The 41,051-nt window shown below is 34.7% G+C and carries 40 protein-coding genes, 1 other RNA gene, 2 pseudogenes and 2 other annotated features; of the genes and pseudogenes, 39 read left to right on the top strand and 4 right to left on the bottom strand.

Annotated elements, in window-relative coordinates; translation table 11 throughout:
- Positions 1–123: 123 nt before the first annotated feature.
- From FHP05_RS03510 to yajC, 24 genes and pseudogenes are all read left to right on the top strand, one after another.
- Positions 124–261, top strand: a pseudogene (locus FHP05_RS03510) (JAB domain-containing protein); the annotation flags it as partial.
- A 190-nt stretch (positions 262–451) separates the two neighbouring features.
- Positions 452–1,492, top strand: a complete 1,041-nt coding sequence (locus FHP05_RS03505; protein WP_147665832.1) for a rod shape-determining protein — start codon at positions 452–454, stop codon at positions 1,490–1,492.
- A gap of 13 nt (positions 1,493–1,505) precedes the next feature.
- Entirely contained in the window at positions 1,506–2,390 is an 885-nt protein-coding gene (gene mreC / locus FHP05_RS03500) for a rod shape-determining protein MreC (protein ID WP_147665831.1), read from the top strand.
- Positions 2,387–2,917 (top strand): rod shape-determining protein MreD, encoded by a 531-nt coding sequence (gene mreD / locus FHP05_RS03495; protein ID WP_147665830.1) that lies wholly within the window; start codon positions 2,387–2,389, stop codon positions 2,915–2,917. The genes mreC and mreD overlap by 4 nt, the downstream gene beginning before the upstream one ends.
- 59 nt (positions 2,918–2,976) lie before the next feature.
- Positions 2,977–3,669: a septum site-determining protein MinC gene (minC, locus tag FHP05_RS03490; RefSeq protein ID WP_147665829.1), complete on the top strand. Its 693-nt coding sequence runs from the start codon at positions 2,977–2,979 to the stop codon at positions 3,667–3,669.
- Positions 3,662–4,462, top strand: coding sequence for a septum site-determining protein MinD (minD, locus tag FHP05_RS03485; RefSeq protein ID WP_147665828.1), 801 nt, complete (start codon positions 3,662–3,664; stop codon positions 4,460–4,462). Before minC ends, minD begins: the two co-directional genes overlap by 8 nt.
- Before the next feature lie 189 nt (positions 4,463–4,651).
- A complete protein-coding gene (locus tag FHP05_RS03480) occupies positions 4,652–5,428 on the top strand; it encodes a M23 family metallopeptidase (protein WP_147665827.1) in 777 nt (258 codons plus the stop codon).
- Positions 5,412–6,278 carry a site-2 protease family protein gene (locus FHP05_RS03475; protein WP_230973907.1) on the top strand — a complete coding sequence of 289 codons (867 nt, stop codon included), beginning with the start codon at positions 5,412–5,414 and terminating at the stop codon, positions 6,276–6,278. The genes FHP05_RS03480 and FHP05_RS03475 overlap by 17 nt, the downstream gene beginning before the upstream one ends.
- Before the next feature lie 115 nt (positions 6,279–6,393).
- Positions 6,394–6,466, top strand: a sequence feature (ribosomal protein L21 leader region).
- Between the two features lie 12 nt (positions 6,467–6,478).
- Positions 6,479–6,787 carry a 50S ribosomal protein L21 gene (rplU, locus tag FHP05_RS03470; protein ID WP_147665826.1) on the top strand — a complete coding sequence of 103 codons (309 nt, stop codon included), beginning with the start codon at positions 6,479–6,481 and terminating at the stop codon, positions 6,785–6,787.
- A gap of 34 nt (positions 6,788–6,821) precedes the next feature.
- Positions 6,822–7,151: a ribosomal-processing cysteine protease Prp gene (locus tag FHP05_RS03465; protein WP_147665825.1), complete on the top strand. Its 330-nt coding sequence runs from the start codon at positions 6,822–6,824 to the stop codon at positions 7,149–7,151.
- A 13-nt stretch (positions 7,152–7,164) separates the two neighbouring features.
- Positions 7,165–7,455, top strand: coding sequence for a 50S ribosomal protein L27 (rpmA, locus tag FHP05_RS03460; protein ID WP_147665824.1), 291 nt, complete (start codon positions 7,165–7,167; stop codon positions 7,453–7,455).
- A gap of 102 nt (positions 7,456–7,557) precedes the next feature.
- Positions 7,558–8,085, top strand: coding sequence for a Spo0B domain-containing protein (locus FHP05_RS03455; protein ID WP_147665823.1), 528 nt, complete (start codon positions 7,558–7,560; stop codon positions 8,083–8,085).
- Positions 8,086–8,090: 5 nt separating this feature from the next.
- A complete protein-coding gene (gene obgE / locus FHP05_RS03450) occupies positions 8,091–9,371 on the top strand; it encodes a GTPase ObgE (protein ID WP_147665822.1) in 1,281 nt (426 codons plus the stop codon).
- A gap of 118 nt (positions 9,372–9,489) precedes the next feature.
- The gene (locus FHP05_RS03445) at positions 9,490–9,939 is read left to right on the top strand and encodes an ACT domain-containing protein (RefSeq protein WP_147665821.1); all 450 of its coding nucleotides are present in this window, start codon (positions 9,490–9,492) and stop codon (positions 9,937–9,939) included.
- A 202-nt stretch (positions 9,940–10,141) separates the two neighbouring features.
- Positions 10,142–10,289, top strand: a pseudogene (safA, locus tag FHP05_RS15735) (SafA/ExsA family spore coat assembly protein); the annotation flags it as partial.
- A 933-nt stretch (positions 10,290–11,222) separates the two neighbouring features.
- Positions 11,223–11,960, top strand: a complete 738-nt coding sequence (nadE, locus tag FHP05_RS03435) for an NAD(+) synthase (protein ID WP_147665819.1) — start codon at positions 11,223–11,225, stop codon at positions 11,958–11,960.
- 57 nt (positions 11,961–12,017) lie between these two features.
- Positions 12,018–12,563, top strand: coding sequence for a YhcN/YlaJ family sporulation lipoprotein (locus tag FHP05_RS03430; protein ID WP_147665818.1), 546 nt, complete (start codon positions 12,018–12,020; stop codon positions 12,561–12,563).
- Between the two features lie 297 nt (positions 12,564–12,860).
- Entirely contained in the window at positions 12,861–13,592 is a 732-nt protein-coding gene (locus tag FHP05_RS03425; protein ID WP_147665817.1) for a YebC/PmpR family DNA-binding transcriptional regulator, read from the top strand.
- Between the two features lie 107 nt (positions 13,593–13,699).
- Positions 13,700–14,311, top strand: a complete 612-nt coding sequence (gene ruvA / locus FHP05_RS03420; protein WP_147665816.1) for a Holliday junction branch migration protein RuvA — start codon at positions 13,700–13,702, stop codon at positions 14,309–14,311.
- A 13-nt stretch (positions 14,312–14,324) separates the two neighbouring features.
- Positions 14,325–15,329 carry a Holliday junction branch migration DNA helicase RuvB gene (ruvB, locus tag FHP05_RS03415; protein ID WP_147665815.1) on the top strand — a complete coding sequence of 335 codons (1,005 nt, stop codon included), beginning with the start codon at positions 14,325–14,327 and terminating at the stop codon, positions 15,327–15,329.
- A 2-nt stretch (positions 15,330–15,331) separates the two neighbouring features.
- Positions 15,332–15,523 (top strand): DUF2905 domain-containing protein, encoded by a 192-nt coding sequence (locus tag FHP05_RS03410; protein WP_147665863.1) that lies wholly within the window; start codon positions 15,332–15,334, stop codon positions 15,521–15,523.
- Positions 15,524–15,551: 28 nt separating this feature from the next.
- The gene (gene queA, locus FHP05_RS03405; protein ID WP_147665814.1) at positions 15,552–16,577 is read left to right on the top strand and encodes a tRNA preQ1(34) S-adenosylmethionine ribosyltransferase-isomerase QueA; all 1,026 of its coding nucleotides are present in this window, start codon (positions 15,552–15,554) and stop codon (positions 16,575–16,577) included.
- Positions 16,578–16,593: 16 nt separating this feature from the next.
- Positions 16,594–17,733 (top strand): tRNA guanosine(34) transglycosylase Tgt, encoded by a 1,140-nt coding sequence (gene tgt / locus FHP05_RS03400; RefSeq protein WP_147665813.1) that lies wholly within the window; start codon positions 16,594–16,596, stop codon positions 17,731–17,733.
- Positions 17,734–17,750: 17 nt separating this feature from the next.
- A complete protein-coding gene (yajC, locus tag FHP05_RS03395; RefSeq protein WP_147665812.1) occupies positions 17,751–18,014 on the top strand; it encodes a preprotein translocase subunit YajC in 264 nt (87 codons plus the stop codon).
- Between the two features lie 141 nt (positions 18,015–18,155).
- Here yajC and FHP05_RS03390 read toward each other — a convergent pair whose 3' ends face one another.
- Together FHP05_RS03390 and spoVB are read right to left on the bottom strand one after the other, a co-directional pair.
- Positions 18,156–18,533, bottom strand: a complete 378-nt coding sequence (locus FHP05_RS03390) for a TIGR04086 family membrane protein (protein WP_147665811.1) — start codon at positions 18,531–18,533, stop codon at positions 18,156–18,158.
- Positions 18,534–18,600: 67 nt separating this feature from the next.
- A complete protein-coding gene (spoVB, locus tag FHP05_RS03385; RefSeq protein WP_147665810.1) occupies positions 18,601–20,148 on the bottom strand; it encodes a stage V sporulation protein B in 1,548 nt (515 codons plus the stop codon).
- 122 nt (positions 20,149–20,270) lie between these two features.
- On the opposite strand from spoVB, the gene FHP05_RS03380 reads away from it, so the two are divergent.
- The 10 genes from FHP05_RS03380 to ssrS all read left to right on the top strand — a co-directional run bounded on the left by FHP05_RS03380 (position 20,271) and on the right by ssrS (position 32,769).
- Entirely contained in the window at positions 20,271–20,564 is a 294-nt protein-coding gene (locus FHP05_RS03380; protein WP_147665862.1) for a post-transcriptional regulator, read from the top strand.
- A 45-nt stretch (positions 20,565–20,609) separates the two neighbouring features.
- Entirely contained in the window at positions 20,610–22,865 is a 2,256-nt protein-coding gene (gene secDF / locus FHP05_RS03375) for a protein translocase subunit SecDF (RefSeq protein WP_147665809.1), read from the top strand.
- A 197-nt stretch (positions 22,866–23,062) separates the two neighbouring features.
- A complete protein-coding gene (gene recJ, locus FHP05_RS03370; protein WP_147665808.1) occupies positions 23,063–25,399 on the top strand; it encodes a single-stranded-DNA-specific exonuclease RecJ in 2,337 nt (778 codons plus the stop codon).
- The gene (locus FHP05_RS03365) at positions 25,389–25,904 is read left to right on the top strand and encodes an adenine phosphoribosyltransferase (RefSeq protein WP_147665807.1); all 516 of its coding nucleotides are present in this window, start codon (positions 25,389–25,391) and stop codon (positions 25,902–25,904) included. The genes recJ and FHP05_RS03365 overlap by 11 nt, the downstream gene beginning before the upstream one ends.
- 251 nt (positions 25,905–26,155) lie before the next feature.
- The gene (locus FHP05_RS03360) at positions 26,156–28,345 is read left to right on the top strand and encodes a RelA/SpoT family protein (protein WP_147665806.1); all 2,190 of its coding nucleotides are present in this window, start codon (positions 26,156–26,158) and stop codon (positions 28,343–28,345) included.
- Positions 28,346–28,369: 24 nt separating this feature from the next.
- Positions 28,370–28,816 (top strand): D-aminoacyl-tRNA deacylase, encoded by a 447-nt coding sequence (dtd, locus tag FHP05_RS03355; RefSeq protein WP_147665805.1) that lies wholly within the window; start codon positions 28,370–28,372, stop codon positions 28,814–28,816.
- Positions 28,817–28,903: 87 nt separating this feature from the next.
- Positions 28,904–29,077 carry a hypothetical protein gene (locus FHP05_RS15250; protein WP_191126214.1) on the top strand — a complete coding sequence of 58 codons (174 nt, stop codon included), beginning with the start codon at positions 28,904–28,906 and terminating at the stop codon, positions 29,075–29,077.
- A 64-nt stretch (positions 29,078–29,141) separates the two neighbouring features.
- Positions 29,142–29,358 (top strand) — a binding site (T-box leader).
- 78 nt (positions 29,359–29,436) lie between these two features.
- Positions 29,437–30,708: a histidine--tRNA ligase gene (gene hisS / locus FHP05_RS03350; RefSeq protein WP_147665804.1), complete on the top strand. Its 1,272-nt coding sequence runs from the start codon at positions 29,437–29,439 to the stop codon at positions 30,706–30,708.
- A gap of 3 nt (positions 30,709–30,711) precedes the next feature.
- Entirely contained in the window at positions 30,712–32,475 is a 1,764-nt protein-coding gene (aspS, locus tag FHP05_RS03345) for an aspartate--tRNA ligase (RefSeq protein WP_147665803.1), read from the top strand.
- A gap of 115 nt (positions 32,476–32,590) precedes the next feature.
- A non-coding RNA gene (gene ssrS / locus FHP05_RS03340) (6S RNA) lies at positions 32,591–32,769 on the top strand.
- Between the two features lie 45 nt (positions 32,770–32,814).
- On the opposite strand, the gene FHP05_RS03335 is transcribed toward ssrS, so the two are convergent.
- Together FHP05_RS03335 and FHP05_RS03330 are read right to left on the bottom strand one after the other, a co-directional pair.
- Positions 32,815–33,492: an RsfA family transcriptional regulator gene (locus tag FHP05_RS03335; RefSeq protein ID WP_147665802.1), complete on the bottom strand. Its 678-nt coding sequence runs from the start codon at positions 33,490–33,492 to the stop codon at positions 32,815–32,817.
- A 126-nt stretch (positions 33,493–33,618) separates the two neighbouring features.
- Entirely contained in the window at positions 33,619–34,896 is a 1,278-nt protein-coding gene (locus FHP05_RS03330; protein WP_147665801.1) for a replication-associated recombination protein A, read from the bottom strand.
- Positions 34,897–35,067: 171 nt separating this feature from the next.
- On the opposite strand from FHP05_RS03330, the gene cymR reads away from it, so the two are divergent.
- Genes cymR through recD2 form a run of 5 tightly spaced genes read left to right on the top strand, consistent with a single transcriptional unit; the run spans position 35,068 to position 40,838 of the window.
- Positions 35,068–35,493, top strand: coding sequence for a cysteine metabolism transcriptional regulator CymR (gene cymR / locus FHP05_RS03325; RefSeq protein ID WP_147665800.1), 426 nt, complete (start codon positions 35,068–35,070; stop codon positions 35,491–35,493).
- A gap of 31 nt (positions 35,494–35,524) precedes the next feature.
- Positions 35,525–36,676, top strand: a complete 1,152-nt coding sequence (locus FHP05_RS03320; protein WP_147665799.1) for a cysteine desulfurase family protein — start codon at positions 35,525–35,527, stop codon at positions 36,674–36,676.
- A gap of 4 nt (positions 36,677–36,680) precedes the next feature.
- Complete coding sequence (gene mnmA / locus FHP05_RS03315) at positions 36,681–37,790, top strand: tRNA 2-thiouridine(34) synthase MnmA (protein ID WP_147665798.1); 1,110 nt, start codon at positions 36,681–36,683, stop codon at positions 37,788–37,790.
- Positions 37,791–37,814: 24 nt separating this feature from the next.
- Positions 37,815–38,471: a tetratricopeptide repeat protein gene (locus FHP05_RS03310; protein ID WP_147665797.1), complete on the top strand. Its 657-nt coding sequence runs from the start codon at positions 37,815–37,817 to the stop codon at positions 38,469–38,471.
- Positions 38,472–38,498: 27 nt separating this feature from the next.
- The gene (gene recD2 / locus FHP05_RS03305; RefSeq protein WP_147665796.1) at positions 38,499–40,838 is read left to right on the top strand and encodes an SF1B family DNA helicase RecD2; all 2,340 of its coding nucleotides are present in this window, start codon (positions 38,499–38,501) and stop codon (positions 40,836–40,838) included.
- Positions 40,839–41,051: the final 213 nt, after the last annotated feature.

Raw genomic sequence — 41,051 nt, 5'->3', positions numbered from 1 at the left:
AAAAGCCTGTATCTCAAGTGATAACTAAGATACAGGCTTTAATTGTTATTTACTTTAAATACATGTTCTCAAAGTGAAAGTATTGATTATAATGGAGTTTTAATAATTTACTCTTGATAACAACCTACGCCATCCCAAGAAGATATTCATGTAACAAGACGATTAGTTGAAGCTGGGAAAATTATAGGAATTGAAGTTCTTGATCATCTCGTCATTGGAGATCGGAAATTTATATCATTAAAAGAGAAAGGCTATTTATAGTACTATCAATTTCTATCTTTTTTTCGTATAATTAAATAGACGACTTTCTGTAGCGCCAATTTTCAATATAAGTGAAAGTGGCGCTTCTTGGATTTTAAAATAAAATATATTATAAAAGCTTTATATGTATAATGTTGATATAAACGGTGCAATGTATTGTTTATAATTGTATACGAGAGGACGAATAGCAGTGGGTTTATTTAACTTTTCGCAAGATATTGGAATTGACTTAGGAACAGCAAATACACTAGTTTTTATTAAAGGAAAAGGTGTAGTCGTTAGTGAACCATCTGTTGTGGCTAAAAATGTAGGAACAGGAAGTATTGAAGCTGTTGGAACGGATGCGAAACATATGATTGGACGAACACCAAGGTCGATTTCTGTGATACGACCAATGAAAGAAGGGGTAATTGCAGATTTTGAGACTACTGCTTTAATGCTGAAGTATTTTTTAAAAAAAGCAATGCAAAAACGATCCTTTTTTGCAGGGAAGCCAAATGTTATGATATGTGTACCATCTGGAATTACAATGGTAGAAGAACGAGCAGTAATTGATGCTGCCAAACAAGCAGGAGCAAAGGATGCCTTTCCGATAACTGAACCTTTTGCGGCAGCTGTTGGCGCAGGTTTACCAGTTTGGGAACCAACAGGTAGTATGATTATAGATATTGGTGGGGGAACAACCGAGGTTGCTGTCATATCGCTTGGTGGAATTGTAACAAGCAAATCTATTCGTGTTGCTGGTGATAATATGGATCAAGCAATTATTCAATATATTAGAAAAGAATATAATTTGATGATAGGAGAAAGCTCAGCTGAGACATTAAAATTAGAAATTGGTTCTGCTCAAATAGAAGATGATCATGAAACAATTGATATTAGAGGGCGGGATTTATTGTCAGGATTACCGAAGACGATCACTTTAACAGGAAAAGAAATAGCAAGTGCTTTAAAAGAATCAATGGACGCCATCATTAATGCAGTAAAATTTACATTAGAAAAAACACCCCCAGAATTAGCTGCAGATATCATGGATAGGGGTATTGTATTATCTGGTGGAGGTTCTTTGTTGAAAAATATTGATAAAGTAATTAGTGATGAGACGAATATACCCGTTTTTATTACGGATGACCCACTAGAAAGTGTAGCAGTTGGAACAGGTGAATCATTAAAATACATGCAACACTTTCGTTCTCATGTCAATGTATCATCTCGTCCCTCAGTAGAATAAGTAGGTGTTAGCTTTGCAATTTTTACGTAAAAAAATGTTGTTTATAATTTTAATCGGTATTATTTTACTCGTTGTATTAATTGGTTACTCACTTAGTGACCGCGAGAATATGTCAAAACCCGAAAAGATAATTAATGATACGGTAGGCTGGGTTCAAAGTGTTGTACACAAACCAGTCAACTATGTAACAGGTTTCCTTTATAATATAAAGGAAATGAAAAATATGTATCAAGAAAATCAAATATTAAAAGAAAAGCTTGCTGAATATAAAGGGCTAATTTATGAGGTACAAGAAGTAAAAGAGGAAAATGAAGAATTGAGAAAACTTTTGGATAAACCAGATTCTATTAGAGATTATCGGGCAATTGATGCGACTGTCATCGCTCGTTCCCCGGAAAAGTGGATTGAGCAAGTCACGATTAACAGGGGAGAAGATGCTGGGGTTGCCTCTAATATGGCAGTTATAACTCCTGAAGGTATGATTGGAAAAGTTTTATCAACATCCAAACATACAGCAACTGTCCAATTATTAACTGGTTTTGACCAATTTAATAGAATATCTGCAACTATATCACGCAAAGATAGTAAAAATATTGTGGGTCTAATTGAAGAATATGATAAAGAGACAGATTCATTAATATTTCGAATCATTGAGGAGTCTGATAAAAATTTAAAAAAAGGTGAACTTGTTGTATCATCAGGAATGGGTGGTGTTTTTCCGGCTGGCCTACCGATTGGCGAAGTGAAGGAAGTTGTCTATGACCAGTATGGATTAACCAGAACTGCTTTAGTCAAACCATCTGCAGATATGTATGAAATTAATCAAGTCGTTGTGGTTGACAGAGGATTACCAAACCCAGAAAAGGATGATACGTCTAAGAAGGAGGATAAGGAATGACACGTATATATATTCCTCTCATCCTCTTTTCCTTCCTGGTATTGGAAGGGGTAGCACTAGAATTATTACCGCATTCTTTAGTAAATCAAAAACTTGATATTGTGCCACATTGGATATTTATGTTATTAGTGTTAGTTGCAATTTTTTATGATAGGGAACACACGCATATATCTATTATTTATGCAGCTGTTTTTGGTTTACTTATTGACGTTGTATACACTGGGATCCTAGGTGTATATATGTTTACATATGCTGGAGCTATATTCATTGTAAAAGGATTGTCAAGAATTTTACAAAGTAATCTATTATCTATTATTTTGTTCAGTAGTATAGGGTTAATCATTGCGGATATCTCTATTCAATTAATTTATTTTGTTATTGGCCTTGTACATATTGAATGGAAGGTATACTTTATGGTTCGTCTTTTACCTACAATCCTTGCAAATATTATCTTTCTGATTATCTGTTATCCGTTTATGGTAAGAGGATTAACAAATTGGAAAAATAGAATACATGAAGATTTATAATGGTAGTCACACAATAGTGCATTGATATTGAGAATGTGATTTATTGATGAGGTGAATGTATGACACTAGAACAAAAAAGCCAATTCATCACAATTAAAGGAACGAGAGAAGGACTTACATTATTTGTAGATGATTTATGTTCCTTTGATGACCTTTTGGCTGACTTAACAGAAAAAATTGCTACAGTAAAACCAAAACAAAATGAACCAATCGTTCCTGTAGTTGTGGACTTAAAGAATCGTTATTTAACTAAAGAACAGACAGATAACATACGCCAAGTTGTTGAAAATGGTAACTGTTTTCAGGTCCAAGCGTTTCATTCAGCGGTCATTCATAAAGAAGAAGCTAAGAAGTGGAAAGAAGACCAAGACTTAAAAACATTTGAGCAGATTGTAAGATCTGGACAAGTATTGCACGTAAAAGGAGATGTGTTTTTAATTGGGGATGTAAATCCTGGTGGAAAAATCACTTCTACAGGTAGCATTTACATTCTCGGAAGTTTACAAGGAATCGCACATGCAGGTGTAGAAGGGAATAAAGGAGCTATTATTGCAGCCTCTTACATGAAACCAACACAACTACGGATAGCTGACTATATAAGTCGTGCACCAGATTATGAGTCAGAAGGTGTGTTTATGGAATGTGGCTTTATAGATAAAGAAGAAGATAAAATTGTCATAGATCGCTTGCAGAATATTGTTGTTAAGCGGAGGTATTTGAAAGAACCTGAGAGGAGAATGCAAAATGGGTGAGGCAATTGTTGTAACTTCTGGTAAAGGTGGAGTTGGGAAAACTACTACATCCGCGAATATTGGTACAGCATTAGCATTAATGGATAAAAAAGTATGCTTAATCGATACTGATATCGGTTTGCGTAATCTTGATGTCATCATGGGTTTAGAAAATCGAATTATTTATGATATTGTGGATGTTATTCAAGGCCGATGTAAATTGAAGCAAGCACTTGTTAAAGATAAACGTTTCGACAGTTTGGTATTGTTACCTGCATCACAAACAAGTGATAAATCAGCAATTACAGAAGATGGCATGGTTCAAATTATTAGTGAACTAAAACAATCATATGATTATATTATTGTTGATTGCCCTGCGGGTATTGAACAAGGCTTTAAAAATGCTATTGCCGGTGCAGACCAAGCAGTTGTCGTAACAACTCCTGAAAAATCAAGTGTCCGGGATGCAGACCGAATTATCGGACTTTTGGAACAAGAAGATATCCAACCACCGAACCTTATTATTAATCGTATTCGAAACCATATGATGAAAAATGGCGATATGCTTGATATAGATGAAATTATGCAAGTACTTTCCATTGATTTAATCGGTGTCGTGCAGGATGATGATGAGGTAATAAAAGCATCAAATAGTGGAGAACCGATTGCACTACAATCTAAGCCGAAGTCAGCAATTGCTTATCGTAATATAGCAAGAAGGATTTTAGGAGAGAGTGTCCCTTTGCAATCATTAGATGAACAACCTGGTTTATTTCATAAGGTGAAAAAATTCTTCGGTATAGGTGCTAAATAAACGTATTATGAATTCTATATAACTGAAGTAGAACTCTTTCTATAATAATTTTGTATACACAAAAAAAGTCATTCAGGATAAAAAACTTCATGTTTTTTGTCCTGTTTTTTTATTTTCATATGCGTCCATTCATATCTAAATAATTTTCTCATACATATGTATAAATAGCAGAAAAGGAATGTGAAGCATATGAACAACGGAGTAAACAAGATTCGTAAATCAATAAATAAAAGAAAATCCTTAAGAAAACTACATACACCTGAGGAAAAACAGATAGACTTAAAACATATTTCTCCATTGCCACAGGATGAAGAGAAACATGGAGGTTATAATATGTACCCTGATGTACCTGTGATGAAAATGGAGAGCAATTCGAACACATCCGGTTTCGTGCTAAAGGGGTTTTTATCGATTGTTCTATTTTTAGGGTCTGCTTTTATTTATCAAACAGAGTCTGAACAATTTTCGTCCATGAAGCGATGGACAAGCGCTGCACTTCAAAATGAATTTCCATTTGCCAAAGCAAACGAATGGTATCAAGAAACATTTGGAAATCCATTCTTTCTTTCACATGATGCAGATGTATCTGTTAGCGAAAATAATACATCACCTGCATTGCCAATAAATGGTAATGTGGAAGAAACTTTTCAAAAAAATGGGACAGGAGTTTTAATAGGATCAGAAAGTACAACAAATGTCGCTGCTTTACAAAAAGGTATCGTTATTTTTGCAGGTAATGATCCAAAAACGAAAAAAACGGTCACTGTTCAACATTCAGATGGAAGTAACACAACGTATGGTTTTTTAAGTTCGATAGATGTCCACCTTTACCAATCTATTCAGGAAAATCAACAAATTGGTGAATTTCAACCTACCGAAAAGAGTCAACATGTTTATTTTGCTATTGAAAAGGACAATCAATATGTTGATCCATTACAGGTGATTCAAGTTGACGATCAATCGTAAATACGTACCACCTATTTATATTCATCCTATCTTATTTATTTTTATTGGAATTTCATTTGTTACAGGTACATTTCTGTCACTCTTCATTATTCTAATGATTGTTTTTATACATGAATTAGGGCATTATTTAATGGCATCTTTCTTTAATTGGCGTATAAAAAAAGTGACACTGTGGGTGTTTGGTGGTGTCATGGAAACAGACGAGCATGCGAGTAGGCCATTATACGAGGAAATACTTGTGACAATTGCAGGACCTGTCCAACACCTTTTTATTTATCTATTTTATTTTATGTTTAAGCAATTTGAAGTGTTTCCGGACTCCATTTTAGCAATGATTCTTTTATATAATACGATGATTCTTGTTTTTAATTTACTTCCTGTTTGGCCTTTGGATGGTGGAAAATTCCTTTTTTTCTGTTTGTCTCATTTTTTACCTTATCGAAAAGCATATGATGGGACAATCCTTTTTTCAATCATTGTCTGCATATTAAGTCTTGTTTTTTTTCTACTATTCAATTTTAATCCTTTTACATTATGTTTATTAATTGGCTTTCTAATGATTGAAAATATTGTAGAATGGAAGCGACGATATTTTGTATTTTTAAGGTTTTTGTTAAATCGATATCATGTAGATTTGGATAGAGTTCGTAAGATAAAGCCAATTGTTGTTTCTTCTGAGGAAAAATTAATCTCCGTACTTCAACTGTTTCAACGTGATACCAAACATTTTATCTACATTATTTTTCCTGGACAAAAGCGTGAGAGACTGGATGAATCAAAATGTCTACAAAGTTATTTTTATGAGAAACAAATTCATAAGACAATTGGAGAACTTGTTAAAAACACTTAGTGATCAATGCAGCTTTTCGTATTTTTTGGCATAGAATTTTGCTACACTTAAAAAAGGTAAAACATATTGACAGATGACTAGTATATATGGTAACATCGAAATGTTCGACGTAGCACCAGTGCTACAACCGCACAGAACAGGTTATGAAAACCAACTATGGTACCTGTATGGCGAGTCTGAGTTTTAGGGAGGTGCAGTTCATGTACGCAATTATTGAAACTGGCGGAAAACAAGTTAAAGTAGAAGAAGGCCAAGTAATCTATGTAGAAAAAGTATCTGCTAATGCAGAAGATACAGTTACTTTTGATAAAGTGCTATTTGTAGGTGGCGATGATGTTGAAATCGGTTCTCCATATGTAGAAGGAGCTACTGTTACAGCTAAAGTTGAAAAACATGGTCGTCAAAAGAAAATTAGAGTATTCAAATATAAAGCGAAGAAAAACTACAAACGCACACAAGGTCATCGTCAACCATATACAAAACTTATAGTTGACAAAATTAATCTATAAGCAATAAAAATAATTCATTAGAGGATTATTTTCAATGATTCATGTAAATATTTATCGGCATCATAAATATATAACAGCATTTGAACTTTCTGGACATGCAGATAGTGGTCCATATGGATATGATTTAGTATGTGCTGCTGTTTCTGCTGTATCATTTGGTTCTGTTAATGCTGTGATGAAGCTATGTCATACTGATCTTGATATCGACCAAGGAGCAGAAGGTGGTTATCTTCGAGTAGAAATACCATCTTCCTTGAATGCCCAAATGAAAGAGAAAGCATCTCTTTTATTGGAGGGAATGGTTATTTCCTTGGAAACGATTGAACGTGATTATGGAAAATTTATCAAGATACATTATAAATGAGGAGGTGCCCGACATGTTACGTTTAGACTTGCAGTTTTTTGCAACGAAAAAGGGTGTTGGTAGTTCACGTAACGGACGTGATTCCAAAGCAAAACGTCTAGGTTCCAAACGTGGGGATGGTCAGTTTGTTACAGGTGGTTCTATTTTATACCGCCAACGCGGAACAAAGATTTACCCTGGTGACAACGTAGGTCGTGGTGGAGATGACACATTGTATGCAAAAGTAGACGGTGTCGTAAAATTTGAACGTTTTGGTCGCGATCGTAAAAAAGTAAGTGTGTACCCAGTTGCCCAAGAAGCTTAATTGAAAAACTCCAACTCGATTATCGGGTTGGAGTTTTTTTGACGGATAAGTATCCTTTATTCCAATTATTTGCTATAATTTTTTGGAGAGGTGGGGATACAGATGAGTAAACAAGATTTTATGGAATTATTACAGTTTAAACGCCATGAATTAATGAACCATTTACAAATGATTCAAGGCTATATTCACTTAGATAAAAAGGATGCCGCACTAGAGAAAGTATCTGCTATTGTTTATGAAGAAAATCAAGAACGGAAATTAATTCATTTAAATATCCCAACATTCACATGGTGGCTCCTCTTATTGCCTTTAAAATATCCCAATCTACGTTTGAAATATGAAATACAATCGCAATCAAAAGAGTTAAGTGATATAGATCGAGTGCTTTATAAATATTGTAAGCAAATCATGGAAACAGCCACAAAACTTTTCAATGAATCACAATCATATGAGATGAAATTACAATTATTAGAAGGAGAGACATCAGAAACCACTACTAATATTGCTTTTTTTGGAGATTTTGGACATCTTAGTAAGAGAGAGTTTCGTGAAAATGATATAACATATAGATTAAATGAAGATAAAGATAAAATGAAAGCAATATTTACTGTTGCTAACAAGAAGGTGTGAACGAAATGTTTGTCGATCAGGTAAGTGTACATGTAAAAGCAGGTGATGGTGGGAACGGTATTGTTGCCTACCGTCGAGAAAAATATGTCCCAATGGGTGGTCCTGCTGGCGGTGATGGTGGTAAGGGTGGAGATGTGATTTTCCAAGTTGATGAAGGCCTAAATACATTAATGGATTTTCGCTATAATCGTCACTTTAAAGCAAAACGTGGAGAAAATGGTATGAATAAGAAAAAGCATGGGAAAAATGCGGAAGACTTAATTGTTTCGGTACCACCAGGAACAATTGTTTATAATGAAGAGACAAACGAAATGATAGCAGATTTAACAGAACATAAAGAACAAGCTATTATCGCAAAAGGGGGGAGAGGTGGTCGTGGTAATGTAAAATTTGCTTCACCTAGAGATCCTGCTCCCAATATTGCTGAAAATGGTGAACCTGGAGAAGAGTTACAAATAAAAGTAGAATTAAAAATCATTGCTGATGTTGGCCTTGTTGGTTTTCCAAGCGTCGGAAAATCAACCTTATTGTCTGTTGTTACTGCAGCAAAGCCGAAAATTGCAGATTATCATTTTACTACGTTATCACCAAACTTAGGAGTAGTTGAAACAAAAGATGGTCGTTCTTTTGTAATGGCAGATTTACCAGGTTTGATTGAGGGAGCGCATGTAGGGACTGGTCTAGGCCATCAATTTTTACGTCATGTGGAAAGAACGAGAATGATTGTACATGTTATCGACATGTCAGGAATAGAAGGTAGAGACCCATATGATGATTATGTCAAGATAAACGAAGAGTTAAAAGCATATGATGAAACACTAGAGAAACGGCCACAAATAGTGGTAGCAAATAAAATGGATGTACCTGAAGCGACACAGAATTTACAACAATTTAAAGAAAAACTCCCTTCAAATACTACTGTTTATCCGATATCAGGAATGACAAGGGAAGGGATCAGTAACTTATTGTTTGCTATTGCTGATAAATTAGACACAATACCAAAACAGAAACTAATTGATGATGATATAAAGGGAAAAGTGGTATATCGTCATGAGGAAAAAGAACCTGCATTTCAAATTTCACGAGATACTGATGGGGCATTTTTACTTACGGGTAAAAAGGTTGAGCGCATGTTTAAAATGACTGACTTTACAAGGGATGAAGCTGTGAGGCGTTTTGCACGCCAACTACGTGGAGTTGGTGTAGATGCTGCATTGCGAAAAAAAGGTGCTGTAGATGGTGATACGGTACGAATACTAGGCTTTGAATTTGAATTTATAGATTAGGCTGTTTTCCAAAGATATTGTTATTGGAAGATTTATATTTTGAAAAATAAACAAAATATGGAATTCCAACAAATATACGAGAACAGCCATAGTAGCTTTTGTTAAATGGGGGATAATTTTGGAAGAAAAAAAAGAAAAGTTTTTCTTAGTACGACATGATGTGTTACCAGAAGCAATGTTAAAGACGATTAAAGTAAAGGAATTATTAGAGAGAGGAAAAGCTAAAACAATATATGAAGCAGTTCAAAAAGTTGATTTATCAAGAAGTGCTTTTTATAAATATAAAGACACGGTTTTTCCATTTCATGCAATGGTTAAAGAAAGAATGCTGACATTGTTTTTTCATTTAGAAGACCGTTCAGGGACATTATCCAATCTACTTAGAATTGTTGCTGATGCAGGTTGTAATATATTAACCATCCACCAAACCATTCCCACTTTAGGAAAAGCAAATGTTACCTTAACACTGGATATATCCCAAATAAATCAAAACATTAATACATTAATTCATGATTTAAAGCAAATGGAATTTATTGAACGTGTTGACATTCTTAGTTCAGAATCTTAAATAACTGAACCAATTCCACCAATTTAAATATGACAAAGGCTAAGATTTTAGATGAAATATGCATCTGAATCTTAGTCTTTTTTTGCTTTAGCAGGCATATTATTAAAGTATTTACAAGTTTAGTTCAACATTTATTAATTCTTTGCATATGTTGATATAGAGAGATTAGCCCATCTTTCATTAGAAAGGAGTTTCGATCAAGTTGAAAATTCATATTGTACAAAAAGGTGATACACTATGGGAAATAGCAAAAATGTATGGGGTCGATTTTGAAGAATTAAAATCATTAAACTCACAATTATCGAGTCCGGATATGATTATGCCCGGTATGAAAATAAAAGTACCAGGTGTTGAAAAAACAGTCAAAAAGGAAACCCCAAAAGAAAAACAAATCAAAAAAGAGACGCAAACCAAAAAAGAAATACAAATAAAACCTACACCACAGCCAAAAGAAACGAAGAAAGAAGAAAAAAAGAAAATACTTCAACCTGCAATGCCAACACCTCCGTTACCGAAAATGCCAGAAATATCTGTACCAAAAATGCCCGAAATTACAATGGATCAGCAGTTACCGGTAATTGAACAGCAGATGAATCAATATACGGTTTTTCCAGAAATAACAATTGATCAAAAAGTAGAGCATCCAAAGCAAGAACAAAAACCAAAAGAAAAGCAAAAGAAAGAAGAAAAAAAGCCAATTCAAGAGCCATCATCATTTGAACAAATGCAGCCAATGCCTCACCCACAACCAATGTATCAGCCAATGTTCCAACCAATGCCATTTTTTCCGGTATGCTGTTGTATGATGCATCCGTGCCACAAGCAAACATATCAAGAAACACATATGAACCCATTGGAGTCACACAAAATGATGCAAATGCCGCACTACGGATATTCAGAGCCCCCAAAAGTAGGAGGGAGTAATGTTCCGTATTTCCCACACGAAATGAAAAATTGCAGTATTCCAAAAGAAGTTCAATACGGTAATGCATACCCATTTGAACCTTCTGGGTACCATCAAGCATGGTGTCCACCTATATATCGAACGATCCATCCAGAGCCAGATGTTTTTGCTCCAGAACCACCAAGTTATTCCTATGAAGGTCATACAACTATATCTAAAGAACAGGAAGAATAAAGGTAAGAAAAGAGACGAAAAACATCTAATCGTCTCTTATTTTTTTGTCTAAAATTGGAGAAATTATGTGTAAGGTTTTTGATAAATGGTTAAATCCTGCTAAAATGAAGATGGTTATTATATCTTTTCAGAGGAGCGGACGAAAATGAAGAAAAAAGTAGACGCTATTATAAAATGGCTTCAAAAACAAGTAGAACAATCTAAAACAAAAGGATTAGTTGTTGGAGTTAGTGGTGGATTGGATTCTGCTGTAATAGCCTTTTTAATTAAAAGAGCATTTCCAGAAAATACAATCAGTGTGATCATGCCAATCAAAAGTAATCCAGTAGATATAGAACATGCAAAAGAAACGAATAAAACATGTGGAATAAAAGAATTGACAATTGATTTAACAGAAATTCATGAACAAATGTTTAATCAAATTAAACAGCAAATAGCAGTGGATTTTAATGAGGATAATGCTCGTTTAGCTGATGCAAACCTACGAGCTAGATTGCGAATGAGCACTTTATATACTGTTGCAACCAATTATAATTATTTAGTCGTTGGGACAGATAATGCTGCCGAATGGTATACAGGCTATTTCACGAAATATGGTGACGGTGGTGTAGACCTCTTACCAATTGTTGACTTAACAAAAGAAGAAGTAAGAGAGATGGCTACATATCTAGGGGTACCAAAAGCAGTAATCGACAAAGAGCCAAGTGCTGATCTTTGGGAAGGTCAAACTGACGAAAAAGAGATGGGAACAACATATGAAAGGATAGACGCATTTTTAAGAGGAGAAACAATTCCCGAAAAAGATCGTAATCTCATTGAGAAAATGCATGTAAGAACGGAACATAAGCGAAGTATTCCGACCCAGTTTCATTTTAACGAATAATTCCATGTGTAAAATTACCTCCGTTTAACCAAACTAATAGACAAAGGAGGTAATTTTATGCGTATTAAACCCATTTTAATAGTTGTTTTATGTTTTGGTTGCATCGCTTGTTCTCCTGATAAAGATCCAAAAGTAAATAATGAAACAAATCATTCCCAACCAATGCATTATGAAACAAAAAATGAAGAGAAAAACCGACATGGAGTTCGTGAAAAGTCAATTGGAGAGCAAGGTGGTTATCCTCAATCAAAACAGCAAGAACAAAATAGGGGGAAAGAAGAAGGTCCTTATACCGATTTATTTACGAATGATGAATCCATTAAAATTGAAGAACACTTAAAGGGCATGAAGGAAATAAAACAGGCTCAAGTGGCTTCATCAGATGAACGAGTTGTCGTAGGAGTTATTTTAAGTAATCGTTTTGAGGCGCAATCTGATATCGCCGAACAAATTAAAACATCAGTAAAAGAAATGGCACCTGATAAAACAGTTGTTGTATACACGGATGATATCCATTGGGACCGAATGAGAAATCTCCAATCACGAATAAAACAAATAAATATACAGGACGAACCGAATTTATTAGAGAAATGGTTTGAATAACGGATATAGAATGTGTTGCAGCTTTATCGCAGATGACTGGCTGTAAAACCTCCACTTCAAGAATTTGAGATATTCAAGAATGATAAGTGGAGTACCAACAGCCAGTAAAGGCCCGATTCGTTCAACTAACAATCGGTGGGAGACTCCCACTGATTGAAGTTTCACTTTATCTTGTGTTATTCTTTTGATATATTTATTAGGGTACAAATACAAATTCAACAGCATATATTTACATTTGGATATATGTTTTGGAGCAATACAAGTCAATCAGCAGTGGATTGAAGGAGGAGAAACAGAATGGCTGGCCATTCAAAATGGAATAATATAAAAAGACGTAAAGGTGCACAGGATGCAAAAAAAGGGAAAATTTTCATGCGACATGCTAAAGATATTTATGTTGCTGCAAAACAAGGTGGAGGAGACCTTGATATGAATCCAACGCTCCGTACAGCGGTGGATAAAGCAAGAGCAGATAATATGCCGAATGATAATATTGAACGGGCCATTAAGAAGGCAACAGGGACATTAGATGGTGTCAGTTATGAAGAAGTGACATATGAAGGTTATGGACCTGGTGGGGTAGCTGTAATAGTCCATACTTTAACTGATAACCGAAACCGTACTGCACCAGAAATTCGTCATGCATTTAGTAAAAATGGTGGGAATTTAGGAGAATCTGGCAGTGTTTCCTTTATGTTTGACCGAAAGGGATATATTTTAATTCTAAATCAAGACGGAGAAATAGATGAGGATGAGCTATCTCTGGAAGCGATTGAAGCAGGGGCAGAAGATATTTTAGTGCAGTCAGATGCATTTGAAATTTTTACAATGCCTAATAATTTTGAAGCTGCTAAGGCTCATTTGACTGAAAGTGGATATAAACTAGAACGTTCTGAAATAACTCTTTTTCCACAAACATACACAACCCTGACAGCTAGCGACCAAGAAAAAATGAATGCATTAATCGATATGCTAGAAGAAAGTGAAGATGTTCAGGACATCCATCATAATATGGAAACAGATGATTAATGAAAAACTTCCATTCGAAATGAGTGGAAGTTTTTCATTCTTTCATGTATTGCCAGTATGTTTGTTATGATAGAATAGGGAAAGGATTGAAACAAGGAGTAGATAAGATGATTGCATATATAAGCGGGGAATTAAAATATATACAAGACGAATCTATTATCATTGAAGTTGGAGGAATTGGATATGAAGTCATTTGTCCGAATCCATTTGCATTTCAAACTCAATTAAATGAAAAAATAAAAGTATATACATATCAACATATCCGTGAAGATGCACAAATATTATACGGATTTAAAAATCAAGATGAAAAATACTTATTTATAAAATTAATTTCTGTATCTGGAATCGGTCCAAAGGGTGCAATTGGTATTATGTCCAATATAAATATTGAGGAATTTGTGACAGCTATTGAACAAGAAGATGCTAAGTATTTAACAAATTTTCCTGGTGTAGGGAAGAAAACATCAAGACAAATTATTTTGGATTTAAAAGGAAAACTCACTTCTTTATTCTCATTATCAACAAATGATGCGAAAACAACAGCAAAAGATATAATAGGCGCTACAGATGGTTACAATGAAGCAAAAGAAGCATTAAAAGCATTAGGATATACCGAGAAGGAAATTAAACAAGTTTTTGCAATTGTACAGAAAGAAGATGTACATGATACAGATATGATTATTCGGAAATCACTTGCACTATTCGCCAAAAACAATTAGGGAGTGATACTCAATGGAGGAAAGAATGGTTGATGGAAATGTACAAGCTGAAGATTCCTCGGTAGAACTGAGTCTTCGCCCTACGACTTTAAATCAATATATTGGCCAACAGAAAGTAAAGGAAAATTTGCGCATCTTTATTCAAGCAGCTAAAATGCGAAATGAACCGTTAGACCATGTGCTATTATACGGCCCACCAGGACTAGGGAAAACGACACTCGCAACAATCATTGCGAATGAAATGGGGGTAGAGTTTCGTTCAACATCTGGTCCAGCTATAGAACGTGCTGGTGATTTAGCTGCCATTCTATCTTCTTTAGAACCTGGGGATGTTTTATTTATTGATGAAATCCATCGTCTACCACGATCTGTAGAAGAAATTTTATATCCAGCAATGGAAGACTTCTTTTTAGATATTGTGATTGGAACAGGGCCAAGTGCAAGATCAGTTCGTATTGACCTTCCACCATTTACATTAGTTGGTGCAACAACAAGAGCAGGACTTTTATCAGCTCCATTAAGAGATCGTTTCGGTATCTTAAGTCGCCTGGAGTTTTATGATAAACAAGCACTTTGTGCAATTGTAGAGCGGACTGCAGAAATATTTGATATGCTTATTCAAGAAAATGCAGCATTAGAAGTTGCGAAGAGGTCACGCGGGACACCACGTATTGCCAATCGTTTATTAAAAAGGATTCGGGATATTTCCCAAGTGAGAGGGGAAAGGGAAATTAGTCTAGAGGTAACGAATTTAGCATTACAGATGTTGCAAGTGGACCAAGAAGGGTTAGATCATATTGACCATAAACTATTAAAAGGAATTATGGAGGATTTTCAAGGTGGACCTGTTGGATTAGATACAATTGCAGCAACAATCGGGGAAGAACCTGAAACAATAGAGGAAGTTTACGAACCATACTTATTACAAATGGGCTTCATACAGCGTACACCACGAGGTAGAGTGATAACGAAGAAAACTTATAGACATTTTGGCATAAAAATGGATGAGGAAAAATGAATATGGGTAAAATGTTTATCATCATCGGGATTGTGTTTTTGATTATTGGGATTCTATGGACGTTTATCGGAAAGCTCCCTGGTGACTTTACATTTAAAAAGGGTAATGTTACAATCCATTTTCCAATGATGACATCGATTGTTGTTAGTATCATTTTATCATTTATACTGTATATTATTAGTAGATTTCGGTAAATAGACAAAGGTACGAAGGAGAACTTTCATGAATGTAAATGAATTTGATTTTAATTTACCAGAAGAATTAATAGCCCAAACGCCATTAAGAGAGCGTACAGCTTCTCGTTTGTTGGTTTTAAATAAACAGACAAGAAGAATCGAACATAAGTATTTTTATAATATTAAAAAATATTTAAAAAAGGGTGATTGTCTCGTTTTAAATGATACGAGGGTATTACCTGCAAGGCTTTACGGGATGAAGGAGGACACAGGAGGTAAGATAGAGGTTCTCCTTTTACATCAGTCAGAGAATGATACATGGGAAACACTTGTGAAACCAGCTAGAAAAGTAAAGCTTGGTACTATTATTTCTTTTGGAAATGGAAAATTAAAAGCCATTTGTACGAAAACAGAAGAACACGGTGGTAGGGAATTGAAATTTATTTATAATGGTGTGTTTTATGAAATATTAGATGAACTTGGCGAAATGCCATTACCACCATATATAAAGGAACAATTGCCTGAAAAAGAACGCTATCAAACAGTTTTTGCTAGAGAAAAGGGGTCTGCAGCTGCTCCAACAGCAGGACTTCATTTTACAACAGAATTATTAGAAGAAATAAAGGAACTCGGTGTAGAGATTGCGTATATTACCTTACATGTAGGCTTAGGTACATTTCGACCAGTGAGTGTAGAAGATATCGAGAATCATCAAATGCATTCTGAGTTTTACAGAATGTCAAAAACTACAGCAGACACTTTAAATCGCGTGAAAGCAAATGGTGGAAAAATTATTTCAGTAGGAACAACATCAACAAGAACATTAGAAACCATTGCAAGAGATCATCAGGCGTTTAAAGAAACATCTGGTTGGACAGATATTTTTATTTATCCACCGTATGAGTTTAAAGCAATTGATGGATTAATTACCAATTTTCATCTACCTAAATCAACCTTAATTATGTTGGTTAGCGCATTAGCTGGAAAGAATGCAGTTCTTCATGCTTATGAACAAGCTGTTCAAAAGAAATATCGTTTTTTCAGCTTTGGAGACGCGATGTTAATTATCTAGGAGGAAAGACATAATCATGGGACCAATTAAATATGAATTAATTAAGACATGTAAGCAAACAGGTGCGCGTCTTGGACGTGTAACAACACCACATGGATCTTTTGAAACCCCTATATTTATGCCTGTTGGTACATTGGCGACTGTTAAAACGATGAGTCCAGAAGATTTACATTCTATGAATGCTCATATCATTTTATCGAATACGTATCATTTATGGCTCCGCCCAGGGGAAGATATTATTGATGAAGCAGGAGGCCTACACTCATTCATGAATTGGGACGGGTCTATTTTAACAGATTCCGGTGGTTTTCAAGTTTTCAGTCTAAGCGATATGCGAGAAATTGAAGAAGAAGGGGTTCACTTTCGTAATCATTTAAATGGTGAAAAACTATTTCTTTCACCAGAAAAAGCAATGCAGATTCAAAATAAACTTGGTTCAGACATTATGATGGCTTTTGATGAATGTCCACCATACCCGGCTTCTTACGATTATATGAAGAAATCTGTGGAAAGGACATCACGCTGGGCGGAGAGGTGTCTTAAGGCACATCAACGACAAGATGTTCAGGGCTTGTTTGGAATCGTCCAGGGTGGAGAGTATGAAGAATTACGGAAACAAAGTGCGAAGGATTTAATTTCACTTGATTTTCCAGGATATGCAATTGGTGGTCTATCTGTAGGAGAACCAATAGATGTGATGAATCGAGTATTGGAGTTCACAACACCTCTCTTACCAGCAAATAAAGCCCGCTACTTAATGGGAGTTGGATCACCAGGATCACTCATTGATGGTAGTATTCGTGGAATAGATATGTTTGATTGTGTATTACCAACAAGAATTGCTCGAAATGGGACATGTATGACTTCAACTGGACGGCTTGTCGTTCGAAATGCAAAATATGCGCGTGATTTTCGTCCAATAGATGAAAACTGTGATTGTCATGTATGTAAAAACTATTCACGAGCATACATTCGTCATTTGGTAAAATGTAATGAAACATTTGGATTTCGACTTACCTCTTATCATAACTTGTATTTTCTGTTAAACTTAATGAAGCAGGTTCGAGAAGCTATAAAAAATGATCGTTTAGGCGACTTTAAAGAAGCATTCTTTGAACAATATGGTTTAAATAAACCAAATGCCAAGAACTTCTAAATAAAGGAGGCGAGAATATGGAAGCGTTAGGACCACTTATACCGATTATTTTAATGTTTGTTATCTTTTACTTTCTTTTAATTCGACCACAACAAAAAAGACAAAAGCAAGTTAGAGAGATGCAATCGAATTTAGAAAAAGGGAATAAAATTGTAACCATTGGTGGACTACATGGTGTCATTCATGCGATGGATGAAGATACAATTGTTATTCAAGCAAATGACGGTTCAAAACTTACATATGACCGTGGTGCGGTTCGAGAAGTAGTTCAAGACGATTAACAAAGAAGGGTGTCAAATAGACCCCCTTCTTTTTTTAGAGAACTTTTTAAATGGGTAATATTATCGGAAGACTTATCATTGAAAAAGCAAATAATTTCAACTGTGTTGTATGAGTAACAAATCATACGGAAGCAGCCTTATTTATTCTTGTTGCCCAACGACCATGTTTACTCCAATAACACCACCAAAAATTGCTGCAAAAATATATCCTAAATGAGAAAGTAATTGTTCCATTGAAAATCCTGATTTATTACCTAAATATTGAATAAGAAAAATAAAAATTGTAAATCCAATACCAGTTAATCCACCAATAATCCAACCTTTTGCTTTTCCTTTTACACCAGCAACTAGTCCACCAAAAAAGAATGCAAATAATCCAATGACTAAAGTTACCCAAGAAAGGGTTGGTTCATTAAAAGTTGTAAAACGAAGTAATAATGCAAGAATTGTACTAGAAATAAGAATAATACTTAAAATGATAATCCAACCATATAACAAACCACTTAATTGTTGTCGCAATTCAAATCCCCCCTAATTGATTGTCCATTAATATTAATATATTCTTTGCTTAGTAAAAAAGAAGTATTTAATGAAACCATTTTTGTAACAGGGGAATTTGTTTTAATTCCTCTTTTGTAATGAATTTCAAAATAAATAAAAACAAAATATAGATCATGCAAAGGAAAACAAGCTGTAATAAAAATAGAACAATATTAGCCGATAGGTTGAGAGAATAAATGATGTTTCCAGCTCCCCAAGTTAATGCCATTAGAGCAGCCATTTTAACAATGTCTTTTAGTGGAATCATAAATTGAATTAACTTTCTTAATGTAATTAGGTGTAGAAGAGTAACAAGTACTACTCCAACACACATTGCAATTGCAACACCCATAATTCCAAAGTTTTGATTCGAAGCAAGTGTAAACAGGACAATTATTTTAATTACATTCCCAAATAAACTATTCCACATTGCTGGTTTTGCATAGTCTAATGCTTGTAATGCTGCTTGTAATGGAGACTGAATGTAGAGTAAAATGAAAAAAGGAGCCATTAAAATAATAAATTTACTTGAATTTGCTGTTCCGTAAAAATATGTTAAAATTTCGCTAGCAAAAATGCTTAATACAATTGTTGCTATTGCACCAGAAGCAAAAGAAATACGAACTGCTTGATGGATACGGTAATGGATAAGTGTATGATTATTTCTTGCCTCTGCTTCTGAAATGGAAGGAACTAAAGCAACCGAAAGTGAATTTGTAATAAATGTCGGCAAAAATAACAAAGGAAGAACATAGCCAGTTAATTCCCCATATTGTTTTGTAGCTAAAACAGTAGAGATTCCAGCAATTGCTAAGCTTTGCGATACAATGATGGGCTCTAAGAAATGAAAAACAGATCCAATCATACGACTTCCAGTACTAGGTAAAGCAATCGAAAATAACTCGCGGAGCACATGGCGGCTTGATTTTAAAGCGGGAAAAAAGTTCCATCTAATTTTTATCGTTTTTTTCTGCTTGAATTGGTAAATCATGTATAATAAAGAAGCAAGCTCACCTAATATAACACTGAACATTGCACCAGCAGCTGCAAATTCAATACCATACGGTAAGAGGAGGTTGACAAAGAAAGCAACAAAGGAAATCCGAACAATTTGTTCGATAACCATTGCAACGCTTTGAGGTTTCATGTTTTGTTTACCTTGAAAATAACCTCTTAGTACAGCTGAAATCGCAACAATTGGTACGATTGGACTGATTGCCATCATTGGATACAATGTTCGTTCATCTGTTAATAATGTCGTTGCAATAAATGGTAAACCAGAAACCATTAGAACGGTAAAAACAATACTTGATATGGATGTAATAACTAAAGAAACGACTAAAATTTGCTTTGTTTTCGTGCGATCTTGCCTCGCCTCAGCTTCAGCAACACGTTTGGAAATGGCAACTGGAAGTCCCATCTGTGTTATCGTAATCACTAAAAACAGGGTAGGAAGAGCCATCATAAAGAGTCCGACTCCTTCTTCTCCCATAAGACGGGCAACGACTAGTCGATTAATAAATCCTAAGAAACGAGTAATCATACCGGCTAAAATAAGAATAAGGGTACCTTGCAGAAAAGTTTGTTTAGACAACTTGGCCAACCTGCCTTCTCAAAAAATAAGTTTTCATATACAATGATATATATGCTATAAAGATGGCCAAGCATGACAAGAATACATATTTTATTGGAATAATTGGGGGGAATGCTTTGGAGATGCAAAAACATGTACAAGCATGGGAACAAGAAATTCAACCTGTATTAAAAAGTAAGCTACATGAATTTAAATTATTAGGTTATCCGAATATTTCCCAGAAAGATATTTGGAATTGCTTAGTTGAAAAAGTATGGAAAGGAAACCCCAAGAAACGCCTGCATGAGATAGTAAGTGATATTTTTCATCTAAGTCTAAATACATATATGAATTATGAAACAATTAATGCTTATCAAACAGACGACCTAATGGCTTCCATTAGAGCATTAACTAATGAAGACAAGGATGATAATTGATTTAAAATACAGCGTGTTTTTCTTGAATAAGGAGGAAGTAATCGAATGAAAAATAGAGGCAGACTGATTGCCTTTTTTCTAATCGTTATTCTGATTGGAGTGACGGTTGGTACACAAACAAAAGGTATTGTAAAAGATATTAATCTTGGTTTAGACCTTCAAGGCGGTTTTGAAATATTATATGAAGTGGAGCCTGTAGATGAAGGTCAAGAGGTAACACGCACACTTTTAGAGGGAACGGTGCGAACTCTTAATGATCGTGTAAACCGACTTGGGATTAGTGAATCGGTTATTGACATCGAAGGAGAGGATCGAATACGGGTTCAGTTGGCTGGTGTAAAAGATCAACAACAAGCACGTGATATGCTTCAAACATCTGCACGTCTGTCTTTCCGTGATGTCAATGATAAGAAATTATTAGATGGTTCAGATGTAAAAGAAGGAAGTGCAAAGCAAGATTTCCACCCAGATACCAATCAACCAATTGTTACATTGAAGTTAAAAGATGCTTCTAAATTTGCAGATGTTACAACAAAAATTAAAAATATGGGAGCACCTGATAATTTATTAGTCATTTGGATGGATTATGAGAAAGGCGACTCTTTTGAAGCAGAAGTCAAAAAAGAAGATCATAAATATGTTTCTGCTCCATCTGTAAAAGAAACATTGAATACGACAGATGTTATGATTGAAGGAAACTTTACTATCGATGAAGCTAAATACTTGGCAGATATTATTAATTCAGGTTCATTACCTGCTAATATGGAGGAACTGTATTCCACATCAGTTGGTGCTCAATTTGGGGAACAAGCACTAAATAAAACTGTTTTTGCAGGAATTGTTGGAATCGGGCTTATATTTCTGTTTATGATTTTTGTCTACCGTTTCCAAGGATTGATTGCATCGATTAATCTAGTGCTTTATATTTTCCTTATTTTATTAGTATTTAAATTAATGAATGGGGTTCTAACCCTACCTGGAATTGCGGCCCTTATTTTAGGGGTTGGTATGGCAGTAGATGCTAATGTCATCACCTTTGAACGAATAAAAGAGGAAATACGTTCCGGAAAATCGTTGTTATCGTCTTTTAAAGCAGGAACGAAAAATTCTTTAACAACAATTTTGGATGCTAATATTACAACCATCCTTGCTGCAGGAATCTTGTTTATTTTTGGAACAAGTTCTGTTAAAGGATTTGCGACAATGCTTATTGTAAGTATTTTAGTTAGTTTTTTAACAGCAGTATATGGTACAAGACTTTTATTACAATTATGGATTCGCATGCCTTTCTTAAAGAAACGACCAGGATGGTTTGGTGTTAAAAAAGAGGAAATCCGTAATATTGCTGAAAAAGAGGAGAAGGAAGCAACATTTATGAACCGAAAAATAAATGTTGTTCAACATAGAAAGAAATTCTTTACCGCTTCTCTTACAATGGTTGTGATAGGAATTCTATCATTGGCAATATTCCAATTAAATCCAGGAATTGATTTTACAGCTGGTTCACGAGTTGAAATCATGGGAGAAACTAGTCTACAAGTAGAAAAAGTGGAAAAAGAATTCGAAACGCTTGATATTGAAGCGAAATCCATTGTTCTATCAGGAGACGAAAAGGAAATTGCTGTTGCCCGTTTTGATACCGTGTTATCTGATACAAAAATTAAAGAAGTAAAGCAACATTTTATGGATAAACATGATATCGAACCAAATGTTAGTGTGGTATCACCAATTGTAGGGGAAGAATTAGTTAAAAACGCTTTATATGCTATAGGAATTGCTACAATCGGAATGATTATCTACGTCACCATTCGCTTTGAAATTTATTTTGCAATTACTGCTATAATTGCTTTACTACATGATGCATTATTTATCCTAGTGTTCTTTAGTATAACGCGGCTGGAATTTGATATCACAATCGTTGCTGCAATATTAACGATTGTTGGATACTCGATTAACGATACAATTGTTACATTTGACCGAATTCGGGAAAACTTAAGGAAAGAAGGACGGGTTCGTTCTGCAAAAGAGCTAGCACGAATTATAAATAATAGTTTGTTACAAACATTTACAAGAAGTATTAATACATCTGTAACAACACTTTTAGCGGTTCTATCATTCCTAATTCTTGGTGCGCCATCCATTGCACCATTTGCACTTGCTTTATCTATAGGTTTAGTAATGGGGACATATTCCTCCCTATTCCTTGCTTCACAGCTATGGCTACTATGGCGTGGAAAAAATATTAAGGAAAAACCAGTTGACTTTACGAAAAAGAAACGTGTGGAAGGTCCACAGGTATAAAACGAGTATGTTAAATAAGAATCCATATTCATCAAGAATATGGATTCTTTTTGAATTTAAAATAATCAGAAGGCACTCTGTTAAAAATGTGATGGTATTCTCCCCCATTTTCTTGGTTATTCCTGGCCTAGGTCAGGGATTTTCTAATTGCTCCATCTAAAACCGTTCTGTATAATAGATGGGTCAGGGGTGAATATATGTTAAAAAATAAATCCGCTTGGAAATTTACAAATATGGAAAATCAGATAGAAACAAATTGGGAAAATGAAACAAATTTGTCCCCTGTGCTAAAACGATTGCTCGTTCAACGTGGCATAACAGAAGAAGAACAAGTGAAAGAATTTCTTTCACCACAAATAAAAAGATTACATGACCCGGGGAATTTCTCAAGCATACAAAAAGCAAAGAAGAGAATTGACGAAGCACTACAAGCTAATGAAAAGATATTAGTTTATGGAGATTATGATGCCGATGGGGTGAGTTCCACCGCATTACTAATAACGGCATTACAGGAATTAGGGGCAAATTGTGATTATTATATTCCCAATCGCTTTACAGAAGGGTATGGTCCAAATGAGACTGCTTTTCGTAAAGCAAAAGATAACGGAGTCCGTGTCATTATCACAGTTGATAATGGGGTTGCCGCTCTACACGAAGCAAAAGTTGCAAAGGAATTGGGGATAGATCTCATTATTACAGACCATCATGAAGCCCAGGGTGAATTACCTGATGCTTACGCATTGATTCATCCAAAATGTTCCCCAGATTATCCATTTGATGAACTAGCAGGTGTAGGAGTAGCTTTTAAACTTGCTCAATATTTATTAGGGTATTTTCCTGAGCATTTATTGGATTTTGTAGCGATAGGAACCATTGCAGATCTTGTACCACTTGTTGATGAGAATCGTATCCTAGCGTTTTACGGATTGAAGCAATTATCAACAACAACGAAAAAAGGCTTGGTTGCATTAAAAAAACAATGCCATATAGATGGAGAAGTAACAGAAGAAGATGTCGGTTTTAGAATTGGCCCCAGAATCAATGCAGTGGGTCGTTTACAGAATGCTACGATGGCTGTAAGGTTATTACTTTCAAAAGATGTAGAGGAAGCCGAGCAATTAGCTACTACTATTCAAGAAATAAATGAAAGACGTCAACAAATTGTTTCAGACATTGTAGAAGAAGCAGAACAACTGGTAGATCCAAATGACACACATAGTGCGATTGTTGTTGCAAAACAAGGTTGGAATGAAGGTGTGTTAGGAATTGTTGCATCACGATTAGTAAAAACATATGATAGACCAGCAATTGTCTTATCAATCAATGAAGATAAGACAATTGCAAAAGGTTCTGCTAGAAGTATTCCAACATTTGATTTATTCCAACAATGTATGAAATTAAAACATCTTTTCACCAATTTTGGTGGTCATTCACAAGCAGCAGGAATGACCTTGCCGATTGAAAATGTGGACGTTTTTCGTTCTGAATTAAATCAATTGATTCAATCCGAACTAACAGAAGCAGATTTCAAACAAATTATCCAGGTGAATGGGACATTAGAAATTACGGAAATTGATGAAGTACTCATTACTGAAATCAATAAAATGGCACCATTTGGAATGGGGAATCCAAAGCCTATTTTCCGCATTCATGCTATCCCTGACAATGCTAGACAAATAGGACATTTGAAAAATCACTTAAAACTAGCATTTAACGAAGAAAATGCATCTGTAGAGGCAATTGGTTTTCAGATGGGGAATTTGTATCCTTATGTAACACCAAATACAGCAGTGTCTATTGTTGGAGAATTAGGGATTAATGAATGGAATGGTTTTAAAAAGCCACAAATGGTTATGCAAGACATGCAAATTGAAACAAGACAAGTTTTTGATTATCGTGGAAAAAGTGAAATAGATATTTCTTTCTTTATGGAACAAAATCAGCATAATGTTGTCCTTTTAAATGAGGAAAATAATACCAAGTACTCTATTCCTAAAGATGCGACAATACTGCATTATACAAGTAGTCTAGAATTTATGGAACAAGTAGATGCTTTATATATTTACGATTTACCACCACAACTAACGAAATTAAAAGATATTGTTGAGTGGATGGAACCAAAGAATATTTATGCATGTTTCCAAGTCGAAAACAGTGCCTATATGACTGCTATACCATCAAGGGAAGATTTTAAATGGTTATATATGTTGTTATTGAAACGAAAAGAAATTAATCTCAAAAATGAACTAAGTCAAATTATAAGAATGAAACAATGGTCAAAAGAAAAGGTATTATGGATGTCAAAGGTGTTTTTTGAATTAGAATTTGTTAAGATAGATGGTGGAGTAATTCAAATTAACCCATCACCAAAAAAACAAGATTTACAATCATCAAAGACATATCAACAACAAATCGAACGTGCAAAAATAGAAAAAATGTTATATTATTCAACATATGATCAATTAAAGAAGTGGTTTGCCAAGTGTCTGCCAGGTATGGATATGTCTAAGGAGGAAGCCAGTTATGGATTATAAAGAACATATTAAAATTGTACAAGATTGGCCAAAAGAAGGAGTTGAATTTAAAGATATTACCCCTTTAATGGCTGATGGTAAAGTATTTAAAGCAGCAATTGATGAAATTATAGAATATGCAAAAGAAAAAAAGGCTGACATTATTGTTGGACCTGAAGCAAGAGGATTTATTATTGGTTGCCCCGTATCCTATGCCTTAGAAGTAGGCTTTGCACCGGTTCGAAAAGAAGGTAAATTACCACGAGACGTTATTAAGGTATCGTATGGTTTGGAGTATGGTGAAAATGTACTAACCCTTCATAAAGATGCGATTAAACCTGGACAACGAGTACTTATTACAGATGACTTACTTGCAACAGGTGGAACCATTGAAGCAACAATAAAATTAGTCGAAAAGCTAGGTGGAATTGTTGTTGGATGTGCTTTTCTAATAGATTTAGCATACTTAAATGGAATGGAAAAACTAAAAGACTATGATGTATTAACATTAATGAAATATGAATAATAATTGGAAATAGGTCTGGCGCCATGATTTTTTAACGTCAGGCCTCTTATTTTAATGTTTGGATTTTTTTAGAAATTTGTTGTTATAGTAGGTTTTTTCATTGGAATAATGACTGAAATCACATTAACTAGTAAACACACGAAAAAAGCCATATGTTTTAACATGAAATACTTTACTTTTTACTTGAAATTTTCGATACTATTAGAAAGAAGTGTATTCTCTACGACTGATTAAATAAAGGTGATTAATAAATGACAAAGAATAATGAAATAACAATTGACAGTATAATCGAACAAGCGGGAAAATACTTAACAGAAGATGATATAACTTTTATTTGGCATGCCTATAACTTTGCAGAAATATCCCATGAAGGACAGTTTCGGAAGTCTGGTGAAAAATATATAACACATCCTGTTCAGGTAGCCGGTATACTTGTTGAATTAAAAATGGACCCTGCAACAATTGCCGGTGGCTTTTTACATGATGTTGTAGAGGATACGAATGTAACGTTAGAACAATTAAGTGAAGAATTCAATGAAGAAGTTGCCATGCTTGTAGATGGGGTGACCAAACTCGGAAAGATAAAATATAAATCAAAAGAAGCCCTTCAAGCAGAAAATCATCGGAAGATGTTTGTGGCGATGGCAAAAGACATGCGCGTTATATTAATAAAATTAGCAGATCGTTTGCATAATATGCGCACATTAAAACATATGCCACCACATAAACAAAGACGCATATCAAATGAGACATTGGAAATTTTCGCACCATTAGCACATCGGCTAGGAATCTCTACAATCAAATGGGAATTAGAAGATACATCATTACGTTATTTAAACCCACAACAATATTACCGTATTGTACATTTAATGAAGCAAAAACGTGCAGAACGTGAATCATATATAGAAGATGTCATCAAAGAAATTCATCACCAGTTAAAAGATGTAAGGATTATCGCAGATATTTCCGGTCGGCCAAAACACATTTATAGTATTTATCGTAAAATGACAAAACAACATAAACAATTTAATGAGATTTATGATTTATTGGCTGTTCGTGTACTTGTAGACAGCATAAAAGATTGTTATGCGGTTTTAGGCATTATTCACACGTGTTGGAAGCCAATGCCTGGCCGTTTTAAAGACTATATTGCCATGCCTAAGCCGAATTTATATCAGTCTCTGCATACAACGGTTATCGGACCACAAGGTGATCCATTAGAGGTACAAATTCGGACAAAAGAGATGCATGAAATTGCTGAATATGGGATTGCCGCACATTGGGCATATAAAGAAGGAAAACAGGCTAAAAATGGCCCTACTTTCGAAAAGAAATTAGCATGGTTCAGAGAAATATTAGAATGGCAAAATGAAACACATGATGCGGAAGAGTTCATGGAATCCTTAAAAGTCGATTTATTCTCAGATATGGTATATGTTTTTACGCCTAAGGGAGATGTGATTGAATTACCATCTGGTTCTGTGCCAATTGACTTTGCGTATCGTATTCATACGGAAATTGGAAATCAAACAATTGGGGCAAAAATAAACAGTAAAATGGAACCCCTCGATTATAAATTAAAAACAGGGGATATTGTAGAAGTTTTGACATCAAAGCATTCTTATGGACCATCACATGATTGGCTTCATATTACACAGACATCACAAGCGAAAAATAGGATAAGACAATTTTTCAAAAAGCAGCGCAAAGAAGAGAATATTATAAAAGGGAAAGAGATGGTCGAAAAAGAAATTCGGGCATTAGGTTTTAATCCGAAAGATATTATCATTCCCGAGAACTTAGACCGTATTTTTAGAAAGTATAATTTTACAAGTGAAGACGACATGTATGCTGCTGTTGGCTATCAAGGAATAACTGCATCCTTAGTTGCTACACGTTTAACTGAAAAAGAACGTGCGACACAACAGAAAGAACAAAAGCTTGAACAGCAATTAGAGGATAAGAAACAGGAAGTAGACAAGAAACGGAATCATGATTCAGGAGTTATTGTAGAGAATGTAGATAATTTGCTAGTTCGTCTATCTAAATGTTGTAATCCAGTTCCTGGGGACCAAATTGTTGGTTATATTACAAAAGGTCGAGGAATTTCTGTACACAGAGTTAATTGTACAAATATCCAGTCAGATGAAGCGCAAACTCGGTTATTACCCGTCCAATGGGAGTCATACCAAGATAAAAAACAATACCATGTTGATCTTGAAATAAATGGTTTCGATAGAAAAGGTCTTCTAAATGAAGTGTTACAAGTAATCAATGAAACAAATACAAGTATCACACATGTAAATGGCAAAACAGACCGTGATAAAATTGCTATGGTTCAGTTGACTATTTTAATTCATAACAAAAGCCATTTGCATAAAATTGTCCGTCAAATTAAACAAATCAAAGATGTATACACTGTATCACGCGTACTACATTAATGAAGTATAGAGGAGGCAATTAAAATGAGAGCTGTTATTCAAAGAGCTAATCATGCTAGTGTTACGGTTTCAAATGAAGTCATTGGTAAGGTCGATGAAGGCCTTGTCATACTTCTAGGTGTAACACATGATGATTCTATGCAAGATGTTGAATATCTTGTACAGAAAATTGCTAATTTGCGTATTTTTGAAGATGAAGAAGGCAAGATGAATCTATCAATAAAAGATATTAATGGTAGTGTGTTATCCATTTCACAGTTCACTTTATATGCAGATACAAGAAAAGGAAGAAGGCCAAGTTTTGTAAAAGCTGCAAAGCCAGACTATGCTAATGAGTTATATGAGAAATTTAACCAATTGCTGAAAGACGAAGGTTTACATGTAGAAACCGGGCAATTTGGCGCAATGATGGATGTTCGTTTTACAAATGTTGGACCTGTAACCATTATTATTGATAGTAATGATAAATAATATACTACACATTCCATGATTTTTGTCGTTCATAAAAATATGAAAATAGGGCCATGCTATGTATATCTTTATAAGGAGGAAATACAAATGCATGTACCCTATAAGAAAAAGGAAATACACCAATCAAAAGATTTATATGGAATAGATTTTCACCGATTTTTAGAACTACAAAGCATATTAAACCATATGGAAATTGCACAAGAATTGGGAATTACATTAGGAGAAGTACATTTATTAAAGAAAAAAATAGAACGTACTTGACATAAAAGATGTCACATACTAATATAGTATCTATTCATAATCAATTATTTTAGGACGTTATAAATAAAAACTAATGATGGATCAAGTAATTGGTAATAATCTGGTCAGAGAAAAAATGCCAAAGGCTGAAAGCATTTTACATGATGTACCAATGAAGGACACTCCGGAAGTGCTGTATCGAACGTTGATTAGATATAGCCGTTCACAGGCGTTAACTGTGTGAAGTGGATGCATATTTGTGTCAACAAGGGTGGCAACGCGGGAATACTCTCGTCCCTAATTATAGGGATAGAGGGTTTTTTTATGTTTAAAATGAAAAATATTAACATGTTTTGTTAAAGAATATGGAGGGGAAATTTATGAAGATAAAAGCACCAAGAGGAACGATGGACATACTTCCTGAACAAGCAAAAAAATGGCAATATATCGAAAAACAATTTAAGTCAATTTGCCAACGATATAATTATAAAGAAATTCGAACACCTTTATTTGAACATACAGAACTATTTCAACGAAGTGTAGGGGACACAACAGATATTGTTCAAAAAGAAATGTATGAATTTAAAGATCGAGGTGGAAGGAGTATAACTCTTCGTCCAGAAGGTACGGCTCCTGTTGCTCGTGCATATGTAGAAAATAAATTATATGGTGACCCAAAACAACCACATAAATTATTTTATTTTATGCAAATGTTCCGTTATGAGCGTCCACAGCAAGGAAGAATGCGACAATTGAATCAATTTGGGGTAGAAGTATTAGGAAGTAAAGATCCTGCTATTGATGCAGAAGTAATTGACTTAGCTATGACCTGTTATAAAGAATTAGGTTTGACATCATTAAAACTAGTAATCAACTCTTTAGGAGATGAAGAGAGTAGAGCACAATATCGCAAAGCTTTAGTTGAACACTTCACACCACATAAGGAAGAGCTATGTAAGGATTGTCAAACAAGATTAGAACAAAACCCATTGCGTGTACTCGATTGTAAAACAGATAGTGAACATCCTGCAATGAAGAAAGCTCCATCTATTTTAGACTACTTAAATGAAGAGTCGCGAAGCTATTTTGATAAAGTGAAATCTTATTTAACAACAATTGGGGTGGACTATGAAGTAGATCCTAATTTAGTGCGTGGGCTGGATTATTATAATCACACTGCATTTGAAATCATGAGTGAAGCAGAAGGATTTGGTGCCATTACAACCTTGGCTGGTGGTGGGAGATATAATGGCCTAGTAGAAGAACTAGGAGGTCCAAGCACACCTGGAATTGGTTTTGGTATGGGAATCGAACGATTGTTATTAGCACTTGAAGCAGAAAATATTTCACTACCACTAACAAACCAGCTTGATTATTATATGGTTACAATGGGTGAAAGAGCAGATGTAGAATCATTTAGAATCATCCATTATTTAAGGAAACATGGAATACAGGTGGATAAAGATTATCAAGGAAGAAAACCAAAAGCACAATTTAAAGCGGCTAATCGCTTAAATGTGAGGTATGTCCTTGTTTTAGGGGATGAAGAATTAGATAAAGAAATTATTAATTTGAAAGATATGGAAACCGGTGAACAAGAAGAAATCCCTTTAACAAACCTTGTTCAAACGTTAACTTTAAAGGAGGTATAAAAAATGACGGAAAGAACCTATGCAGGAACATTAACAAAAGAAAATATTGATGAGAAAGTGCTTATTAAAGGATGGGTACAGAAACGTCGTGATTTAGGTGGACTTATTTTCATTGATTTACGTGATCGCTCTGGAATTGTCCAAGTTGTTTTTAATCCAGAAACATCAGAAGAAGCCATTAAAATTGCTGATACGGTTAGAAATGAATATGTTATTCAAGTGCATGGGCAAGTTGTTAAACGTGAGGAAAGTACAGTCAATCATGATATGAAAACAGGAACAATTGAAATTATAGCAGATCAAATTGATGTTCTAAATAAGTCGAAAAACCCACCATTTCTAATAGAAAACGAAACAGACGTGTCAGAAGATTTACGATTGAAATATAGATATCTTGATTTGCGAAGGCAAGCACTACAACAGACATTTAAAATGCGTCACCAAATTACACAGGAAATCCGTCATTTCTTAAATAACTTTGGATTTTTAGAAATGGAAACCCCCATTTTAACAAAAAGCACGCCTGAAGGTGCAAGGGATTATCTTGTTCCAAGCAGAGTGCATCCAAAAGAATTTTATGCATTACCACAATCACCACAATTATTTAAACAGTTATTAATGGTTAGTGGTTTTGAAAAATACTATCAAATTGCTCGCTGTTTTAGAGATGAAGATTTACGTGCGGACAGACAACCAGAATTTACACAGGTTGATATTGAGACATCTTTTATGACGAGAGATGAGATCATGGATATGACCGAAAAAATGATGTACCATGTCATGAAAGAAGTGAAAAATATAGAAATTTCTTTACCATTACCCCGAATGAAATATGCTGAGGCAATGGAGCGATTCGGATCAGATAAACCAGATACAAGATTTGGAATGGAATTAATTCATGTCTCTGATTTGTTTGAAGAATCATCCTTTAAAGTATTTAGTGGAACAATTGAAGCGGGAGGCAGGGTGAGTTTATTAAATGTAAAAAGACAAGCAGCTCATTACTCTCGAAAAGATATCGATAAACTAACAGATTATGTCAAAGTCTACGGTGCAAAAGGACTTGCATGGGTGAAAATGCAGGAGAATGAATTAAAAGGACCGATTGCTAAATTTTTATCAGATGATGAAAAACAAGGGCTTATTCAACAAGCAAAAGTCGAGGATGGAGATTTATTATTATTTGTAGCTGCAAATAACAGAGTCGTTTTCCATAGTTTAGGGGCATTACGTTTAAAACTAGGAAAAGAGTTAGGGTTAATTGATGAAGCTAAATTTAATTTCCTTTGGGTTACGGATTGGCCATTACTCGAATATGACGAAGAAGAAGAACGATATTTTGCAGCACATCACCCATTTACAATGCCTGTTGAGGAAGATCTTGATAAATTACAAACAGACCCAGGTAATGTACGGGCCATTGCCTATGACCTCGTTCTTAATGGATATGAATTAGGTGGAGGGTCATTACGGATTTATAAAAAGGATCTTCAAGAAAAAATGTTCCAGTCGCTTGGATTTACAAAAGAAAAAGCAGAGGAACAGTTTGGGTTTTTATTAGAATCACTTGAATATGGTGCTCCACCACATGGCGGTGTTGCACTTGGTCTAGACAGAATTGTAATGTTACTCGCAGGCCGTTCCAATTTAAGAGACACCATCTTATTCCCTAAAACTGCTTCTGCATCTGATTTATTAACAGATGCTCCAAATGAAGTAAGTGCAGAACAGCTGAAAGAATTGCATATTATGTTTCCTGAAGAGTAATATGCTAACCAAAGAGAATTGTTATAAAAATGTAAACTTGTAATAGAGTTTTCATAAATAAGGAATTGAATTTTTAAAAGTATTATGTTACGATTATTTTACAATGAGATATAAAGAAATCCTGATGTGTTCGTCTGTAAATATCGTTTTGACCGAACACTAAATGTAAGGGAGCTTGATTGTTTTTATGCGGCGTGCAAGCCTCTTGTGTGGAAGTACAATGTATAAAACAGAGCACCCACCTGCCTAGAGCGGGATCAAAACTAGAATTCGGACGGCACAATTGGGATTTGACGTAAAATAAAAAAACTCTTCCATCTAATATGGAAGAGTTTTTTGTTAATTCCCTGAGCTCTGGGCTAGTTGTTCTAAATTACCATTCTTATCCATGCGAAAACTTGGAGATTTTAAAGCGTCTTTTTCATTGAAAATAGTCATTTTTCTAGCACGGTCCATGATTTGGATAAATGTTTGATAGTCTTCTTTTATCGAAGCAAGTTGTTTTTCGGTTGAATTTAATTGTTTATGAAGCTCATTTACTTCATTTCTTAATTTCTCATTTTCTTGTTTTAGGTTTTTAGATTCTAATTTTTCCCTACTAGAAAACGTATGCTCTTTTTTAAGTTCATTTAAAAAAGAAATAACCGTATCAAAAGAAATTATTGAGCTTTCTTCATTTACTTGTTCTTCTACTTGTCCATCATCACTCACTACATGTGGTGTTGATGGAACAGGAGGTAAAGAGAAATGAGCTTGTTTTGCATCGATTTGCTTTCTTTGTAATGCTCGCTTCTTTTCCTTTCGTTGTCTTTTTGCAAGTTCAATAGCATCCACATATTTCTTACGAATTTCAGCATTCCAGCGAAAACCACACGCTGCTGATGTTCGATTTAGGTGATCCCCCACTTCTTCAAATGCATTTAATTGTGTACTGCCTTCTCGAATATGTCGTAAAACCGTTTCAGCCAATAATAAATCATCTTCATGTGACCAAGCGTCTTGTCTTACCTTTGCCATTTGTTCCACTCCTTTTCCAATTACAACGGTGTATGATTACATGGTAAATAAATAAAAAATATAGTACGTAATCGTAAGACCAGTTTTTATTCTAGTTTGACCGTTTAGGAAAAGATTTATACGCAATCATTTATTTTTTTGTTGATTAATATTTTCGTATACTTGTTTCATAGCCTTTTCAAACTTTCCAGTACTTTTAGGATAATAGTATTGTTTATTTTTAATAGAGTTTGGCAAATATTGCTGTTTTACCCAACCAGATGGGGAATGATGTGGGTATTTATATTCCACTCCTCTACCGAGTTGTTTTGCTCCGTGATAATGACTGTCTTTTAAGTGGCGAGGAACCTCACCACTTTTTCCTTGTCGTATATCTGTTAAGGCAGCGTCTAATGCTTTATACGCTGTATTTGATTTTGGAGAAAGGCATAATTCGATGATTGCAACAGAAAGTGGAATACGTGCTTCTGGAAAGCCAAGTCTTTCAGCAGCCTCCACCGCAGCAATTGCTCGTGGACCTGCTTGCGGATTGGCTAAACCAATGTCTTCATATGCCGTGACAATCATTCTTCTAGCGATGCTTTCTAAATCCCCAGCCTCAATTAGTCTTCCTAAATAATGCAATGCAGCATCCACATCACTACCTCTGATTGATTTTTGGAATGCGGATAATACATCATAATGGGCATCTCCAGATTTATCATGTGAAAAACTTTTTTGTTGCATACATTCCTCAGCAACATTTAAATCAATTTCTATCTGCTTCTGATTATTTTTTGGAGTGGAAAAAACAGCAAGTTCTATACCATTTAATGCAGAACGTAAATCCCCGTTAGCGGAAATTGCGAAATGTTCCATCGCTTCATCTGTTATATGGATTGGGAATGTACCAAATCCATTTTTTTTATCATAAATGGCACGCTCAATCGCTGTCTTAATATGTTCACGTTCCAACGGATGAAGTTCAAATAAATGACAACGACTGCGAATGGCAGGATTGATGGAATGGTAAGGATTGCTTGTTGTACATCCAATCATAATTACTAAATTGCTTTCTAAATGTGGTAATAAGAAATCCTGCTTTGCTTTGTCTAATCGATGGACTTCATCTAAGATTAAAACAATTTGTCCGGTCATTTTTGCTTCTTCAACTACAATTTCCATGTCTTTTTTCTTATCTACAACAGCATTCAGTTTTTTGATTGGTAATTGCAGACTTTTTGCTAAGGCAAATGCCATAGAAGTCTTGCCAATCCCTGGTGGACCGAATAAAATCATAGAGGCTAACTTTTTCGCTTGAATCATGCGAGATAAAATTTTCCCTTCTGATACGAGATGTTCTTGCCCAATGATTTCATCTATATGAGATGGTCTCATTCGATACGCTAATGGTTTTTGTTTCATATTTCATCGTCCTTTATGTAAAATAGTACATTCATTTATGAATTTAAATCAGTTGCAATGCGACATTATTTTTGTCATGTTATAATAAAGAGTATCATTAATTCATACAAAATACATCGTTTTAATATATATTTTGTTCGACTGTTTGTTTTTTAATGGGAGGTTTTGTATATGAAAATATCAACAAAAGGGAGATATGGGTTAACCATAATGATTGAATTGGCAAAAAAGTACGGAGATGGGCCAATCCCGTTGAAAGTTATTGCTAAGGATAATGGATTATCAGAGCATTATTTAGAACAATTAGCTGCATTATTAAGAAATGCTGGCCTTATAAAAAGTGTTCGTGGGGCATATGGAGGGTATAAACTTACAAAAGAACCGAAACATATTCATGCAGGTGATATTATTAGGGCATTAGAAGGTCCTATTGTGTTAGTAGAAGGTCTAGAAAATGAACCACCGGCTCAACAGGCTCTTTGGTTAAAAATAAGAGATGCTGTCCGAGAAGTATTAGAAAAAACGACATTAGAAGACCTAGTTCAATATAACCAAAATGAAAAAGAACCACCAGAGGCATATATGTTCTATATTTAACTCTCTTTGTTTTAGGAAAGGATAGATGATCGTGGAAACCATATATTTAGATCATGCAGCAACAACACCACTGCATAAGGAAGTATTGGATGTGATGATTCCAGTAGCTGAAGAAGTTTTTGGGAATCCATCAAGTATCCATTCTTATGGGAGAAAGGCAAGGCAAATTTTAGATGAAGCAAGAAGGACGATGGCACGAAGTATTTCTGCAGATGAAAAGGAAATCTATTTCACAAGTGGTGGAACAGAAGCCGATAATATGGCGTTTATCGGGACTGCCCTCGAAAATAGAAAAAAAGGTAATCATATTATCACAACAAATCAAGAACATCATGCTATTTATCGAAGCGCTGAATATTTAGAGCAATTAGGGTTTGATGTAACTTATTTACCGATATATGAGAACGGACTAATCTCTTTAGATGATTTAAAAGAAGCTTTAACAGAAAAGACTATCCTTGTATCTGTGATGTATGTAAATAATGAAACAGGTGTCATTCAGCCAATTCCTGAAATAGGGGAAATGTTACAAGAACATCAGGCATTCTTTCATACAGATGCTGTTCAAGCATATGGATTACTTGATATAAATGTAAAAGAAATGCATATTGATTTGTTAAGTACCTCTGCACATAAGATTAATGGTCCAAAGGGGATTGGTTTTTTATATGCAAGTGAACACGTTCCTGTCTCGTCACTTACATTTGGTGGTGAACAGGAAAGAAAACGTCGAGCAGGCACAGAAAATGTGGTAAATGTGAAAGGGTTTCAAAAGGCAGTTGAAATCATGAATGAAACCCGCAAGGAAAATCGTGAAAAATATACAATTTTAAAAGAACAATTTTTAGAAATATTAAAAGAAAAAAATGTTGATTTTGATACAAATGGTGATCCATCACGAACAATCTCTAGTATTGTTAATATTAGTTTTCCAGGGATCAATGTGGAAACAATGTTAACAAATTTAGATTTAAGTGGTATAGCAGCCTCTAGTGGTAGTGCATGTACAGCTGGAACAGTAGACCCATCCCATGTACTAGTTGCTATGTATGGGAAGAATGATGAGCGAATCAATCAATCCATTCGTTTTAGTTTTGGTTTGAATAATACGGTAGAAAATATTAGAGAAGCGGCAATTCGGATTGCCCAAATTATACATCGTTTAAAAGGAAAAAGAAGGTGAAGAAATGAATAATAAAAACACACGGGTTGTTGTTGGTATGAGTGGAGGCGTTGACTCATCTGTAACAGCTCTTTTATTAAAAGAACAAGGCTATGATGTGATAGGTATTTTTATGAAGAACTGGGATGATACAGATGAATTTGGTGTTTGTACGGCTACAGAAGACTATGATGATGTCATTCGCGTATGTAACCAATTAGATATACCATACTATGCTGTAAACTTCGAAAAGGAATATTGGGATAAAGTATTTACCTATTTTCTTGATGAGTATAAAGCGGGAAGAACACCAAATCCAGATGTAATGTGTAATAAAGAGATTAAGTTTAAAGCATTTTTAGACCATGCTCTTTCCCTTGGGGCTGATTATGTTGCAACAGGACATTATGCACGAGTGAGAAATAATAATGGAACAGTTGAAATGCTACGCGGAGTAGATTCAAGTAAAGATCAAACATACTTTTTAAATCAATTGACAGAGGATGTCTTAAAGAAAGTCATGTTTCCATTAGGTGCAATAGAGAAAAAGGAAGTTAGGGAAATTGCGATAAAACATGAATTAGCAACTGCGACAAAAAAGGATAGTACAGGTATATGTTTTATTGGTGAACGGAATTTTAAAGAATTTCTAAGTGAATATCTACCCGCACAACCTGGAGAAATGCAAACACTTTCCGGTGAAGTGAAAGGGAAGCATGATGGGTTAATGTATTATACAATTGGACAAAGACAAGGACTTGGTATTGGTGGTCCTGGGGAACCTTGGTTTGTTGTTGGTAAGAATTTAGATGATAATATATTATATGTGGAACAAGGCTATCATAATGAATATTTATATTCGGATGCATTACTTGCTACAGATATAAATTGGATAAATCAACGTCCTAAGCAACAAGAGTTTACTTGTACTGCGAAGTTTCGCTATCGTCAAAAAGATAACCCAGTTACTGTTATAATGAAAGACAATAATCAAGTATATGTTCAATTTCATGAACGTGCACGGGCAATTACACCTGGACAAGCGGTGGTATTTTATGATGGAGAAGTTTGTTTAGGTGGAGGAACGATTGATCAAGTGATTAAGGAAAATAAAGTATTACCATATGTTGGTTAAGAACGTGTAAAAGAGGTTAAGAATATGGATAGACAAAAAAAAGCAATGGAATATATGAACAACAAAAAATATGAAAAAGCAGTTGAACTCTTACAAGCAGTAATTGAAGAAAAACCGAATGATCCAATTGGTTATATTAACTTAGGAAATGTACTCATCCTTCTTCAAGACTACGAGCATGCAGAAGTTTTTCTAAAAAGAGCAATTGAATTGGATAAAGAAGCGGCAACTGCTTATTATGGGCTAGGAAATTTATTTTATGAACAAGAATTTTACCAAGCGGCACAGAAAAACTTCCAAAAGGCAATTCACTTAGGGTTAGAAGAAGCGGATGCTTATTTTATGTTGGGAATGACATTTAGAAATCAAGGCCATGAAAAATTAGCATTTCCCTATTTATTTCGGGCGGTAGAATTAAAACCAGAAGATGTAGATATGTTATTCCAGTATGGTCTCTCTCTTGGTAAGATGGAGATGATAGACCAGGCAAAAATAACTTTTTTAAAAGTACTAGAATTAGATGAAAAACATAGTGATGCCCATTATAATCTAGGTATAATTGAAACATTCCACGAAAAATTAGAACAAGCAAAAAAACATTTTGAACGAGCATTAGAAATCCAACCAGATCATCTTCTAGCAGCAAATGGTAAAGAAAAGATAGATAGACAATTATCGTAACATTTCTTAGACAGTGAGGTTTTATGAATGGTAGGGGAAGAACCAGTCGAGCAACTATATTTTAAAGGAGAACCTTTGTTTACAATCTTTCATAATGAAACAGAACAATTTTCTATTACGAAAATTCGTGTATTAGATACTAATACAGATTATGATGAAAAAGAGATTGTAATTAAAGGTTATTTTGCTCGTCTGCAAGAAGGTATATCCTATATGTTCTATGGGGAGTTTGTAAGTCATTTAAAATATGGTAAACAGTTTTCAGTGCATTCCTATCAAACCTTTATTCCGAATACAAAGGATGGCCTGATTGCTTATTTATCTAGTGATTTGTTTTATGGAATTGGTAAAAAAACGGCGACAAAGATTGTAGATGAATTAGGAGAACAAGCGATTACGAAAATTATGAACTCACCAGCTGTTTTAGAAAATGTTCCAGGGTTAAAAAAAGAAACTGCACAAAAATTAGTAGAAAGCCTTCAAGAAAATCAAGGATTTGAACAAATAGTTATCCATTTAGCTAAATATCAAATCGGGATGAAACTAGCTCAGAAAATCTACCAAAAGTATAAAAATGAAGCTATTTCAATCATAAAAGAAGATCCGTATCAACTTGTATATGATATTGAAGGATTTGGATTTATAACAGCAGATCAAATCGCTAGACAAAATGGACTTCCATATAATCATCCGAATCGAATTGGCGCGGGGTATATATATGTATTACAGCAGAGTGCTTTAGATGGACATGTGTTTTTACCAATTGAAACAGGTGTAAAACAAGTATATCATTTATTATCTCAAGCGAGCCTTTCGTTGACAGAACAAGAAATTTTAGACGGCTTAGATAAATTAAATACAGGGAAAATTATCATTGTACAAGAAGGTCGCATGTATCTTCCATCATTATATTATGCAGAAGATGGGGTTGCTTCTAATCTGAATCGACTAACAGAAAAATCTGTTGAAGAGAAGACTCCTTTAGCAGAATTAATGAAAATCATTGGTGAAATCGAAGAAGCGGAAATATTAAGTTATGGTAAAGAGCAATTTGAGGCGATTAATCAAGCATTACATTCGAAGGTGATGATATTAACAGGAGGTCCAGGAACAGGGAAAACAACGGTTATTAAGGGGATTTTAAAAGCATATGCAGCGATACATGATATTCCAATTGATCCATCAGATTACGAAGATAAATCAGAGTATCCATTTATATTAACAGCTCCAACTGGAAGGGCGTCTAAACGATTAAAAGAATCAACCGGATTACCTGCTGTTACCATCCATCGTTTACTTGGTTGGGATGGAGATAATGGTTTTGATAAAAATAAAGATAATCCATTATCAGGAAAATTTCTGATTGTTGATGAGTTTTCCATGGTAGATATATGGCTTGCTAACTGGTTATTTCAAGCCATTCCAGACGATATGCAAGTATTATTAGTCGGTGATGAGGATCAGTTACCATCTGTAGGACCGGGACAAGTATTATCTGATTTACTAGAAAGTGAAAAAGTTCCATATATTACGCTAACTGAAGTATATCGTCAAAAAGAAGGGTCAAAAATCATTCAACTTGCGCACCTGATTAAAAATGATACCTGTACAGATGATGACTTAAGTAATGATAAGGACTTTAGCTTTCTATCTTGCCATGAAAAGCAAGTTGTTGATGTGATTACAGTGGTGATTCAAAGAGCATTAGAAAAGGGAATCACCATGACAGATATACAAATCTTGGCTCCGATGTATCGTTCTGAAGCGGGAATTTCAGCTATTAACAAGAAAGTTCAACAACTTGTCAATCCGAAAACAAATCAAAAACGTGAAGTGAAGGCAAATGATGTTGTCTTTCGGGTGGGTGACAAGGTGATACAGCTTGTTAATCAACCAGAAGACGGAGTTTATAATGGGGATATTGGTGAGGTTGTGGCTATTTTTACAGAAGAAGAAAATGTCGATAACACAGAACAACTGGTTGTTTCATTTGATGAACGCGAAGTTGTCTATGAACGTAAAGATTATATTAATCTTATGCATGCCTTCTGTGTTTCTATTCATAAATCACAAGGTAGTGAATTTCCAATTGTGATCATGCCTATTGTAGGTGGTTACCGCCGAATGTTACGAAAGAACTTAATTTATACGGCTCTTACCAGGGCAAAACAGTCGCTGATTATTTGTGGAGATAAACAGGCATTTTTACAAGGTGTAAAAACATTAGATACGAATAAAAGATATACTTCTTTAAAGGAACAACTGTTTTTACTACAATCCGTAAGTCAATCTTTAAAATTGGAAGATGATGAACTACCAGTAGAGGAAGAAGAAAATGAAATTTCTCCTTATGATTTTATGGAGTGATATCTTTTCAATGATGATATTTTTAAAAAATTGTATAATTTATTTGATTTCGGGCAACGATAATGTCGTAACTTAGAAAAGTAGGTGGTTAGGATGTGGATTCGTTGTTCGAATTGTTTAGGCAAAGATATTGAAGGAATTAAAAGCAAACTTTTTTATTGCAAGAACTGTTGTACCAAAACTTCATGGATAGGAAATACATGGAAAATATTT

The organism is Cerasibacillus terrae, from assembly GCF_008039555.1.
Classification (GTDB): domain Bacteria; phylum Bacillota; class Bacilli; order Bacillales; family Amphibacillaceae; genus Cerasibacillus; species Cerasibacillus terrae.
This window is presented reverse-complemented; position numbering and strand designations above follow the sequence as displayed.

Bases quoted from the DNA above. Each gene is read 5' to 3' on its own strand.
- recD2 (WP_147665796.1), top strand. From the start codon at position 38,499: ATGGTAGGGGAAGAACCAGTCGAGCAACTATATTTTAAAGGAGAACCT.
- FHP05_RS03380 (WP_147665862.1), top strand. From the start codon at position 20,271: ATGCAAAAACATGTACAAGCATGGGAACAAGAAATTCAACCTGTATTA.
- obgE (WP_147665822.1), top strand. From the start codon at position 8,091: ATGTTTGTCGATCAGGTAAGTGTACATGTAAAAGCAGGTGATGGTGGG.
- minD (WP_147665828.1), top strand. From the start codon at position 3,662: ATGGGTGAGGCAATTGTTGTAACTTCTGGTAAAGGTGGAGTTGGGAAA.
- FHP05_RS03455 (WP_147665823.1), top strand. From the start codon at position 7,558: ATGAGTAAACAAGATTTTATGGAATTATTACAGTTTAAACGCCATGAA.
- FHP05_RS03425 (WP_147665817.1), top strand. From the start codon at position 12,861: ATGGCTGGCCATTCAAAATGGAATAATATAAAAAGACGTAAAGGTGCA.
- FHP05_RS03430 (WP_147665818.1), top strand. From the start codon at position 12,018: ATGCGTATTAAACCCATTTTAATAGTTGTTTTATGTTTTGGTTGCATC.
- hisS (WP_147665804.1), top strand. From the start codon at position 29,437: ATGAAGATAAAAGCACCAAGAGGAACGATGGACATACTTCCTGAACAA.
- rpmA (WP_147665824.1), top strand. From the start codon at position 7,165: ATGTTACGTTTAGACTTGCAGTTTTTTGCAACGAAAAAGGGTGTTGGT.
- queA (WP_147665814.1), top strand. From the start codon at position 15,552: ATGAATGTAAATGAATTTGATTTTAATTTACCAGAAGAATTAATAGCC.
- FHP05_RS03360 (WP_147665806.1), top strand. From the start codon at position 26,156: ATGACAAAGAATAATGAAATAACAATTGACAGTATAATCGAACAAGCG.
- FHP05_RS03310 (WP_147665797.1), top strand. From the start codon at position 37,815: ATGGATAGACAAAAAAAAGCAATGGAATATATGAACAACAAAAAATAT.
- dtd (WP_147665805.1), top strand. From the start codon at position 28,370: ATGAGAGCTGTTATTCAAAGAGCTAATCATGCTAGTGTTACGGTTTCA.
- aspS (WP_147665803.1), top strand. From the start codon at position 30,712: ATGACGGAAAGAACCTATGCAGGAACATTAACAAAAGAAAATATTGAT.
- FHP05_RS03365 (WP_147665807.1), top strand. From the start codon at position 25,389: ATGGATTATAAAGAACATATTAAAATTGTACAAGATTGGCCAAAAGAA.
- rplU (WP_147665826.1), top strand. From the start codon at position 6,479: ATGTACGCAATTATTGAAACTGGCGGAAAACAAGTTAAAGTAGAAGAA.
- yajC (WP_147665812.1), top strand. From the start codon at position 17,751: ATGGAAGCGTTAGGACCACTTATACCGATTATTTTAATGTTTGTTATC.
- mreD (WP_147665830.1), top strand. From the start codon at position 2,387: ATGACACGTATATATATTCCTCTCATCCTCTTTTCCTTCCTGGTATTG.
- FHP05_RS15250 (WP_191126214.1), top strand. From the start codon at position 28,904: ATGCATGTACCCTATAAGAAAAAGGAAATACACCAATCAAAAGATTTA.
- ruvA (WP_147665816.1), top strand. From the start codon at position 13,700: ATGATTGCATATATAAGCGGGGAATTAAAATATATACAAGACGAATCT.
- FHP05_RS03330 (WP_147665801.1), bottom strand. From the start codon at position 34,896: ATGAAACAAAAACCATTAGCGTATCGAATGAGACCATCTCATATAGAT.
- recJ (WP_147665808.1), top strand. From the start codon at position 23,063: ATGTTAAAAAATAAATCCGCTTGGAAATTTACAAATATGGAAAATCAG.
- secDF (WP_147665809.1), top strand. From the start codon at position 20,610: ATGAAAAATAGAGGCAGACTGATTGCCTTTTTTCTAATCGTTATTCTG.
- FHP05_RS03335 (WP_147665802.1), bottom strand. From the start codon at position 33,492: ATGGCAAAGGTAAGACAAGACGCTTGGTCACATGAAGATGATTTATTA.
- tgt (WP_147665813.1), top strand. From the start codon at position 16,594: ATGGGACCAATTAAATATGAATTAATTAAGACATGTAAGCAAACAGGT.
- FHP05_RS03410 (WP_147665863.1), top strand. From the start codon at position 15,332: ATGGGTAAAATGTTTATCATCATCGGGATTGTGTTTTTGATTATTGGG.
- ruvB (WP_147665815.1), top strand. From the start codon at position 14,325: ATGGAGGAAAGAATGGTTGATGGAAATGTACAAGCTGAAGATTCCTCG.
- nadE (WP_147665819.1), top strand. From the start codon at position 11,223: ATGAAGAAAAAAGTAGACGCTATTATAAAATGGCTTCAAAAACAAGTA.
- FHP05_RS03480 (WP_147665827.1), top strand. From the start codon at position 4,652: ATGAACAACGGAGTAAACAAGATTCGTAAATCAATAAATAAAAGAAAA.
- minC (WP_147665829.1), top strand. From the start codon at position 2,977: ATGACACTAGAACAAAAAAGCCAATTCATCACAATTAAAGGAACGAGA.
- cymR (WP_147665800.1), top strand. From the start codon at position 35,068: ATGAAAATATCAACAAAAGGGAGATATGGGTTAACCATAATGATTGAA.
- mnmA (WP_147665798.1), top strand. From the start codon at position 36,681: ATGAATAATAAAAACACACGGGTTGTTGTTGGTATGAGTGGAGGCGTT.
- FHP05_RS03465 (WP_147665825.1), top strand. From the start codon at position 6,822: ATGATTCATGTAAATATTTATCGGCATCATAAATATATAACAGCATTT.